Genomic DNA, 54,472 nt, shown 5'->3' with positions numbered 1-54,472 from the left:
CGTACAAAGTTCTGTTACCGCGCCCCCGGGGCGTGGCTTCGGGCATACCGCACGGTACGCTCCGCTGGAGGAGCAGACACGAACCCAGGAGAGCCACATGCCCGAGGCAGTCATCGTCGCGACCGCGCGCTCGCCCATCGGACGCGCCTTCAAGGGGTCCCTCACGGACATCCGCCCCGACGACCTGACCGTACAGATGATCCAGGCCGCGCTTGCCAAGGTCCCCCAGCTCGACCCGACCACGATCGACGACCTCATGCTGGGCTGCGGCCTGCCGGGCGGCGAGCAGGGCTTCAACATGGGCCGCGTGGTCGCCACCCTGCTCGGCCTGGACACCGTGCCGGGCACCACCGTGACCCGCTACTGCTCGTCCTCGCTGCAGACCACCCGAATGGCCCTGCACGCGATCAAGGCGGGCGAGGGTGACGTGTTCGTCTCGGCGGGCGTGGAGTGCGTCTCCCGCCTCAAGAACGGCAGCTCCGACCAGGGGCCCGACACGATGAACCCGCTGTTCGGCGACGCCCACGCCCGCTCGGTCAGTGCCGCCGAGGGCGGCAAGGGGGTCTGGCACGACCCGCGCGAGGACGGCCAGGTGCCCGACGTCTACGTGGCGATGGGCCAGACGGCGGAGAACCTCGCCGGTCTGAAGGGCGTCTCCCGGCAGGAGCAGGACGAGTTCGGCGTCCGCTCCCAGAACCTGGCGGAGAAGGCCCTCGCCAACGGCTTCTGGGAGAGGGACATCACCCCGGTGACGCTGCCCGACGGGACCGTGGTGAGCAGGGACGACGGCCCCCGCGCCGGGACCACGTACGAGGCGGTCTCCCAGCTCAAGCCGGTCTTCCGGCCCGACGGTACGGTCACCGCGGGCAACTGCTGCCCGCTGAACGACGGCGCCGCCGCCGTGATCGTGATGAGCGACACCAGGGCCGCCGAACTCGGCATCACCCCGCTCGCCCGGATCGTCTCCACCGGGGTGACCGGCCTGTCCCCCGAGATCATGGGCCTGGGCCCGGTCGAGGCCTCGAAGCAGGCCCTGGCCAGGGCGGGCATGGCCATCGGCGACGTCGACCTCGTCGAGATCAACGAGGCGTTCGCCGCCCAGGTCATCCCGTCCTACCGGGACCTCGGGATCGACCTCGACCGGCTCAACGTCAACGGCGGCGCCATCGCGGTCGGCCACCCCTTCGGGATGACCGGCGCCCGCATCACCTCCACGCTGATCAACAGCCTCGCCTTCCACGACAGGTCGATCGGCCTGGAGACCATGTGCGTCGGCGGCGGCCAGGGCATGGCCATGGTGCTGGAACGCCTCAGCTGAGACCGGCTCTCCTGGCGTGAAGGATGAGTCCGGCCGGGCGCTCGGGGATCCGGCGCCCGGCCGCGACGCCTCCGTACCGGAGACCGATCAGCCGTGCACGTCGGGACCGGCGCGGGTGATCGCGATCCTCAGGATCACCCGCCGCTCCCGCTCCATGGCGGCCCGGTAGTCGTCCCAGTCGGGATGCTCACCGGAGATGTCGCGGTAGTAGCCGACCAGGAGATCCATCGCCTCGGGCAGCGGGACGATCTCCGCGACGCCGTCGATCTGGATCCACTCACCGAAGAAGGCGTCGGCCGTCACGCAGAGCGACACCTGCGGGTTCCTGCGGAGGTTGCGCGTCTTCGCCGCGGTCTCCCGGGTGCTGACGATCGCGTTCCCCTCCGCGTCGAGCCCCACGACGACCGGGGAGAGTTGCGGGCGTCCGTCGGCGTGCGAGGTCAGCATGACCGCGCGGTGGTTGGCGCGGATGAACGCGCGTGCCTTGTCATGATCCATGACCCCATCATGGCCCGCACATCAAAGCCCGCACCACCGAAGTGGCGCGGGCTTCACGGAGATAGTCGACTACAGATAGCGGGTACGGCGATGCCGCTCGTGCTCGTGCACAATGGCGGCGGCGTAGCCGTGGGTCAGCCCGTGCTCATCGGCGAGCCAGGTGGCACGCTCGTCACAGCGAAGGAACGACGGGCCGTTGTCGATTGCCTGGAACCACTCTGGGAGTGCGCGTCCCGTGATGTCCGGGACCCTTGCGATCAGCTTGCTCTGCGTCTCCAGTGAGTGGTTCAACGACATGGGCACCTCCACGGATAGGCTCCTTTGCTCGACAGTGCATCACGAAAGCCCAGATAGCAAGCCCCGGGATGCTCTCTTCCGTCGCGGTTCGTCTATCCCCCGTTGCCTCCCGTTCACTCACGTGTCTCCTCGGAAAAACGAAAAGTCCGAAGGGCCCGATCCGGTGCCGCCGTCCTCGGCCGGACCGGCGGCGGACGGCACACCGCTCCTGACCTCCCCGGCCGGGGCGACCGGGGCGCGCGGCCCCGCCGCCACGAGATCATCGTTCTTCCGGCCGATCCACCGTGACGGAGGTGGGGAACGGCTGGAACAGACGAACCGCCCCGCTCGCGATGAACTCGGTCATCGCGAGCGGGGCGGTTCGGTTGCCTGAAACCTGACGGGCCCGGCCTGAGGGGATCCGGCGGGGCCGCCGGTGGTTCGTCAGTCGCTGCTTGAGAAGTAGCTCAGCAGGCGCAGGATCTCCAGGTAGATCCAGACCAGGGTGACGGTCAGGCCGAAGGCCATCAGCCACGAGTACTTCTCGGGGGCGCCGTTCTTCACCCCGCGCTCGACCTCGTCGAAGTCGAGGAGCAGGAAGAAGCAGCCGACGAGGATCGCGGCGATGCTGAACGCGTAGGCCAGCACGCCACCCGACCGGATGCCGATGCCGTCCTCGATGAAGAACCCGGCGACCAGGTTGATGAGCGCGAGGCCCATCAGGCCCAGGGCCGCGGCCACGACGAACTTGGTGAACTTCGGCGTCACGCGGATGATGCGCAGCGAGTAAACGGTCAGCATGGCGGCGAAGGCCAGGGCCGTGCCGACCACCGCCTGGAAGACGATGCCGCTGTACAGATCGTTGTAGACGTGGCTGATCACACCGACGGCGACGCCGTAGGCGACCGAGTAACCGAGGATCAGCACGGGGTTGGTGCTGGACTTGAACGAGATGACCAGGGCGAGGATCAGGCCGACGATGACACCGGCGATCGCCGCGACCATGCCGAGGTTGAGCACCCAGGCGACCGCTGCCGAGACGACAAGCGTGCCAAGTGTGATGAAACCACGCACGACCACGTCGTCAATCGTCATCGTCCGCTGTGCGGGCGGCGCGTATGACGGCGTGTTGTACATGCCCTGAAGCTGGTCAGGGGTGGGGGTCGGCACGCCCCAGCCTTGCTGCTGGCCCTTGGCCTGCCGACTGAATACCGGGTTCTTGCTCTCCATCGCTGCCTCCACGCTGCGACCTACGCGATCAGCGTATTAGATCGGTTGTCACACGGCCGTATCGTGCTGATATCTATGTTGTCCAAGTGACCGTACGGCTACCGCCGATATTGCCAACGAACGGGTAGCGCGTCCGGTTCCCGGGCCTCACGTCTGTTTCGCCGATCGCTCGTCGAAAAGCCGCTGCGACGCCTCGACCTCGTCGAGGTTGCGGCGCGCCCACTCGCAGATGCCGGTCACGGCCACCGACAGGTCGCGCCCCATCCGGGTAAGCACATACTCCACCGTGGGCGGCGAGGTCGGATAGACATTTCGCTCGACGATGCCGTCGCGCTCCAGGGCCCGCAGCGTCCGGGTCAGCATGCGCTGGTTGATGCCCTCGATCCGCGCCTTGAGCCGGGAGAAGCGCTGGGCGCCGTGCCCCAGTGCCGCGATCACCAGCAGGGACCACTTGTCCCCGATGTGACCGATCACCTGGCGGGCGATCCCGTCCGCCCGGAGCATGGGCTCCAGGTTCGCCTCGTCCCTCATGGTTACTATTTTATACCAGGGGTCCATCGAATCCCAGACGGCGAGACGAATCGTCCCGGGACCGCTCCGCCCGCGCGAGGCGCGCCGGGGTCGCCGGGGTCGCCGGGGTCGCCGGGGTCGCCGGGAGAGGCGGCTGGCGGCGAATCCCGAACGCCCCCGAGGAGACGGATCACATTTAGGTAACCTCAAAAGTTTTGCGGGCGCATTTGGGATGGGCGGCCGTGGCCGTTCGGCACCGGCCATGGAGAGCGGGATAACGAGGAAAGGCCCGCGACCGCGTTTTCACTGGTCATGGGCCTTGTTCGGCAGATCATCATGAGTGCCCCCGGAGGGACTCGAACCCTCACTCGAACCCTTTTAAGGGGTTTGCCTCTGCCATTGGGCTACGGGGGCGCCGTAATCATACGTAACGGACCACTCATGCGTAACTGCTCAAGGCAACCGTCGCATCACTTCCGCTGAGAATCTGTGGATCGTCCCCCCTTCGGGGGACCCGGTCAAGGAATAGCACACCGCCGGGAACGGCGAACCCGGCGGCGGGCTCGTCGCCCGGCGCCGGGTTCGGGGGTGCGGTCCGGCCTCCGGGGCCGGGCGTTCAGTTCCTCGCCGCGGCGCGAAACTCGGTGCGCGGCTCCTCGATCTCTCCGAGGGAGACGGTCTCGCGCTTGAAGAAGAGCGCCAGGGTCCAGTCTGCCGTCACGCGGACCTTGCGGTTGAAGGTGGGCACCCGCGACAGGTGGTAGGTGCGGTGCATGAACCACGCGGCGAGCCCGCGGAGCTTGACCCCGTAGACGTTGGCGACGCCCTTGTGCAGGCCGAGCCCGGCGACGGAGCCGACGTACCTGTGCCGGTAGTCGGCCAGCTCCTGCCCGCGCAGGCTCCGGGTGATGTTGTCCGCGAGGACCTTGGCCTGCCGTACGGCGTGCTGCGCGTTGGGCGCGCAGTACTCGCCGGGGTTGGTCAGGTCGGGCACCCCGGCCACGTCTCCGGCCGAGTAGGCGTCCTCGACGCCGACCACGGTCAGCCGGGCGGTCGTCTTGATCCGGCCGCGCTCGTCGAGGGGCAGGTCTCCCGCGTTGACGACCGGGCTGGGCTTCACCCCGGCGGTCCACACGATGGTGGCGGCCTCGAACTCGTCGCCGTCGGAGAGCTTGACCAGGCCGCCCACGCAGGAGTCGAGGCGGGTCTTCATCTTGACCTCGATGCCGCGCTCGCGCAGCTGCTCGGCGGTCCAGGCGCCCATCTCGGGGCCGACCTCGGGGAGGATGCGGTCGGCGGCCTCGACGAGGATCCAGCGCATGTCCTCGCGGGAGATGTTGCGGTAGTAGCGGGCGGCGTCGACCGCCATGTCCTCCAGCTCGGCGAGCGCCTCGACACCCGCGAAGCCCCCGCCGACCACGACGAACGTCAGGGCACGCCTGCGCAGGGCCTCGTCGTCGTCGCTCTCGGCCCGGTCGAGGAGTTCGAGCACCCGGTTGCGCAGCGCGATCGCCTCGCCGACCGTCTTGAAGCCGATCGCGGCGTCGGCCAGGCCGGGGATGGGGAGCGTACGGGAGATCGATCCGGCGGCCATCACCAGGATGTCGTAGTCGATCTCGTGCGGCGTGCCCACGTTGGGCGCGAAGGTGACGGACTTGGCCGCGTGGTTGACCTTGGAGACCTTGCCGTTGAGGATCGCCGCCTTCGAGAGCACGCGGCGGAGCGGGACGACCACGTGCCGGGGCGAGAGGTTGCCCGCGGCGGCCTCGGGGAGGAAGGGCTGGTAGGTCATGTGGGATTCGGGGGTCAGGACGGTGATTCGCACGCTTCCGTCGCGCAGTTGCCCGCGGAGCGTGTGCTGCAGGCGCAGCACGGTGTAGAGGCCGACGTAGCCTCCGCCGACGACCACGATGTGCTTGGAGTTGCGGTTCACTTCGACGCCATCCTTCGTTTCGAAGCTTGTGAAACCTTTCACAAGGATACGCTCGCGCTCCCGATCACGCCAGCCGCCCACCTGGCAAGACGGTCAGAATTTCCGCTACTGGCTAGAAACAGCCGCTCTTCTCCGGAGAATTCCCGGAGATCTTCTCTTTGTGATCGAGTTCACAAGCCGCGAAGCGCGTTCGCCCTGGTGAAGAGGTCGTCGAGCATCCGCGCGGTCACCCGGCCGGTGAAGGTGTTCTGCTGGCTGGGGTGGTAGCAGCCGAGAAGATACGCGGGACTTCCCTGGGGAGAGGTGATCTCCACCTCCGCGCCGTGCCCGAAGGACGGTCTCGGCCGGGGCAGGACGTACCCGGCGTCCCGCAGCGCGGGCCAGATCGCCTGCCAGGCGAAACCTCCCAGCGCGACGACCACCCGTACGTCCGCCGAGACCAGGGCGACCTCGCGGGACAGCCAGGGGAGGCAGGCGGCCCGCTCGGCGGGCTCGGGCTTGTTGGCGGGCGGGGCGCACCGGACCGCCGCCACCATCCGCGCGCCGACGAGCCGCTGGCCGTCGTCGGCGCGGACGCTGGTCTCCTGTACGGCCAGGCCCGTCCGGTACAGCGAGGCGAACAGCCAGTCGCCGCTGCGGTCTCCGGTGAAGATCCTCCCGGTCCGGTTGCCGCCGTGCGCCGCCGGGGCCAGCCCGACGATGAGGACCTCGGGCCGCTCGTCGCCCCACCCGGCGATGGGCCGGCCCCAGTAGGTCTCCTCGGCGAACGCCCGCCTCTTGACCGTCGCCACCTCCTCGCGCCACTCCACCAGGCGCGCGCAGGCCCGGCAGACCGACTGCGCGGCCGTGAGCTCCGCGAGGGTACGGCTCTCCCCCGCGAGTTTCCGCACTTCGGCGGGGTCGTGGGCGACGGGGGTACCGGGCCGGGCGGGGTCACCGGGCCAGCCGGATCCGGGAGGAACGTAGGTCATGCCTTTGATGGTGCCCGACGCGGGAGACCGCCCGGTCCGTAACGCGTACGCGGCCTTTGGAAGAGGGGCTCGGGAAAGCGCGGGCTTTGGAAGAGGAGCTCGGGAACGCGAGAGGCGGCGCCCGCTGGGTGCGGACGCCGCCTGTCTCACTTGGGACGCGGCCCGGCGTCAGCCGCCGGGCGCGCTACTTCGACCTACCGTCTACCGTGCCCTCAGGGAGCGGGGGTCGCGGTGGGGGTGGGGGTCGGAGTGGGGGTGGGCGTCGGGGTCGGCGTCGGGACGGGCTTGCAGAAGACCTTGCCCACCACGGTGCTGGTGGTCGAGCCACCGTAGATCTCGATCGCACGCTTGGACTCGCCGGAGGCCGAGGCGGTCCAGCTGTCGGACACGCTCTGGCTCTGCGAGCCGTAGCCGCTGAAGTGGGCGTACTTCCAGTCGCCCGCCACACCGTTGGTGAGCCAGCGGTACTTCACGGTCGTACGACCGCTCGCGCTGATCGTGCCGGTGAACGTACGGGTCGTCGGGCAGGTGCCGGCGTAGAAGGACGGAGCGTCGACGGACGCCCAGACCTTCGGCGACGTGTCCTCACAGCGGATCTTGAAGTAGGCGCGGTTGGAGGAGGTCTCCACCGGGCCGACGATCTGCAGCGAGGCCCAGCCCCTGAAGTCGTCACGGGGCTTGATCACGTGGAAGACCTTGCGCGAGCCGTTGACGCGAACGGTGTCACGCTCGACGACGCGGCCGTTGACGACCCAGCGGTAGTGCACCCAGCGGGTACCGGAGGCCTCGATGCGACCGATCAGGGCAGCCTTGCAGTTGCCCTCGTCGACCCACACCTCGGCGCTGACGCGGGGAGGAGACTTGATCTCGTGGTCGTCCTCACCGGAGCCACAGGAGACCGAGAAGTAGCCCTTCGAGGAGGTGGCGCCGCGCGGGGACAGGACCTGGACGGCCTGCCAGCCCTTGACGTCACCCTTGAAGGTGGCCTTCTCCTTGACCGTGAAGCTCTTGACGCCCTTGCCGCGGAAGGTGAAGGACTTCACCTTGCTCTTGGAGCCGTCTCCACGCAGCCATCGGTAGGCGACCGTGGTCTTGCTCTTGACGGCCTTCACCTTGAGCTTCGAGGAGAAGGTCACGCCGACGGGGCACTCACCCGCGTACTTCGCGGGCGACGCCTTGGGGGTTCCGGCAGAGACGGCGGGCCTGGGCTTGGCGGCCGAGGCCACCTTCCCCGCCTGGCTCGACCCACTGGCCGCCGCTGCGGGCGTGGCCAGCATGCCTACTGCCATGGTCGCCAGCATGGCCGCGCTGGCTCCTGCTGCGGCTAGCTTTCTGGCTAGTCCGGACTTCATGAGGGGATGCTCCGTTCGTTGGGAAGCAAAATCGCTCAGGAGACGGTTGCCGCCCCGACAACAGCTGTGCCGGGCCCCACGGCAAAGCCTCACTAAAGCTTCTTTACCTAACCATAAACGGGAAGCTTTCCTCAATACTCCCTAAACAGGCGAATTGTCTAGGTCTTGTTATGAGTCAGCGACCGACCACGCAATGCCATCAAGGATGTCGTGCTCGCTGGCGACCACATCGCCGAAGCCGTAGCGGGTCACTATCCGGTCCAGGATGAGCGCGCCCGCCCCGATCACGTCGACCCTGCCGGGATGCATGATGGGAATCGCGGCCCGCCGTTCAACGGTCATTCCAAGCAAGCGCTCGGCGATGTCATGCACCTGACCTGCTGCAATTCGCGAGTGGTGGATTTTCTCCGGGTCGTATTCCGGCAGCTCAAGCGCTATTCCGGCCACGGTGGTGACGGAGCCCGCGAGCCCGACCATCGTCAGCGCCCGCTCCACGGGCACCTCGGCCGCGACCCGGTCGAGCGCGTCGTCGATGTCGGCGGTCATCGCCTCGATCGCCTCCGCCGACGGCGGGTCACCCGCGTCGCGCAGGTGACGCTCGGTCAGCCGGACACACCCGATGTCGACCGAGAGCGCGGCCTCCACGTGGGTCGAGCCGAGCACGAACTCGGTCGAGCCGCCGCCGATGTCGACCACGAGGTACGGGGGGCGGGTGCCGTCGGGGGCGGGCAGGCCCGTCTCGTGCGAGAACCGCACGAGATCGCGGGTGGCCCCGGAGAACGACAGCGCCGCCTCCTCCGCACCGGTGATCACCTCGGGCTCCACGCCGAAGATGTCGCGTACGCCGTCCACGAAGTCCTGGCGGTTGGCGGCGTCCCTCGTCGCGCTGGTGGCGACCACGCGGACCGAGGAGGCCCCGTGCTCCTCGATGAGCCCGGCGTAGCCGCGCATGGCGGTGAACGTACGCTCCAGGGCCTCCGGGGCCAGCCTGCCGGTCCTGTCGACCCCCTGGCCCAGCCGGACGATCTCCATGCGGCGTTCCAGGTCGGTCAGCCGGTCCCTGCCGACGTCGGCGACGAGCAGGCGGACGGAGTTGGTGCCACAGTCGATCGCGGCGACGCGGATCACTCGGTCTCCTTCGTGGTCGGTACTACGGGGTGGGCCGCGCACGGCCCGGCGGGTTGGGCGGCGCACGGCCCGGCGGACCACCAGTCGCCGAGCGCGTCGAGGGCCTCGCGGCCGAAGGGGCTGCTCCCCGGGACGGCGAGCTCGTGCCCGACCAGGGCGTGCAGGCACTTCACCCGGGTGGGCATGCCCCCGGTGCTCTGCATGTCGCGGGGCAGCGGCTCCAGGCCGTCCTCGGCCGCCGCCCTGTCGCGGCGCGTCACGTAGTCGTCGTGGGCGGCCCGGTACGCGGCGGCCAGCTCCGGGTCGTCGGCGAGCCTGGCCTGCATGTCCCGCATCATCCCCGAGGTCTCCAGCGTGCCGATGGCCGAGGCGGCCCTGGGGCACGTGAGGTAGAACAGGGTCGGGAAGGGGGAGCCGTCGGGCAGCCTCGGGGCGGTCTCGACGACGTCGGGAAGCCCGCACGGGCAGCGGTGCGCCACCCCACGCAGTCCGCGCGGCGTCCGGCCGAGCTGTCGCTCCACCGCCGCCACGTCGCGATCGTCAACCATTCGTGACACCCCCTGAAAGACGACAACCAGGGTATCGGCGTCATCCGGCGGCCTTGGCCGCCTTCTGCCCCCTGCCGCTGTCGGCGGCCTTGACCGAGTCCCAGAGCGTCTCGTACCACGGCGGTTTGGCGACGGTCTTGCGCTCACCGGTCGTGCCCCGGCCCGACGAGGGCGACTCGCCCATGACGACGTAGCACTTCTGCCCGGGGTCGCAGTAGAAGAGCCGCTCCCTGCCCTGCCGCTTGATGAAGCCGGGGTCGAGGAGCTGCTTGGAACGGTCGTCCAGGGCCTTGATCGCGGCGATCTCCCTGGCCTTCTCCTGCTCCAGCTGGGCGATCTGGCGGCGCTGGGCGACGTACTCCCTGATGGGGTAGGCGAGGCTCATGGCGATCGCGCACACCACGATCGCGAGCACCGCGGCCCGTCCCGTCAGCTGCGGCCGTGCCGCCATGCGCCCTCCTTCGTCTCCGCGCTCTCGTGGCGTCGTCCACCGTGCCCCGCGTCGATCTCCGGTGATCTCCGGTGATCTTCTCGCTCCGGTCTCCTCGGACGGGGCCGGAGCGGGGAGGCCGGCGCTCGTCCGCGGTGTGGCCCGCGCCCGGATCCGGACGCGGGCCGCGAGACGAAACTACCGCCGGAAACGCGGGAAGGCGGCACGACCCGCGTAACGGGCCGCGTCGTCCAGAAGCTCCTCGATGCGGAGCAACTGGTTGTACTTGGCCACCCGGTCGGAGCGGGCCGGGGCACCGGTCTTGATCTGGCCGCAGTTGGTGGCCACGGCGAGGTCGGCGATCGTGGTGTCCTCGGTCTCGCCGGAACGGTGGCTCATCATGCAGCGGTACCCGCTGCGGTGGGCCAGGTCCACGGCGTCGAGGGTCTCGGTCAGGGTGCCGATCTGGTTGACCTTGACCAGCAGCGCGTTGGCGGTGCCCTCGGCGATGCCGCGGCCCAGGCGCTCGGGGTTGGTCACGAACAGGTCGTCGCCGACCAGCTGGACCTTGTCGCCCAGGGCGCGGGTGATGGCGTTCCAGCCCTCCCAGTCGCTCTCGTCCAGCGGGTCCTCGATGGAGACCAGCGGGTAGTTCGCGACCAGGTCCTCGTAGAAGGCGATCAGCTCGGTGGCGGACAGGCCCTTGCCGTCGATGGTGTAGACGCCGTCCGAGTGGAACTCGGAGGCGGCCACGTCGAGGGCGAGCCCGATGTCCTCACCCGCGACGTATCCGGCCTTCTCGATGGCGACCAGGATCAGGTCGAGCGCGTCGCGGTTGGAGGGCAGGCTCGGCGCGAAACCGCCCTCGTCGCCGAGGCCGGTGGCGTAGCCCTTCTCCTTCAGCACGGCCTTGAGGGCGTGGTAGACCTCGGTGCCCATCCGGACGGCCTCGCGGAACGTCTCCGCCCCGATCGGGGCGATCATGAACTCCTGGATGTCGACGTTGCTGTCGGCGTGCGCGCCGCCGTTCAGGATGTTCATCATCGGCACCGGCAGCACGTGCGCGTTCGGACCGCCGAGGTAGCGGAAGAGCGGCAGCTCGGCGCTCTCCGCGGCGGCCTTGGCCACGGCGAGCGAGACACCCAGGATGGCGTTGGCACCAAGGCGGGCCTTGTTGGGCGTGCCGTCCAGGTCGATCATGACCTGGTCGATGCTGCGCTGCTCGGTGGCGTCGAACCCGAGGATCTCGTCGGCGATCTCGTCGGTCACCCCGAGAACGGCCTTCTCGACACCCTTGCCGCCGTAGCGCTCGTCGCCGTCACGCAGCTCGACGGCCTCGAACTGGCCGGTGGACGCGCCGCTGGGAACCGCGGCACGCCCCTGGCTGCCGTCGTCCAGGAGGATGTCGACCTCAACCGTCGGGTTGCCCCGGGAGTCAAGGATCTCTCGGGCGGTAACGCCCTCGATGGAAGCCACGAAGCGCTCCTAAAGTCGCAGGACAGTTTGCCTCAGAAGCCTACCGAGACCTACTAACCGGTAGGGCTGCCGGGACGCCTCCGGACGGTGACCGTACGGGGTCGGGAGGCGGGCCGGAAGGTGACCGGGAGACGTCCGGGGGCAGGGGGCGGCCAAGATCCGGGGAGGTGGCCAGGGTCTGAGAGGTTGCCGGGGTCTGGGAGGTGGCTGGGGTTTGGTGGGTGGCTGGGCTGGGGGGGTGACGAGGCCGGGCTTCGTTCCGGGGCGGAGGACCCGGAAGCGCGGTCTCAGGGGCGCTGGGCGCGGACCCGGTCGCGGTAGGCGCGGGCGACGGCGCGCAGCTCGGCTTCCGGGTCGAGCCCGGCCTCCCCCGCCTGCCGTACGAGCTCGAAGAGCCTGGCGCCCAGGCCGTCGGCGGGAACCTCCTCAGGGAGGGCGGCGGGGGCCCCGGCGCGCTCGGCGCGGCGCAGGAGCTGCGCGGCGAGGGAGAGCGCAGGCTGGCCCATCGGGACGCCGTCGACGGCCGAGCCCGGGTCGCCGCCGTTCTTGGCCGCGCGCTCGGCGGCCTTGATGGTCTCCCAGTTGGCGCTGACCTCGCCCGCGCCCTCCACCCGGGTGTCGGCGAAGACGTGCGGGTGGCGGCGGACGAGCTTGGCGACGATGCCCTCGGCCACGTCGTCGACGTCGAACCCGTCGGGCCTCTCGGCGGCGACCCGCGCGTGGAAGGCCACCTGGAGGAGCAGGTCGCCCAGCTCCTCGCGCAGCGCGGCGTGGTCGCCCTCCTCGATGGTCTCCAGCACCTCGTAGGCCTCCTCGATGAGGTACGGGGCCAGGGACTCGTGGGTCTGGCGGGCGTCCCAGGGGCATTCGACCCGGAGCCGGTCCATCACCGAGACCAGGTCGAGCAGCCGCGCGCCCGGCAGGTCGTACGAGCCCGGCACGACCTCGATCACCGGCGGCTCGTCGAGCGCCACGGCGGCGTAGCCGATGGAGCGCATCAGCGCCTCGTCGGCCTCCAGCCACACGACGGTCGCCGACCCGGCCTCGCGGACCAGCGCGGCCGGGTCCGGGACGACCACCTCGACCTCGACCCCGGCCTCCGCCAGGTAGGGCAGGTGCGGGTGGTCCGCGGACCCGGTGCGTACCGGGCCCTCCTCAAGGACCCGCCACGCGTGACGGCTGAGCAGCCCCGGGGCGACCCGGGGCGAGGTGGTGACGACGATCAGCGGCATGCCCGGAGGCTACTGCTGCGGCGGCGCGGGCGGCGCGTCGGCGGGGCCGGGAGCCGCGGGGGCGCCGAACCGTCCGGCGTCGACGAAGACGCTCGGCTGCTGCTCGCTCCGCTGCTCGTTCAGCGTGCCGTAGCGGGGGTTCCAGGTGATCGGCACGGCCTGCAGATCCTTGATCACCTGCACCTGGCCGCGCTGGATGGCGGCCTCGTCCGTGCCGCCGCCGTACTTGGCGATGAGCTTGCTGATCATCACCTGCGACTTCATGAACTCGCGCGCGTGCGAGGGCGCCACGGCCTGCTGGAGCATCTGCTGCTCGAACTTCTCCTGGCCGCCCTGGCCCGTGATCACCTGGTCGACCTCACCCTCGGTGACCGTGATGCCCTTGCTCGCCGCGACCTGCGCGTGCTGCCTGGCGTTGGCCAGCTGGAAGAGCACGAGCTGCGGGACGCTGTCCTTGAACTGCAGCTGCGAGGCGGAGACGTTGGCCTTGGCCAGCGCCGCCTCGTACTCGCGCACGTTCCTGTCCAGCTCACCGGAGCTGATGCGCTCCCCGCCCACGACGGCGGCGGCACCGGCCTGGTTCGGAGAGCAGGCGGTCAGCGCGACACCGGCGGCGGCGACCGCCAGGATGACGCGAATTCGAGTCGACTTCACATGCGTTCCCTTCACGACAAACGTCGCTTACTCTACCCGCACGGTTTCGAGGAACATCGCCTCGACGAGATCACCGCACCACTTGAGCAGGTCCAGGTCGCGCAGCGGCTGGCCACCGAGGGGTCTGGTCTTGGGCACCGGCACCAGCAACGTACCGGCCGCCTGCTTCAGCAGCGCCTTCGGGTAGAGCCTTTGCAGCCTGACCTGCTGGGAGTCCTTCAGGTCCACCGGCGCGAACTTGATGTTCTGCCCCTGGAGGGTGACGTCGGTGAGCCCGGCACGGCGGGCGCGGACGCGGAAGCGGGCGACCTCCAGCAGGTTCTCCACCTGCTGGGGCGGCCGTCCGTACCGGTCGACGAGCTCGTCGCGCACCGCGCCGATGTCGGAGTCGGAGCCGATCGCGGCGATCCGCTTGTACGCCTCCAGGCGCAGCCGCTCGGAGGTGACGTAGTCGTGCGGGATGTGGGCGTTGATCGGCAGCTCGACCTTGACGTCGGGCCGCTCGTCCTCCCGGTAGGTGCCCGCGAGCTTGGCCTTCTGCTCCTGCACGGCCTCGGCCATCATGCGCACGTACAGGTCGAAGCCGACGCCCGCGATGAAGCCCGACTGCTCGGCGCCCAGGATGTTGCCCGCGCCGCGGATCTCCAGGTCCTTCATCGCCACGTACATGCCCGCGCCCATCTCGGTGTGCTGGGAGATGGTGGCCAGGCGCTCGTGGGCGGTCTCGGTGAGGGGCTTCTCCGGCGGGTACAGGAAGTAGGCGTAACCGCGCTCGCGGCCCCGGCCGACCCGGCCGCGCAGCTGGTGGAGCTGGGACAGGCCGTAGTTGTCGGCCCGGTCGACGATCAGCGTGTTGGCGTTGGGCACGTCCAGGCCCGACTCGACGATCGTGGTGCAGACGAGCACGTCGAAGTCGCGCTCCCAGAAGCCCACCATGATCCTCTCCAGCTGGTGCTCCTGCATCTGGCCGTGCGCGACGGCGATCCTGGCCTCGGGCACGAGCTCGCGCAGCATGGCCGAGACCTTGTTGATGCTGGCCACCCGGTTGTGGACGAAGAAGACCTGGCCGTCGCGCATCAGCTCGCGCCGGATCGCGGCGCCGATCTGCTTCTCGTCGTACGGGCCGACGAAGGTGAGGATCGGGTGCCGTTCCTCCGGCGGGGTGAGGATCGTGGACATCTCCCTGATGCCGGTGAGGCCCATCTCCAGCGTCCGGGGGATCGGGGTGGCCGACATGGCCAGCACGTCCACCTGGGTGCGCAGGTGCTTCATCGCCTCCTTGTGCTCGACGCCGAACCGCTGCTCCTCGTCGATGATGATCAGGCCGAGCTGCTTGAACCTGACCTCGGGCGAGAACAGCCGGTGCGTGCCGATCACGACGTCGACCGAGCCCTCCCGCATGCCCTCCATGGTCGCCTTGACCTCACTGTCGCTCTGGAACCGCGACAGCGGCCTGACGTTCAGCGGGAACCCGGAGAACCGCTCGGCGAAGGTCGACATGTGCTGCTGCACCAGCAGCGTGGTCGGCACCAGGACCGCGACCTGCTTGCCGTCCTGCACCGCCTTGAACGCCGCCCGGACCGCGATCTCCGTCTTGCCGTAGCCCACGTCGCCGCAGATCAGCCGGTCCATCGGGATCGGGCGCTCCATGTCGCGCTTGACCTCGTCGATCGCCTCCAGCTGGTCACCCGTCTCGGCGTACGGGAAGGCGTCCTCCATCTCCCGCTGCCAGGGGCTGTCGGGCGCGAAGGCGTGGCCGGGCGAGGCCATCCGGGCGGAGTACAGGCGGATCAGCTCCCCGGCGATCTCCTTGACCGCCTTCTTGGCCTTGGTCTTGGCCTTGGCCCAGTCGGCGCCGCCCATCCGGTTGAGCGTGGGCGACTCGCCGCCGACGTAGCGGGTGACCTCGTCGAGCTGGTCGGTCGGCACGTAGAGCCGGTCGCCCTTGGCGTACTCGATCACCAGGTACTCGCGGGTGGCGCCCTGCACGGTCCGCTGCACCATCTCGACGTAGCGGCCCACGCCGTGCTGCTCGTGCACGACGTGGTCGCCGACCTTGAGCTGGAGCGGGTCGACCATGTTGCGGCGCCGGGAGGGCAGCCGCCGCATGTCCTTGGTCGACGCCTTCTGGCCGACCAGGTCCAGGTGGGTCAGCACGGCCAGCGCCGGGGTCACGAACCCGTGCTCGACCAGGCCCGTGGTGACGTGGACGACCTTCCTGTCGGGCACGGTGTCGAGGCCGGGCTCCAGGCGCGCGGGCAGGTCGACGCCCTTGAGCAGCTCGACCATGCGCTCGGCGGGGCCGTGGCCCTCGCTCAGCAGGACGACGACCCGGTCGGAGTCGAGCCAGCCCTTGATGTCGGACAGCGCCCGCTGGGTGTCGCCCCGGTAGGACTCCACCTCGCGCGCCCTCAGCGCCCGCCCGCCACCGTCCGTGTCGTCGGCGCCGTCGGCGCCGAACGGCGCGAGCGACCACCAGGGCCTGCCGAGCCGCCGCGCGTGGTCGCGGACCTCCTCCAGGTCGCGGAACGCCGCCGCGTCCAGGTCGATCGGCGCCTCGCCGCCGGAGGCCGCGTTGATCCAGGACGCCTCCAGGAACTCCTGGCTGGTCCGCACCAGCTCGTCGGCGCGCCCTCGGATGCGCTCCGGGTCGCACACGAAGATCGCCGACTGTCCCGGCAGGTGGTCGATGAGCAGGTCCATCTCCCCGGCGAGCACGGGCGCGAACGCCTCCATGCCCTCCATCGGCACGCCCTCGGCCAGTTGCTCCAGGATCTCGGCCAGGGAGGGATGCGCCTCGGCGAGCGCCCGCGCCTTCTCCCTGACGTCGGCGGTGAGCAGCAGCTCCCGGCAGGGGGCGGCGAACAGCCCGTCCCCGGCCACCTCCAGCGAACGCTGGTCGGCGACCTTGAACCAGCGGATCTCCTCGACGGTGTCCCCCCAGAACTCCAGCCGGAGCGGGTGCTCCTCCGTGGGGGGGAAGACGTCGAGCAGGCCGCCCCTGACCGCGACCTCGCCGCGCTTCTCCACCATGTCGACCCGGTGGTAGCCGTTCTCCACGAGGCTGTGGACGACGCTGTCGAGGTCGGCGTCGTCCCCGGCGCGCAGCCGCACCGGCCGCAAATCGCCCAGCCCCCGGACGATCGGCTGGAGCAGCGCCCTGATCGGCGCGACGACCACGTGCAGCGGCCCCGCCGACTGGTCACCCTCGACCGGGTGGGCCAGCCTGCGCAGCACCGCCAGGCGCTGCCCCACGGTGTCGCTGCGCGGCGACAGGCGCTCGTGCGGGAGCGTCTCCCAGGCGGGGAAGACCGCGACGGTGCTCTCGCCCAGGAGGCTGGTGACGGCCGAGGCGAGATCCTCGGCCTCGCGCCCGGTGGCGGTCACCGCGAGGACGGTCCTGGCCGCCCCCTCGGCGCCCTCCCTCGCCAGCGCCGCCACCGCGAAGGGACGCAGCGCCGGCGGCGCGACCAGCGACACGTCGGACGAGTCGCCCCCGCGCACGTCCCGAAGAAGGGAAGCCAGCTCAGGCTCCCCGGCGACAAGGTCCAGAAGTCCGGAAAGACTCATCAGATTCGCCCTCAGCCCCACGACGGCAACACGACAGCCCCGGGCCGGGAAGACACGGGGGGTACCCGCCCAAGGCTACTTGCCCGGCCGCCCGCTCTCGCAAAGAGTGGTAAATGCACGACGAATCGTGCTGAGTTGACTACTCTCGGTTACATGTCAGAGGTGAGGTCGGTCGTCGATCGAGACGACGTGTTGAGTCAGCGGATCAGGGAGCAGTGGAGCGGCCAGCTCGGCCGGCGGCTCGACATCCTGATCGCCGGGTGCGGATGGCCGGAACCGCTCGATCTGGCGCAGACGGAGTCCAGGGTCATCGGGATCGACGAGGACCTGCCCGTGTTGCGCACGAGCACGTCCGCCCGCAAGGACCTGGACTCCTGGGCGCTGGGCGACCTGCGCTCCGTGCCGGTGCCCCCGCGGGCTTTCGACATCGTCTACGTGTCGTTCCTGCTGGAGCGGATCGAGCACGCAGAGCTGGTGCTCGACCGGCTGCTCACCGGGTTGCGCCCCGGCGGGCTGCTGCTGGTCAGGATGCGCGACCGGGCCTCGGCGTACGGGGCGTGCGACCGGCTGACGCCCGCGAGGCTGCGGCGGACGCTGTGGCGCAGGTTCGCCCCGGCGGGGGCCGTGGGCCCGCTGCCCGCCGTCTACGAGCAGATCGCCTCGCGCGAGGGGATGCACTCCTTCTGCCTGGTGCGGGGGCTGATGGTGACCGAGGACATCTCCGCGGGCAGCGGTCCCGCGCTCCGCGGACCTCTCGGTAAGCTTGCCCGCGCCACCTGCTCGGTGGTGGAGGCCCTCTCCAGGGGGAGCCGGCCCGCGTCTCACGACGAGATAACCTTGGTGATCCGCAAGCCCCAGAGTCATTTCGCCCGGTTGATCTGAGATCCACCGGACCGAGACACCTGGGATTCACCGGGCGGGTGGATCCCAGGCTCGCCGGACCGGGGCGCCATCGTGAGCGGGGCGGGCAAGTCCGACGATCACGATGGTGGAGCAGATGACGGCGCCTTTCGAGTGGACCCCAGACGCCCGCGAGCTGGCCGACCTTGAGCTGCTGCTCTCCGGCGCCTTCAGGCCGCTGGCGGGCTTCCTGAGCTCGGCCGACGCGCACGCCGTGGACGAGCGCGGCACCCTCGCCGACGGCACGCCGTGGCCCGCGCCGGTCACCCTCGGCCTGCCGGACGACCACCCGGCCGCCCCCGGCGACCGGATCACCCTGCGTGACCCCGAGGGCGCGGCGCTGGCCGTGCTGACCGTCACCGGCCGCGAGGACGGCTTCGTCGCCGGGCCGGTCGAGGCACTGAACTCCCCCGAGCACGGGCCGTTCGCCCGGCTCCGCCTCACCCCGGCGCGGGTTCGCGAGAAGCTGGACGGGCGGGAGTCGGTCCTGGCCGTCACCATGCGCGGGCCGCTGGGCGACCTCGGCGAGATCCTGGCGACCGCGCAGGAGCTGGAGGCGTCGATCCTGCTGCTCCCGCTGGCGTACGGCGAGGGCGGGCCCGCGGTGGTCCGCGCCGCGCTCAAGGCCCGCGACGGGCTGCCCGAGGACACGCTCGTGGCGGTGGTGCCGCTGGCGCCCAGGGAGCCCGCCCTCGACCTGGAGCTGCGCGAGCGCGTGGCCGAGGCCTACGGCGCGACCGAGCACCTGGCGGGCCCCGAGCCGGTGACGCTCCCCGGCCCGCCGCACCGGCGGGGGCTGGTGGTCTTCTTCACCGGCCTGTCCGGCTCCGGCAAGTCGACCGTCGCCCGGGGGCTGCGCGACGCGCTGCTGGAGCGCGGCAGCCGCACGGTGACCTACCTCGACGGCGACGTGGTCCGCCACCTGCTGTCGGCGGGGCTGACCTTCTCCAAGGCCGACCGCGACCTCAACATCCGCCGCATCGGCTTCGTCGCCGCCGAGGCCGCCAGGCACGGCGGCCTCGCGATCTGCGCGCCCATCGCGCCCTACGCCGCCACCCGCGAGGAGGTACGCGCGATGGTCGAGGCCGTCGGCGCCGACTTCCTGCTGGTGCACGTCTCCACCCCCCTGGAGGAGTGCGAGCGCCGCGACCGCAAGGGCCTCTACGCCAAGGCCCGCGCGGGGCTCATCCCCGGGTTCACCGGCGTCTCCGACCCGTACGAGGAGCCGGACGACGCCGACCTGGAGATCGACACCACCGGCATCAGCGTGGACCGGGCGGTACACCAGGTGCTCGACCCGCTGATCCAGGGCGGCTGGATCCGGTGACCCGGGTTCGCTGATCGGGGCTTCGGCGTTCCTCTTGGTGCTCCGGGGCATGGTGTTCCGGGTCAGCCTGCGGGGACGGCGGCGTTGAGGTGCGGGTCCCGGGCGAGCTCGCCGAAGGCCCTCCGGCCGCCGGGCGTGGTGTCGAACCGGGTGTCGCCCCGGGGGGCGCGCGGCGAGTCGAAGTAGACCAGGGCCTTGATCTGCGGGTATTCGCCGATCTCCCGGCGTACCGAGGCGAAGAACGACTCCTTGAATCCGGGCCGGTCGTGGCGCTCGAAGACACCCCATTCGGCGAGCATGACCGGTTTCTCCGGGAAGCGTTCCCGCATCCAGCGGTAGAACCCGGGCCACCGGGGGAACTCGGGGCGGGTCTTGTTGACCAGCCCGTCGAAGCTGTGGACCCTGTGGTCGACGTAGGGGTCCATCGCCACCCAGTCGACCACGTCGTCACCGGGGTAGAGCTTCTCGAACCAGGGTTCCGACGCCCAGTTGGGCGCGCCCATGTAGGTCATCACCGTGACCGCGTTGGTCACGCCCCCGTGCCGCAGGCGCGTCACGACGTGGCGGAACATGGCGGCGTAGTCGGCCGCCGTCATGCCCCTGCCGGGAGCCTCCCGTACGTCGTTCTCCGGCTCGTGGTGGATGGTGAGGAAGAACCGCTCGGGGAAGGTCCGCACGATGTGGGCGGCCAGCCTGTCGATCCGCTCGTCCAGCGCCCCGCGGGCGATCTGCTCCCAGGTGTGGTCGAGGGACGGCTTCCAGTTGACCAGCAGGAGCCTGCGGCCGTCCGGGTCGCGGGCGACGGCCCGCTCCGCGGGGGTCGGGAAGAGCTCGTCGGCCCGGTGGTAGACGTGCATGATGTCGGCCGGACGGCCCATGCGCCTCTCGGCCCTCTCCAGGGCCCGCCCCGGGGGCCGTCCCGTGAAGATCTCCGGTGCGACGCCCCACCAGGCGCCGCAGGAGGGGACGAGCTTGGCGGTGACCTCGCAGGCCGCCCCCGCCTCCGGGGCCTTCCCCGCGTCCGGGGCTTCTCCCGCGCCGGTGGCGTCCGCGGCGTCCTGGGCTTTCCCGGCGTCGGCGGCGCTTGGGGCGCCCGCGGCGTTCGAGGTCTGCCCGCCCCCGCTCAACCCCGCGATACCCAGCACGAGGATGCCCAGCCCCAGCGCCATGACGAGGCAGGAACCGGCGATTCTTACCACGCGCGGAATTACGTCTATAGCGGCATTTGTCCGATGCACCGGTTCCTCACAGATGTCGCGCGTACGTATTCGTGGACCGTCTTCGACCGTCACGGGGAAACACCTTCCCATCGCCCGGACGTGCCTCGTCCCTGACTTTGCCGGTCCGTGCCGTAGCCACCGGGCGGACGACGGAAAATATCGGATAAACAGGTGTTATCTCCCTGTGATTAGCCGGACCGGCACGAGGAAAATCTTGTGTATCCGTTCGGGAAATGGAAAGCCGACCTATAGTTCCTAGGGTTCCCAGCGTCTGTTCGCCGGAGAGGCACCCGCGACATATGAGCCCGTCACCGGACGTCCCCGCCCGCCGCGGAGGCGAGGACCTGGCGGACTACGCGTCGCTTCTCCGCCGCCGATGGCCGATCGCCCTCTCCCTGCTCCTCGCCGGAACCGCGTGCGGCATCACCCTGCTGTGGCTCACCCCGCCCTCCTACACCGCTTCCGGGCAGGTCCTGGTGACCGCGACCGGCTCGCAGGAGCAGACCAACCAGGTCACCAGCCGCCAGCGTGAGCCGCTCAACCTCGACACCGAGGCCCAGGTGGCCAGGTCCGCGGTGGTCGCGGCGAAGGCCCGGCGGCTGTTCGGCGGCCTCTCCTGTCCCGCGCAGGTCTCGGTGCCGCCCAACACCTCGGTCCTGGAGATCTCCTGCAGCGCCGCCGACCCGAAGGCCGCGGCCTCGGGGGCGAGCGCCTATGCCCTCGCCTACCTGGCCCAGCGCCGCGAGTCCTCCACCCAGACGCTCGCGGCCCAGCTCAGGGCCGTGCTGGTCAAGCTGAGGCAGACCGACACGAGTCTCACCAAGGTCGCCACCACGCTCCCCGGCCTCGCCAGGGGGACCACCGAGCGGGCCCTCGCCCTCCAGCGGCAGAACGTCCTCGCCCGCCAGGTCCACAGCCTCACCGCCAGATACGACGCCCTCAAGACCGTCGCCGTCACCCCCGGCTCCGTGATCAGCCAGGCGGTGGCACCGGCCGGTCCCACCACCCCCCGCCCGCCCCTCTACCTGGGCAGCGGCCTCATGGCGGGGCTGCTCTGCGGGGTCGGGGCCGCCTGGCTCCGCGACCGCCTCGACACCACCCTGCGGACCGCCGCCGACGTCACGCGCCTGACCGGCCTCGACGCCGTCAACGGCGGGGAGACGCCCGGCCTGGCGGGCGCGGTGCTCGTGGTCGCGATCCCCGGCACCTCCTCGCGCGAGGTGAAGGACGCCGTACGGGCGCTGAACGATCGCGGGGTCCCCGTGGTCGGCGCGTTCGTCATCGGCGACGACACCCCCTCACCCCCCGCGTTCCCCGCCGCACGGGCCTCCTCCCACGCCGTACGGGTCCCGCAGATCGCGCCCGCGGTACGACCCGGGGCGCGATACCGCGAGGGCGCCCCGAGGAGGGCCGGACGCCCCCTGGCCGGTCTGGCGGGCGGCCCGGCCGCGCCGGAACCACCCGGCGAGCGTCCGGAGGCACCGGCCCGGCCGGGAGCCCCCGAGGACGCGGCGCGCGGGACGGCCGGAGCGCACGGATCACCCGGCACACCGGAGACACCGCTCGCGTCCGGGACGCACGAAGACAAAGCATCCGTGACTTATGGCGACAAAACATACAGAACAGGCGGAGACGGATCACGCGGGGCGTACGGGGACGGCGCGGCGGAGGCGTACGGGAACGTTCCAGTCGTCCGGCAGGCGGCGGGCGGGCGGAGGGGGCGCAGGCTGTGAGGGGTCCGCGTCCGGCCGTCTGGCCGATCGCCGCGCTCCTGGTGGGATACCCGGTCTGGTGGGCGCTCGGCTTCGGAGGCCTGTCGGTGGTCGTGGTGGCCCCGGCGATGGCGCTGGTCCTGTGGCGGAGGCGGCCGATCAGGGCGCCGCGCGGCTTCGGGCTCTGGCTGCTGCTCCTGGCGGGTTACCTGATCAGCGCGCTCATGCTCGGCGAGATGCCGCCCGGCACCTACGGTGAGTTCGGCGCCGGGCGGCTCCTCGGCTACCTCATGCGCCTGTGCCTCTACGTCTCGCTGCTGGTCATGGTGCTCTATCTGGGCAACCTGACGGAGGAGGAGCTGCCGCAGCTCACCCTGGTCCGCATGCTCGGCGCGCTGTTCCTCACGACCGTCGCGGGCGGGCTGCTGGGGGTGTTCGCCCCGCGCGCCGAGTTCACCTCGCCGGTCGAGATGGTCCTCCCCGGCTGGATCAGCGGCAACTCCTTCGTCCACAACCTGATCCACCCCACCGCCGCCCAGGTGCAGAAGGTCCTCGGCCACGCCTCGCCGCGCCCCGAGGCACCGTTCGAGTGGGCCAACGCCTGGGGCGGCAACCTCTCGGTGCTGCTCATCTGGTTCGTGGTCGGCTGGTGGGTGTACGGCGGGCCGCGCAGGCGCCTGGCCGTGATCCCGCTGGTCGCGCTGGCCGCGATCCCCGTCGTCTACTCGCTCAACCGCGGCCTGTGGATCGGGCTCGGGGTCGCCGCCGCGTACGTCCTGCTGCGCCTGGGCAGGCGAGCCCGCGTCGTGGCCTGCGCGGCCCTGGCCGCGGGGGCGCTGGTGTTCGCCCTCAGCCCGCTGCGGGCGATGGTGGCCCAGCGGCTCGACAGCCCGCACAGCAACGACATCCGCGCCTTCACCGTCACGGCGACCGTCGCCGCCGCGGCCACCGCGCCCCTCGTCGGGTACGGCAACACCCGCAACGCCACGGGCAACCACCGGACGATCACCACCGGCAAGAGCGGCTGGTGCCCCACCTGCGGCCATCCACCGCTGGGCGGGGACGGCCAGCTCTGGCACCTGATGATCACGCAGGGGTTCACGGGAGCCGCGCTCTACGTGGCGTTCTTCGCCGGGGCCGTCCGCCGCCACTGGCGTGACCGGAGCCCGATCGGCATGGCGGGGGTCCTCGTGATGATCCTCACCCTCCTCTACATGTTCGTCTACGACGGGCTGGTCACGCCGCTCAGCCTGTACCTCGTCTCGTTCGCGCTGCTCTGGAGGAACTCCGTCAACGACCCCCTCCCGAAGGAGGGGGCCCGAAGTGCGGCGACGCGCCTCGAAGCCCCGCGTTGACCAGCCCACGTCGATCACCCAGGAGGTGCGTTCGATTGACCACGTCTCATGGAGGCCGGCAGACCCACCGGCGGATGCCTCCTCAGCCCGCCGCCCCGGAGTCCGCGTCGGCGGACACGCCCGGGGGCGGGCACGAAACGGGACGCGGACCCCGCTTCGGCGCGGTGACCCGTTCGGAAGCGTGGCTCCGTGCCGCGTTCGCTCCGCTGCCCGGAGGCGTGGACGTCCACGCCGGAGAAACGTGATGAACGACGCCCGCGCCCGGCTGCGCTACCTGGACCAGACCCTCGACCTGCTGTTCCCCGGTCCCGGCGCCCCGAGCCCGTACACCCTGCTCCCCCACCGGCTGGTCCCCCGCAGGCTGGTCCCCCGCGCGTGGTGGCACCCCGGCGGGAAGGTCACGGTGCCGTCGGGGCGGGACGGCATCGAGAGCCACCTGAGCGAGGTGTTCGGCACTCCCGTACGCGTCACGCTGCGCGTGCGCCCGGCGCGCCGGGCCAACCGCAAGCCGATCCTGGAGGCGCGGGCCGCCGACGGGCCGATCGCCTTCGTGAAGATCGGTGACACCGACCTGACCCGGGAGCTCGTCGCCCACGAGGCGCGGACGCTCGGCATGCTCGCCGGTGTGCCGCTGAAGACCGTCGTCCCGCCCGCCGTGCTGCACCACGGATCCTGGCGCGGCCTGTCCGTGCTGGCGCTCACCCCGCTTCCCGTACGGCGGGGACGGATACCGCGCGACGTCCTCACCGACGCGATCGCCGAGATCGCCCGCATTCCCGGGGACCACGTCCAGGACCGCGTTCCTTTCGGCGACCTAGCCGGGGGAAACCCGGCCCGGGGAAACCCGGCTCAGGGGGACCCGCTTCCCGGAAACCCCGCCCGTACCGGCCAGTCCCCCGGAGACCCCGCCCGTACGGAGCCGCCCCCCGGAGACCCCGCCCGTACCGGCCAGTCCCTCGGCGACCCCGCCCGTGCCGAGTCAGCCCCCGGAGAAGCCTTCGCGGGCCGGGGCTCCGGGGAGCCGCCCGCGGATCGGGGATTCTCCTGGCACGGTGACCTGACGCCGTGGAACATCTCGCGCGGGCCCGACGGGCGGCTGCTGGTCTGGGACTGGGAGCGGTTCGGAACCGGGGTCCCGCTGGGTTTCGACGCCGTCCACCACTTCTTCCAGCGGGCCCTGCGCCGCGACGACCCGGTCACCGCGGCGAGGTCCTGCGTGGCGGGGGCCCTGCGGATCCTGGCCCCGTTCGGCCTGTCGGCCGCCGAGTCCCGGCTGACCGCGCTCCGCTATCTGATCGCCCTCGCCGACCGCCACGCGGCCGACGGCCACGCGCCCCTCGGACCGCCGGAGCGCTGGCTCACCCCTCTCGCCGACTCCCAGGAGACCCTGCTGTGAAGGCTGTGAAGGCTGTGGGGGCCCTGAGGCCCGCGCTGAAGCGTTCGGTCCACGCGGCGTCGTGGGCGATGGGGCGCCTCACCTCGGGGAGCCGGATGCTGCCCTCGTTCCTCATCGTCGGGGCGCAGCGCTGCGGCACCACCTCCCTGTACCGCGTCCTGTCCCAGCATCCGCTCGTCCTGAAACCCGTGCTGCGCAAGGGCGTCCACTACTTCGACACGGCGTACGACCGAGACATGTCCTGGTACCGGGCGCACTTCCCGCTGCGGGTGTCGGCCTCCCGGCTGGCCCGCAGGTACGGCCATCGGCCCCAGGCCTTCGAGTCGTCGCCCTACTACCTGTTCCACCCGCTGGCCGGTCCCAGGATCGCCCGCGACCTGCCGGGCGCCAAGCTGATCGTGCTGGTCCGCGACCCCGTCGAGCGGGCCTTCTCCGCGCACGCCCACGAGCTGGCCAGGGGCTTCGAGACGGAACGCTCCTTCGCCAGGGCCGTACGGCTGGAGGAGGAGCGGCTGGCCGGGGCGGCGGAGGCCCTGCGCGCCTCGCCACACTCGACGAACCTCGCCCACCGCCACCACGCCTACCTCGCCAGGGGCCGCTACGCCGAGCAGCTCGCCCGGCTGGAACCACTGGTCGGCCGCGACCGGCTGCTCGTCATCGACAGCGGCCGGTTCTTCACCGAACCCGACCTCGTCCACGACCGCGTGCTGGCGTTCCTCGGGCTGCCGCATCTCGGCGACCCGGTGTTCGAGCGGCACAACACCCGGAGCAGGCCGGGCCCCATGTCCCGCAAGCTCCGTCGCGAGCTGACGGCCTACTTCGAGGAGCAGGACACCCTGCTGACCCCGTGGCTGGGCGCGGAGCCGTCGTGGCGTCGCTGACCCTCACCCGCCTGGCGGGCCTGGGCGGGGCCGCGCGGGGCGGGGTGGCGGGGCTGGCGGGAGCGGGCGTGGGAGCCGTCACGCAGTTCCTAATGGTCGTGCTGGTCACCAGGGGGGTGGAGCGGGAGACGGCCGGTCTCTTCTTCTCGGCGACCGCCCTGTGCCTGGCGGTCGCCGCGATCCTGCGGCTGGACGCCGGGAACGGCCTGGTCTACTTCATCGCCAGGTCCCGGCCCCTCGGCTACCGCCACACCTCCGGCTACGTCCGGGCCGCGCTCGTCCCGGTCGCGTCGCTCTCACTGGCGGCCGGTGCGGCGGTCGTCCTCACCACCTCCGACCTGACGCCGCTGGTGCTGGCGGTGGCCCTGCCCGCGGTGGCGTGCTCGGGCGTCGTGGTGAGCGCGACCCGCGGGTTCGGCTCGATGCGGCCGACCGTGCTGCTGGACGGGGTGCTGCAACCGGTGGCCCAGCTGCTCCTGGTCGGGGCGGTGGTGCTCGCGGGCCGCGACTCCGTGCCGCTGCTCGCGGCGGCCTGGGCGCTGCCGTACCTGCCGGTGCTGCTGCTGGCCTCGATCTGGCTGCGCCGACGAATGCCCCGGAGTCCCCGCCTGCCCGGCACCGCGTACGACCTGTGGCGTCACACCTGGCCCCGGTCGCTGGCGGCCGGGATCCAGGCGGTGTTCCAGCGGCTGGACGTCGTGATCGTGGCACTGCTGGCCGGGCCCGCCGAGGCGGCCGTCTACACCGCCGCCACCCGCTTCAAGATCGTGGGGCAGCTGGCCGGGCAGGGACTGGCGCAGGCCACGCAGCCGAGGCTGGTGCGGGCCCTGGCCGAGGGCGACCTGCCGCGCGCCCGGGAGCTGTACCAGTCGGCCACCCTCTGGCTCGTCCTGCTGACCTGGCCGGTCTGGCTGGGGTACGCCGTGCTCGCGCCGTGGCTGCTCGGCGCCGTCTTCGGTGACGGCTACACCGGCGGCGCGCCGGTGGCGTTCGTGCTGGCCGCGACGATGATGCTCGCCACGGCGTGCGGGATGGCCGACGTGGTGCTGACCTCCGCCGGGCACACCGGTTCCAGCCTGGCCAACCTGGTCGCCGCCGTCGCGACGGCGGTGGCGCTGGACCTGCTGCTGATCCCCTCGATGGGCTCGCTCGGCGCCGCCCTCGGCTGGGCGGGGGGCACAGCGGTCAAGAACCTGCTGCCGCTCTGGCGCATCCACCGCCGGTACGGCCTGCGGCCCTTCGGCACGCACAGCCTGGCCGCCCTGGGCCCCCGGCGGGCGCCGTGACCGTACGCCCCGGCCGTCCCCGCCATGGCCACGCGCGATCCGCCCGGCCCGGACGCCATGACCACACGCGGCCCGCCCCTCCCAGGCCCCGTGACCACGCGCGGCCCGACCGGCCCGAGACCCTGAACGCGCGGCGGGCGTCGTGAGACCCGTGCTGGTCACCGGGCTGCCCAGGACCGGGACGAGCTGGACGGGCAGGATGCTCGCGGCGAGCGGGGAGCTGGTCTACGTCAACGAGCCGCTCAACCCCGAGCACCCACCGGGCCGCTCCCCGGGCGTCCTCGACGCCGTGGTCGGCCACCGCTTCCAGTACATCTGCCCGGACAACGAACGGGCCTGGCTGCCCGCCTTCACGCGCACGGTCGCGCTGCGCTACGGGTTCCTGGCGGAGCTGCGCCGCAACCGGTCGCCGTACGACCTGGCGAGGATGATCCGGTACGGCACCGCGTTCACGCTGGGGCGGCTGGGCGGACGCCGGGCACTGCTGGACGACCCGTTCGCGCTGTTCTCCGCGGGATGGTTCGCCGACCGGCTGGACTGCCGGGTGATCGTCCTGCTGCGCGATCCGGTGGCGTTCGTCGGCAGCTGGCAGCGGCTCGGCTGGACGGTCTACTTCCACGAGCTGCTCGAACAGCCGCTGCTGATGCGTGACCAGCCCCACCTGGAGGCGTTGCGCCCGCTGGTCGGTTCGCAGGACCGCGTCGCCAAGGCCGTGGCCCTGTGGCGGGCGGCCGGGACCACCGCCGCCGACCTCGCCGACCGGCACCCCGGCATCACGCTGGCCCGCTACGAGGACCTGGCCCGCGACCCCGGGGCGGGTTTCCGCCGCCTGTACGAGTGGGCGGGGCTGACCTGGTCGGCCCGCGCCGAGGAGCGTATCCGCCGCGCGTGCACGGCCAGATCGGACGAAGGCACCGGCACCGGCGGCTTCACCTGGAGCGGCCTGTCCCGCACGGCCTACCGGCCGATGGACTCGCGCCGCGCCCTCGCCGAGGCCGGTGCCCGGCTGAGCCCGCGGGAGGCCCTCCGGGTCAGGGAGCTGGCCTCCGCGGAACACACAGAACACCGGGAACGCTGACGGCCACCCCGGAAGGGGCCCGCGGCCTCAGGAGAAGAGGCCGCGTACGAGGGAGACCGTGAGGAGCCTGAGCGCGTACGGCAGGTCGTCGACCAGATAGCGGCGGGCGAGCCTGCCCGGCTCCCGCACCAGCCGGAAGATCCACTCCAGGCCACCTCGGCGCATCCACACCGGTGCCCGCCGGACGGTGCCCGCGGCGAAGGCGATCGCCGAGCCGCAGCCGACGAACCAGGTGCCCGGCAGGTCCCGGCGAAGCGAGGCGATGAGCCGCTCCTGCCTGGGGAAACCGAGCCCGACGAAGACCAGCCGGGGAGCGGCGGCGATCACGGCGTCACGCACCCGGGCGTAGCTCTCGGGATCGTCCTCGAACCCGTACGGCGGGGTGTCGACCCCGGCGATCACCAGCTTCGGATGGCGTTCCACCAGCTCGCGGGCCGCCCGCGCGGCCGTGCCCCGGGGGCCGCCCAGCAGGTACACGGGGTGGCGGTAGAAGGCGGCGGCCTCCGACAGGGACCAGATCAGGTCGGCGCCGGTGACCCGGCCGGGAAGGGGGGTGCCGAGCAGCCTCGCCGCCCACACCAGCGGCATGCCGTCCGCCACCGCGAGGTCGGCGCGCTCGACGAGCCGGCGGGCCCGGGGGTCGCGGGCGACGGCCCGGCTGATGTCGACGTTCGGGGTGACGAGGTGGCCGCCCTCGCCGCGTTTCAGGGCGGCGACCACGTGGTCGACGACCTCGCTCTCGGTCATCGGGTCGATCGCGACCCCCGCCACGTGCACGCGCCTGCGCAGACGCCTGCGGGTGGCCTTGTCGGGCCGGGGCCTCCGGCGGGGGACGGCCTGGGGCGTCCCCCGCCGGGCGGCGGGAGTCCCGGCCCGCCCTGCGACGGCGGGCAGGCCGGGCACCGGATCGTGACCGGTGGTCGCGGACCGGTGGTCGGTGCGGGGCGGGATCGGCGCCACGGCGTCACGGGCGGCCGGGACTTCGGCCCGTCCCACCCCGGACGACGTGACCGGCGGGCCCGCCGTGGACAGGGCGAGCGACAGCCCGTGACCGGGGAACGGGCGCTCGACGACCCACCCCGGTGCGGACCAGACGGCCGGAAGGTCGTAGCGGACGCTCGCACGCGGGCGCCCGGCGGGCTGTCCCGCCGTGGACGGGGCGAGCGGCAACCCGTGACGGGGGAACACCGACAGGCGCTCGGCGGCCTGCCCCGCCACGGGCGGAGCGGGCGGCGGCGGCCCGTGACCGGAAAGCGGGGCGAACGTCGGCGGACGCCCGGCGGCCTGGCCCGTCACGGACGGAACGATCGAGGCACCGTGGCGGAGGGTCACTCGCGGGTGCTCGGCGATGGGTGCCATCAGATCCCGTGCCCCCGGTGGTGCAGGACACTGAGCAGGGTCCGCGCGGGGACCAGGCCCGCCGCCACCGCGAGCGCGATGGGCGCGCGGGGCTCGCCGTGGCGGGCGGTGAACGCCCGCCAGGCCCAGCGGCCCGCCTCCCTCCGCTGGCCAAGGGCCGCGTGATGGAAGGCGAGCTGACCGTAGACCCGCGCCGCGCCGCGCGGATCCACGGCCAGATCAGGGTGCCGGGCGAGCATCCACTGCAGCCCGGCGATCCGGTCGGCCCAGCGGGCCACGTACGAGGAGCCACCCCAGCGCACCCGGACCAGGGGCCGGTCGACGTGCACGATGGGGTGCTGGGCGGCGGCGCGCAGCGCCAGGTCCCAGTCCTCGTTCTGGCCCCTGGGGGCGCTCTCGTCCGCCCAGAGCCCGCCGCGCCGGAACAGGAACGTCGAGGAGTGCACCATCACCATCCGCGAGCGCACCAGGTGGCGGTAGGTGACGCGGCTGGTCCCGGCCAGCCGGGGGATGCGGCGCGATCCGTACTCGACCTCGATGGCGCAGCTGGAGAAGCGCGCCTCCGGCTCCGCCTCCAGCGCGGCGACCTGGGCCTCGATCTTGCCGGGCAGCCACTGGTCGTCGTCGTCGCAGAAGGCGACCATGTCGGTGCCGAGCGCCGCGATCCCGGTGTTGCGGGCACCGGGCAGGCCGGGGGTGAGCCGGTTGGCCATCACCCGCACGCCGCGCGAGGGCGACCCGCGAAGGCCGGGTGTCAGCGCCCGGCTGGCCAGGAGGTCGGCCACCTGGTCGGCGACCCAGGCCGGATCTCCGCCGTCCACGACGACGACGACCTCGACGGGGCCGGGGTGGTCCTGGCCGAGCACGGCGAGCGTGGCCGTGCGCAGCTGGTCGGGCCGGTGTCCCCGGGTGGGGATGACGACACCCACCGATGCGTTCACGCGAGTCTCCTGTGATAGCCGTACTTGATCATGAGGGGCCAGGTCAGCGCCGCGACCAGGCGCGACTGCCGGGACGACGCGACGGCGCGCCAGCTGTCGTCCCTGGTCAGCTCCGTGCGGCCGACCGTGAAGCGCACGGGGTTGCCCGAGGCCGTGTGCGCCGTCGAGAGCTCCGCCCAGCCGCCCGAGAGGAAGTCGAGGCGGCACGGGAGCCCGATCCTGGCGACCACGCGCCTGAGCGTGTCGGCGGGGGCGTCGAGCAGGTCCTCGTAGCGGACCCGGGTGACCGGGACGCCCCTGCGGGCGAGGAGTTCGAGGCTGAGGTTCTCGCTCAGCCAGTGCAGCGAGGTGCGGGAGGGCGACCAGTGGGTCATCGGGCGCCCGTCCTCGGGACGCTCGACCCTCCTGCGCCAGGAGTGCGCGACCGCGCGGGGGTCGCGGACCACGTGGACGACCTGGACGTCGACCCCGGCCGCCGCGAGGCAGAAGGCCAGCGAGGCGTGCTTGCTGGAGTCGATCACGACCGGGCAGTCGGCGACCTCGCCCGCCGCGTCGTACAGATCTCGGTGGATCGCGACGTACTCGTCCAGCTCGGCGGTGCCGGGCGTCGGCCACCGGCCGGTGCCCGCCTGCTCCTCGGCGAGGAGCCTGGCCAGCGTGGGGATGCGCCGGGTGCGGTCGACGCGGGACCTGAGCGCGATCATCCGGTGGGCCAGGTCCTCGGACCAGCCGCCGAACGCGCGCTCGCCGACCTTCTCCCAGAAGGGGCACGATCCGAAGGGCTCGCCGCACCCGCAGGCCTCGTCCGCGAGCGCGCTCCTGGCCCAGAGGTGGACGACCTCGCCGAGCGGCGCGATGCCGGGGACCTCCCCGAGCAGGCGCTCCAGCAGCGTGGTCCCACTACGGCCGAGGCCGCCCAGAAAAACCACCCGAGCAGGTGACGGACTATCAGACACAGGCACGAATCCTTACCCGACGGATACGGAACGTGCCGAGGCTAGCGCGGAGCGTAACGGAGGGGTCAGAGAACGGACAAAGGATCTACCCAGCGGGTGTAACGCCGCCCATCTCCTGAACGGAGGGCCGCCGAAGCCGCGAAACCCGGTGCGGGGCGCGTGCGTACGGCTCCGAGAACGGCGACCGGGACCCCGGCACCTTGATCCCGACACCGTGGACACCCCGGGAAACACGGCACGCCGGTGCGTGGCTTCAAGGAGTACGGACTGCTCCGGGCACACGAACGCCCGCCCGCGGGCTCCCTCCCGTCGCGTACGAGGAGGGAGCCGAAGCCGCGGGCGGGCGAGACGCGCCTACTTGGCGTCGACGATCATCCCCGCGCCGACGGTGTTGTTGGTGGACTCGTCCACGAGGATGAAGCCGCCGGTGAGGCGGTTGCGGGCGTAGTCGTCCACGAACAGCGGCTGGGTGACGCGGAGCGAGACCCGCCCGATCTCGTTGAGGCCGAGCGACTGGGCCGTCTCGTCCCGGTGCAGGGTGTTGACGTCCAGCCGGTAGTGCAGGTCCTTGACCAGGACACGGGCCGTGCGGGTCGTGTGCTTGATGGTCAGCTTGGTCCGCGGGGCCAGCTTGGCGGTGTCGGCCATCCAGCAGATCATCGCCTCCAGCTCCTGGGAGACCTGCGGCTGGTTGTTCGGGCGGCAGATCATGTCGCCGCGCGAGATGTCGATGTCGTCCTCCAGCCGGAGGGTGACCGACATCGGCGGGAACGCCTCGTCGACCGGCCCGTTGAAGGTGTCGATCGACGCGATGCGCGTGGCCAGGCCGGAGGGCAGGTGCATGACCTCGTCGCCCGGCTTCAGCACCCCTCCGGCGACCTGGCCCGCATAGCCGCGGTAGTCGTGCAGGGAGGGGTCGGTGGCCCGCTGCGGGCGGATGACGTACTGCACGGGGAAGCGCACGTCGACCAGGTTGCGGTCGGAGGCGATGTGCACGTGCTCCAGGTGGTGCAGCAGGGAGGACCCGTTGTACCAGGGGGTGTTCTCCGAGCGGGACACCACGTTGTCGCCGTGCAGCGCCGACATCGGGATGAACGTCAGGTCCGGCGCGTTCAGCTTGGAGGCGAACGCGGTGAACTCCTCGCGGATCTCCTCGAACCGCTCCTGGGAGTAGTCGACCAGGTCCATCTTGTTGACGGCGAGGACCAGGTGCGGCACCCGCAGCAGGGTGGTGAGGAACGCGTGCCGCCGCGACTGCTCCAGCACCCCCTTGCGGGCGTCGATCAGGACGATCGCCAGGTCGGCGGTGGAGGCACCGGTGACCATGTTGCGGGTGTACTGGATGTGCCCGGGGGTGTCGGCGATGATGAACTTGCGCTTGGGAGTGGCGAAGTAGCGGTAGGCGACGTCGATCGTGATGCCCTGCTCCCGCTCGGCCCGCAGGCCGTCGGTGAGGAGCGACAGGTCGGTGTACTCGGTGCCGCGGTCGCGGGAGGTGCGCTCGACGGCCTCCAACTGGTCCTCGAAGATCGCCTTGGAGTCGAAGAGCAGCCGCCCGATGAGGGTCGACTTTCCGTCGTCGACACTTCCCGCCGTGGCGAAGCGAAGAATGTCCATTAGCGCTGCTCTCCAGAGGTCGTACGGCGTGCGCGGGCAGGCCGCGTAGGAAGGGGGAAGCCGGGGAGACGGATGCTCACTAGAAGTAACCCTCCCGCTTGCGGTCCTCCATGGAGGCCTCTGAGGCGCGGTCGTCGGCGCGGGTGGCGCCGCGCTCGGTGATCCGGGTCACCGCGATCTCGTCGATGATCGCCTCGACCGTCGCGGCACCCGACTGGACGGCGCCGGTGCAGGTGACGTCGCCGACCGTCCGGTAGCGGACCGTCATGTCCAGGAGCGGCTCGTCGTCGTCGCGGGTGATGAACTCGCTGTCGGCCAGCAGCATGCCGTCGCGCTCGAACACCTTGCGGGTGTGGGCGAAGTAGATCGAGGGAATCTCGATGCCCTCGCGCCGGATGTAGTCCCAGATGTCGAGTTCGGTCCAGTTGGACAGCGGGAAGACCCGGATGTGCTCGCCCTTGCGGATCCTGGCGTTGTAGAGGTTCCACAGCTCGGGGCGCTGGTTCTTCGGGTCCCACTGGCCGAAGTCGTCGCGGAAGGAGAACACGCGCTCCTTGGCGCGGGCCTTCTCCTCGTCGCGGCGGGCGCCGCCGAAGACCGCGTCGTACTCGTTCTCCTCGATCGCGTCCAGCAGCGTCGTGGTCTGCAGCCGGTTGCGCGAAGCCCTGCGGCCGGTCTCCTCGACGACGCGCCCGGCGTCGATGGAGTCCTGGACGCTGGCGACGACCAGCCGGGCGCCCAGCTCCGTGGCGCGGCGGTCGCGGAACTCGATGACCTCGGCGAAGTTGTGCCCGGTGTCGACGTGCATCAGGGGGAAGGGGATGGGCGCCGGCCAGAACGCCTTCTCCGCGATGCGGAGCATGACGATGGAGTCCTTGCCCCCCGAGAAGAGCAGACAGGGACGCTCGAACTCCGCCGCGACCTCGCGCATGATGTGAACAGCCTCTGCCTCGAGGACGTCGAGCTGCGACGTGGTGTAGTCGCGCTGAAGCATCAGACTCTCCTAGCGGGGATTAGCGGTGCAGATCCCGGATTCCAGCGAGCAACGTTGGCGCCAGTCCCGGTAGGGATACAAGAATATCCGGCAGCGAGGGGTCGGGCTGGTTGTAGACCAGCGGCGAGCCGTCGACGCGGCTCGCGTGGACCCCGGACGCGAGGGCCACCGCGACGGGCGCGGCGGAGTCCCACTCGTACTGGCCCCCTGCGTGTACGTAGGCCTCGACCTGGCCGGTGAGCACGGCGGAGATCTTGGCGCCTGCCGAGCCGATCGGCACCAGGTCGGCGCCGGCGAGGCGGGCCAGGCTCTGGACGAACTCCGGCGGACGGGTCCGGCTGACCGCGATCCGCGGCCTGGCGCCCGCCTCCGGGGCGGGCGGCACGGGGGGTTCGAGGGTGGAGAGCGTACGGCCCTGGGCGGGCAGCGCGACGGCTCCGGCCGTCAGCGTGCCGCGCTCCCAGAGCGCCACGTGGACCGCCCAGTCGGCGCGGCCCTCCTCGGCGAACTCGCGGGTGCCGTCCAGCGGGTCGACGATCCAGACCCGCTCGGCGCGCAGCCTGCGCGGGTCGAGACGCTCCTCGCTGGTCGCCTCCTCGGACAGCACACTGTCACCCGGGCGCAACCGTGACAGGGCCTCCATCAGGAACACGTGGGAGGCGGCGTCGCCCTCCTTGCGAAGCTCGGACGGGTCGCCGAAGCCCCGCTCCGCGCGCAGGGCCGCCAGCTTCTCGCCGGCCGTCGTCGCCAGCTCCGCGGCGAGTATGTGATCGTCGCGAACGGTCATCAGTATGCTCCAGCTCCTCGCGCGACAGCCGACCAAGTCTTCCACAGGATTTGCAGGTCCAGCATGAGGGACCAGCTCTCCACGTAACGCAGGTCCAATCGTACGGATTCCTCCCAAGAGAGGTCAGAACGTCCACTTACCTGCCAGAGGCCGGTCATGCCTGGCTTGACGAGTAATCGGCGACGGACGTCGTCACCGTACCTGGCGACCTCCTCGGGCAGTGGCGGCCGGGGGCCGACCAGGGACATGTGCCCCAGGACCACGTTGATCAGCTGGGGCAGCTCGTCCAGCGAGTGGCGGCGCAACCGGGCGCCCAGCGGGGTCACCCTCGGATCGTTACGGATCTTGAAGAGCAGGCCGTGGCCGTCGCTGGACAGGGTGATCTTCCGGCGTTCGGCGTCGGCGCGCATCGTCCGGAACTTGTAGATCGTGAACTCGGCGCCGTCACGGCCCACCCTCGTCTGCCGGAAGAGCACGGGCCCGGGGCCGGAGGCCCGCACGGCCACCGCCACCGCCGCCAGCAGCGGCAGCAGCGCCGCCAGCAGCAGCCCGGCCCCCGCCCGGTCGAACAGGTTCTTGAGCACCTGGCGCAGACCGGAGATCTCGGGGTGGTCCACGTGCAGCAGCGGCAGCCCCGCCGCCGGGCGGATGGTGATCCGCGGCCCGGCCACCTCCATCAGCGCGGGGGCCACGATCAGGTCCGTGTCGGTCTTCTCCAGCCGCCAGGCCAGCCGCCGCAGCGCCACCCCGTCCATCTCCGGGCAGGCGAGCACGGCCACGGTGTCGGCGGAGACCTGGCCGACCGCGAGCGCGACGTCGGAGAAGTCGCCCAGGACCGGCACGCCCTCCACGTCGCCCAGCCCGTCGTGCGGGGCGCACGCCGCCACGACCTCCATGCCGTGGTAGCGCTCCCGGCGGAACCTGCGGACCAGCTCGGTGATCGCCGGTCGGTGGCCCACCGCCACGACCCGCCGCATGCACCCGCCCCGCGCCCGCCTGCGGTGCAGGGAACGGCGCAGGGCGTACCGGCCGAGGAGGGTGAGCAGCGTCGTCAGCGGGAGCGCCAGCACCACGTAGCCCCGGGCCACCTCGACCTTGGTGAGGTAGGCGCAGACGGCGAAGGCCGCGGTGAGCATGAAGCCGCACTGGAGGATCCGCTGGAACTCCTCGGAGCCCAGGCCGATGAGCCGGGGCTCGTAGGCGCGGTTCAGCGCGACCACGCTGACCCAGACGGCGGGCAGGGCCGCGCTCAGCACGACGTACGGGAAGACGTAGGGGGTAACCTCGCCGAATCGGACGAACAGCGCGAGGGCCCCGGCCAGGGCGGCGCAGGAGGTGTCGGCGGCGACGGCCATCGCGCGGTGCTCCCGCACCCAGCCGGGCAGGCGGCGGCGCGCGGCCGGGACGGCTCCGGGTCCCGTCTCCCGCGTCTCCTGTGCGGCCTGGACCTCGGTCACGTCGCGCACGCGCTCCCCCTGCGTAACCGTTCACGGACAGACAGTTATGGAATGCTAGCGGCGGCGGGAGAGGCCCGAAGGTTGAAGACCGAAACGTACATCTCTGTGGATGTCGAGGCTGATGGCCCCATTCCGGGGCCGTATTCGATGGTCAGCATGGGTATGACCGTGGCCGGGCGGATGACCGGAAAGGTCTTCGAACCGGTGGATCCGCAGACCCTCACGTTCTACGCGGAGCTGCGGCCGATCAGCGACGACCACGTGCCCGAGGCGCTCGCCGTGAGCGGGCTGGACCGGGAGACGCTGGTCCGCGAGGGCCGCGATCCGGCCGAGGCGATGCGGGAGGCCGCCGGGTGGATCCGCGAGGCGTGCGGGAACAGCTCGCCGGTCCTGGCGGCCTATCCACTCTCCTACGACTGGATGTGGATTTACTGGTATTTCATGCGCTTCACCGGCGTCTCGCCGTTCGGGCACTCCCGCTGCATCGACCTCAAGACGCTGTACGCGGCCAAGGCGGGCGTGCCGATCGGCTGGGCGACCAAGCGGCAGATGCCCGAGCACCTGCGGTCCCCCCGGCCGCACACCCACAACGCGCTGGACGACGCGATCGAGCAGGCCGAGCTGCTGCAGAACCTGATGGCCTTCGACGGCCGGTGACACCGACCGAACGGACCGGCCACCCGAGCGGGTCGGCTATCTAGGCGGGCCTGAGACGTTCAGGTCGCCGGTGTGGAAGGCGTTCTGGGTCGGCTCCAGGCCGACCCTGATCAGCGACTCCACCACGTCGGCGGCCCGGTCGACCAGGAACGCGAGATCCTTGCGCTCGGCGGTGGCGAAGTCGCGCAGGACGTAGGCCGCGGCGTCCATCCGGCCGGGCGGGCGGCCGATGCCGAACCGCACCCGCAGGTAGTCCTTCGTCGCCAGCGACTTGGTGATCGACTTCAGCCCGTTGTGGCCGTTGTCGCCGCCGCCCAGCTTCGCCCTCAGCGCGCCGTACGGGATGTCCAGCTCGTCGTGGACCACGACCACGCGGGCCGGGTCGACCTTGTAGAAGTCGGCGAGGGCCTTGACCGGCCCGCCGGAGAGGTTCATGAAGGACAGCGGCTTGGCCAGCACGGCGGGGACGCCGGCCAGGCGGCCCTCCAGCGCCTCCGCCCGCGACCTGTGCGCCTTGAAGCGTCCCCCGGCCCGCGCGGCGAGCTCGTCCAGGACCATGAACCCCGCGTTGTGCCGGTTCCCGGCGTACTCCGGCCCGGGGTTTCCCAGGCCCACGACCAACCAGCGGTCCACGATCGGCATCCCTTCACACGCGCGTCAGGGCGGCCCGGTCCCGGGCCGCCCTGACAGATCTAGCAGAGAAAACTACTCGGCGCTCTCGGAGCTCTCGCCCTCGGTGGCCGAGGCGGTCTCGCCCTCGGCGGCCTCGCCCTCCGGCTCGCCGGTCGGGGTCGCGCCGACGATCAGCACCAGCGCCTCCGGGTCGGCGGCGAGGGTCGTGCCCTTGGGCAGCTTCAGGTCGGCGGCGGTGATCTGGGTGCCGACCTCCAGGCCCTCGACGTCGACCTCGACGCCCTCGGGGATGTGGGTGGCCTCGGTCTCGACGGAGACGGAGACGAGCTGCTGGTCGAGGATGCCGTCGGCGACCTCGCCGACCACGGTGACGGGGATGTCGACGGTGACCTTCTCGCCGCGGCGGACGAGGATGAGGTCGACGTGCTCCAGGAAGCCCCGGATCGGGTCACGCTGGACACCCTTGGGCAGGGCCAGCTCGGCCACCGCGCCCTCAAGGCGGATCAGCACGTTCGGCGTACGCAGGGCGAGCAGCAGGTCGTGACCCGGCAGGGACAGGTGCTGGGGGTCGGTGCCGTGCCCGTAGAGGACGACGGGGACCTTGTTCTCGCGGCGGATCTTGCGGGCGGCGCCCTTGCCGAACTGGTCGCGGAGCTCGGTGGTGATTACCACTTCGGACACGGCTGATCTCCTAGGGATCTTGGGAATCGGAAAGGTGCGTTCCCCCTCACCCGCCCTAGCGGAAGGCGTTACGAACGCACGCAATCCCACAACCCTACCGTGTCAACGGTGACGCGAAACGCACCGCGACCCCGGCGGCCTCCCGAAGGGGCCGGGAAGGGTCCAAGACGGCCCCGCCCCGGGAGCGCGTGGACGACGGGCCACCGGGGACGGAGCCGAAATATCAGAGGTGTCAGCTGTCGCCCTCGAAGAGGCTGGTCACCGAGCCGTCGCTGAAGACCTCGCTGATCGCGCGGGCGATCAGCGGGGCGATCGACAGCACGGTGAGCTTGTCGAACCTCTTGTCCTCCGGGAGCGGCACCGTGTTGGTGACGATGACCTCGGAGATCCCGGAGTTCTTCAGCCGGTCGACCGCGGGATCGGAGAAGACCGCGTGGGTGGCGGCCACGACCACGTTGGTGGCGCCCTGCTCGTACAGCGCGTCGGCCGCCTTGCAGATCGTCCCCGCGGTGTCGATCATGTCGTCGATCAGCACGCAGGTACGGCCCCTCACCCGGCCGACGACCTCGCTCACCTTCACCTGGTTGGCCACGTCGAGGTCGCGGCGCTTGTGGATGAAGGCCAGCGGGGTGCCCAGCGTGTCGGCCCAGCGCTCGGAGAGCCGCACCCGGCCGGTGTCGGGCGAGACGACCGTGGTCGTGGCCAGGTCGAGCTTGTCCTTGAGGTAGTTGACCAGGACGGGCATGGCGAACAGGTGGTCCACCGGGCCGTCGAAGAAGCCCTGGATCTGGGAGGTGTGCAGGTCGATCGACATCAGCCGGTCGGCCCCGGCCGTCTTGAACATGTCGGCCATCAGGCGGGCGGTGATGGGCTCGCGGCCCCGGCCCTTCTTGTCCTGGCGGGCGTAGCCGTAGAACGGCATGATCACGGTGATCCTCTTGGCGGAGGCGCGCTTGAGGGCGTCCACCATGATCAGCTGTTCCATGATCCACTGGTTGATCGGCCAGGTGTGGCTCTGCATGACGAACGCGTCGCAGCCGCGGACCGACTCCTGGTAGCGGGCGTAGATCTCCCCGTTGGCGAAGTCGCGCAGCGTGGTCGGCGCCGCGTCGACCCCGAGGTGGCTCGCCACCTCGTCCGCCAGCTCCGGGTGCGCGCGCCCGGAGAAGAACATCAGGTTCTTCTCACCCGTCTGCTTCATGCCGCTCACGCCGTCCTCCTCGCCTGACAGCACACCGATGCCCGCGCGACGCTGCCGTGCCCACCGGGCCGCTCGCTTCGCTCACTCACGTCTGGCTCCCCTGCTGTTTCCCGGCCTCGGCGGCCCGTAGCGCCGCGTCGGCCGATCTGGTGCCCGCGCGCCTGCGCGCGACCCACCCTTCGATGTTGCGCTGCCGCGCACGAGCCACCCCGATGGCCCCGGGAGGGACATCGGAGTCGATGACCGAGCCCGCGGCCGTGTACGCGCCGTCGCCGATGGTGACCGGCGCGACGAGCATGCTGTCGCACCCGACGAAGGCGCCCTCGCCCACCGTCGTGTGGTGCTTGTTGACCCCGTCGTAGTTGACGAAGATCGCCGAAGCGCCGATGTTGGCGCCCGCGCCGATCGTCGCGTCGCCCACGTAGCTCAGGTGGGGCACCTTGGCACCCTCTCCGACCTGCGCGTTCTTCATCTCAACGTACGTCCCCGCCTTGGCCTTGCGCGCCAGGACCGTGCCGGGGCGCAGGTAGGCGTACGGCCCGACCAGGGCCTCGGGGCCGATCACGGCGTCGACGCAGACGGCGTTGCGCACCAGTGCCCCCTCGCCGACGATCGTGTCGGTCAGGGTGCTGGCGGGGCCGATCTCGGCGCCCTCGGCGACCGTCGTGCAGCCGTGCAGCTGGGTTCCGGGGTGGATCACCACGTCCGCTTCGAGGATGACGTCGACGTCGACCCACGTGGCGGCCGGGTCGATCACGGTCACCCCGGCCCGCATGTGGGCCTCCAGCAGGCGCGCGTTGAGCACCTTGCGGGCGAACGCCAGTTGCACGCGGTCGTTGACGCCCTCCACCTCCACGTAGTCGGCCGCGATGTGCGCGCCGACCCGGTGGCCGTCCTCCCGCAGGATCGCGAGGACGTCGGTGAGGTACTCCTCGCCCTGGGCGTTGGAGGCGGACACCCGCTTGACCGCGTCGGCGAGCAGGAGGCCGTCGAAGGCGTAGACGCCGGAGTTCATCTCCTTGATCGCCCGCTGCGCGGGGTCGGCGTCCTTCTCCTCGACGATCTCCAGGACCGCTCCCGAGGCGTCGCGGACGATCCGGCCGTAGCCGTGCGGGTCGGGGACCTCGGCCGTCAGCACGGTGACGGCGTTGCCGTCCTCCCCGTGCCGTTCGAGCAGGGCGGCGAGGGTCTCGGTACGCAGCAGCGGCGTGTCGCCGTAGGTCACCAGGACGGTGCCGTCGATGGTGCCGGACGCCTCCAGGGCGGTCCTGACGGCGTGGCCGGTGCCCTTCTGCTCGGCCTGGACGACGGTCTGCGCGTCGGGATCGGTCCCGGCCAGGTGCGCCTGGACCCGCTCCCGTTCGTGACCGATGACGACGATGAGCCGCTCGGGCTGAAGACCCCGGGCGGCGGCGAGCACGTGGTCGACCAAGGCGCGGCCGCACAGCTCATGGAGGATCTTCGGTGTTCTCGACTTCATCCGGGTGCCCTCACCGGCGGCGAGGACGATGACGGCTGCCGGGCGCGGCACACTCACGGACGAGGCTCCCTCGGCGTCGCGGCTGAGACATGGCGAAGCGCGATGACGGATGGCCACCCCCAGGGGGCGGCATCGTCACCTGCTCGACAACGTGAGGATACCTTCCCCCTCGGGAAGCCACTCAGCCGACCAGCCGAGCGAAGAAAACCGGCACACAGGGATGGCTCCGGCACCAGGACTCGAACCTGGACAACAAGGACCAAAACCTTGCGGGCTGCCAATTACCCAATGCCGGATCAGCCGGGCGACAGGGACAGAACCCGCGCGCCCGGCACCCCTACGATACAGAGCCCGCGCCGCCGAACGCGCCCCGTTTAGGCACCCGTCTCCGGCGGCCCGCACGCCCGCGCCACACGCGCCTCGCCCGGCCCGGCCGCCGCCGCAGGTCCGGCGGCCCGCGCCCGCGACACGCACTGGTGACACTCATCCACGAGCACGCGCCCGACCGGTGGCCCACGCGCCCGCGACACGCGTACGCACGGCCGGGGGCGGGGCCTCGTTTAGCAGGTCGGCCGGGGGTAGAACAAGTGATGGACCCGCTACGGAGTGAATCCCGAAGAGTCATGTTCCAGACATTCGGCGCTTAGGTGTTCCTAACTTACGATGGCGTAGGTTACGGTTGCGTAGCCGCACAGAGTCCTGGCCTTTTCCGAGCCACCGCGAGGTAGCGCATGACCCTCATCGAAGAGCGCCCTGCCCAGGGCCCTAAACCCGACGTCGACCCCGAGCGGAAAACCCTTCCCGAGATCATCACCTTCGGGGTGGTGGTCGGCGCCCCGCTGATCGCCCTGGTGGCGGCCGTCCCGTTCGCCTGGGGCTGGGGACTCGGCTGGTCCGACATCGTCATCGCGAGTGTCTTCTACGTGGTCACCGGGCTGGGCGTCACCGTCGGCCTGCACCGCCACTTCACGCACGGTTCGTTCAAGGCCAGGCGCCCGCTGAAGATCGCGCTGGGCATCGCGGGCAGCCTCTCGATGGAGATGTCGGTGCTCGACTGGGTGGCCACCCACCGCAAGCACCACAAGTTCTCCGACAAGGAGGGCGACCCGCACTCGCCGTGGCGCTTCGGCACGGGCTTCGTGGCCGTGTCCAAGGGCCTGCTCTGGGCGCACATGGGCTGGCTGTTCGAGGCCGACCGGGCCAACCGCGAGAAGTACGCGCCCGACCTGGTCAGGGACCCCGACATCATCAAGCTGCACAAGCTCTTCCCGGTGCTGGCGATCACCACGATGGTCGCGCCCGCCCTGCTGGGCGGCCTGCTGACCTGGTCGTGGTGGGGCATGGTGACCGGCTTCTTCTGGGGCACGCTGGTCCGGATCGGCCTGCTGCACCACGTCACCTGGTCGATCAACTCCATCTGCCACGTCTTCGGCGAGGAGGTCTTCGAGTCGCGCGACAAGTCGCGCAACGTGTGGTGGCTGGCCATCCCCTCCTTCGGCGAGTCCTGGCACAACCTGCACCACTCCGACCCCACCTGCGCCCGGCACGGCGCGCTGAAGGGGCAGATCGACCTCAGCGCGGGCGTCATCCGCTGGTTCGAGAGGGCCGGATGGGCGTACGACGTCCGCTGGCCGACGCCCGAGCGCCTCGCCGCCAAGCGCATCTCCGCCTGACCCGGGGATTCGGGTCCCGTCCAGGAGCAGGGGAGCGCCATTATTAGAACCGTGAGCGAACCCCGACGGCGAATGTCAGGTAAGGAACGCCGGGAACAGCTGATCCAGATCAGCAGGACCCTGTTCGCGGAGAAAGGGTTCGACGGCACATCGGTCGAGGAGATCGCGGCGACCGCCAACGTCTCCAAACCGGTGGTCTACGAGCACTTCGGCGGCAAGGAGGGCGTGTACGCGGTCGTCATCGACCGGGAGATGCAGAAACTGCTGGGCCTGGTGACCGAGGCGCTGTCCGCCTCGCACTCGCTGATCAAGCTGGAGCGGGCGGCCCTGGCCCTGCTGGCGTACGTGGAGGAGAACAGCGAGGGGTTCCGTATCCTCGTCCGCGACTCGCACGCCGCGTCGGGGACCGGCACGTTCGCGAGCCTGATCAACGACATCGCCAGCCAGGTCGAGGACGTCATGGTCGACGAGTTCGTCGAGCGGGGCTACGACCCCAAGCTGGCTCCCATGTACGCCCAGATGCTGGTCGGCATGGTGGCGCTGACCGGCCAGTGGTGGCTGGACGTGCGCAGGCCGTCGCGCGAGGAGGTCGCCGCCCACCTGGTCAACCTGGCCTGGAACGGCCTGACCGGCCTGGACCCCAGACCCCGGCTGACCGCCTCCTCCCGCGCCCTGGAGCACCGGCTGGCCCATCCCCAGCAGCGCCAGGGCGAGCCCCACCCGCCGCCCGGCCCCCGGCCACGCGCCGCCGAGCCGGAGCCTCCTTTAAAAGGATCGCCAGAGGGATCGCCTTCAGAGGGATCGCCGCCGGAGGGGGCGTCGCGCCCGGAGTTACCGCCGCCCCCGACGGAGAAGGAGCTCCGGGAGCTGGGGAAGGCCCACGAGCGGGAGCTGCGCAACCAGGAGAAGCTGCGCGAGCGCGAGCGGCGCGAGGCCGAGAAGCTCGCCAAGGACCTGGAGAAGATACGGCTCCGCGAGCAGCGGGAGCTGGACAAGGTGCGCGAGCGGGAGTATCGCGAGCAGCAGCGGCTGCTGAGGGAGCAGGAGAAGGCCCGCGAACGGGAGCTGCGGGACCTGGAGAAGACGCGGCTCAGGGAGGCCAAGGCCGCCGAACGCGAGGCTCTCAAGCACCCGAAACTCGTTGGTGAGGAGCGGGAAAAGCTTGAGCCAAGTGAGTAAGCAACAGCGCCCGTTGAGACTAAATTAACGTTCCGTTCAATCAAAGCGGGCATTCTGGTCATATGTCCGCTGAACTCGTGCGCCCAACCCCCGACGGGCTTTCTCTACCCCAGGAGCGCTTCCTCAACCGAGAGGAGAGCTGGCTCCAGTTCAACCAGCGAGTTCTGGAGATGGCGGAGGACCCGGCCCTGCCCCTCCTGGAGCGGGTGCGCTTCCTGGCGATCTTCGCCAGCAACCTCGACGAGTTCTTCCGCGTCCGGGTGGCCGGGCTGAAACGGCGGATGGCCACCGGCCTGCTGCTCCGTACGAAGAGCGGACTGAAACCCCGTGAGGAGCTGGCCAGGATCGCGGCCATCGCCAACGACCTCGCCCAGCGGCAGTCGACCTGCTTCTACGAGCGGATCTGCCCGCAGCTGGGCGCCGAGGGCATCGAGATCGTGCGCTGGGACGACCTGGGCCGCGACGAGCGCACCGAGATGCGCAAGCTCTTCAGGGAGCGGATCAGGCCGGTGCTGACGCCGCTGGCCGTCGACCCCGCCCACCCTTTCCCGTACATCTCGGGCCTGTCGCTGAACCTGGCCGTCACCGTCCGCAACCCCTCGACGGGCAACACGGTCTTCGCCAGGGTGAAGGTGCCCAGCCAGCTCCCCCGCTTCGTCACGGCCTCCAGGAACCGCTTCGTCCCGCTGGAGGACGTGATCGCCGCCCATCTCGGGCAGCTGTTCAAGGGCATGGAGGTCGTCGAGCACCACGTCTTCCGGGTGACCAGGAACGAGGACCTCGACGTCGACGAGGACGTCACCGAGAACCTCATGCAGGCGCTGGAACGCGAGCTGCTCAAGCGCCGCTTCGGCCCCCCGGTCCGGCTGGAGGTCGAGGACACCATCACCCCCGAGGTGCTCGACCTGCTGGTGGACGAGCTGGGGGTGGCCGAGCACGAGATCTACCGGCTGCCGGGGCCGCTGGACCTGACCGGGCTGCACGCGATCGCCGACCTGGACCGGGGCGAGCTGAGCTTCCGCCCGTTCGTGCCCGCGGAGGTCGTGCACGTCGAGGACGACATCTTCGCGGTGCTGCGCGAGCGGGACGTGCTGCTGCACCATCCGTACGACTCGTTCTCCACGAGCGTGCAGCGGTTCATCGAGCAGGCCGCGGCCGACCCGGCCGTGCTGGCGATCAAGCAGACGCTCTACCGCACCAGCGGCGACTCGCCGATCGTGGACGCGCTGATCGACGCCGCCGAGGCGGGCAAGCAGGTCGTCGTGGTCGTGGAGATCAAGGCCAGGTTCGACGAGCACGCCAACATCACCTGGGCGCGCAAGCTGGAACGGGCCGGGTGCCACGTGGTCTACGGCGTCGTCGGCCTGAAGACCCACTGCAAACTCGCCCTGGTCGTCCGCCAGGAGCCCTCGGGCGAGCTGCGCAGCTACTGCCACATCGGCACGGGCAACTACAACCCCAAGACCGCCAGGCTGTACGAGGACCTCGGCCTGCTCACCGCCGACCGGCTGGTCGGCGAGGACGTCACGGACCTGTTCATCCACCTGACCGGCTACTCCAACCACTCGGCCTACCGGCGGCTGCTGGTCGCCCCGCACTCCCTGCGTGGCGGGCTGCTGGCCAGGATCGAGCGGGAGATCTCCCACCAGGAGGCCGGACGTCCGGCCAGGATCAGGATGAAGACGAACTCCCTGGTCGACGAGCCCATCATCGACGCCCTCTACCGGGCGTCGCGGGCGGGCGTACCGGTGGACCTGTGGGTGCGGGGGGTCTGCACGCTCCGCCCCGGCATCCCCGAGCTGTCGGAGAACATCAGGGTCAGGAGCGTGCTGGGCCGGTTCCTCGAACACTCGCGGATCTACGAGTTCGGCCACGGCAGGCGCCCGGAGATCTGGATCGGCAGCGGCGACATGATGCGCCGCAACATCGAGCGCCGGGTGGAGGTGCTGGTCAAGGTCTCCAGCCAGCAGCAGCGCAACTACCTCAGCGACCTGCTCGACCGGGCCATGTCGGACGACACCGGGACCTGGTGGCTCAACTCCGACGGGACCTGGACCCGGCACCCCGGCGACGACCTGCAGACCCACCTGATCGGCACCCGCAGGTGGAGGGCGATCGATGACTGAGCGCGCCGTCCACCAGGCCGGGATGATCAACGCGGAGCACGATCGATGACCGAACACGGCGTCCACCCGGACGGCACGATCCACGCGGAGAGCGATCGATGACCGAGCACGGCGCCGACCCGGCCGACACGATCCACGCGGCCGGGGCGGTCATCTGGCGCGGCTCACCGGACGCGCCGGAGGTCGCCCTCGTCCACCGGCCCAAGTACGACGACTGGTCGTTCCCCAAGGGGAAGCTGAAGCGCGGCGAGCACCCGATCGCGGGCGCGCTGCGCGAGGTGGCCGAGGAGACGGGGATCGTCGCGGAGTTCGGCCGGTCGCTGCCGTCGAGCCACTACACGAAGGGCGGGCGGCCCAAGCGCGTCGACTACTGGCTGGCCAGGATGGTCTCCGAGGGCGACCGTACCGACACGCACGAGGTCGACGGCGTGGTCTGGCTGCCGCTGGCCGAGGCCGCGCGGCGCCTGACCTACGAGTGGGACGCCGGGCTGCTCGGCGCGCTCGGCGAGGCGTCCCCGGCGACCGTCCCGCTCGTGCTGGTACGGCACGGCCTGGCGGGGAACCGGCAGGACTGGAAGGGCGACGACGACGACCGGCCGCTCGACAAACACGGGCGCCGGCAGTCCGAGGTGCTGGCGGGCGTGCTGGACGCCTTCCGCCTCGCGGAACTGGTCAGCTCCCCCAGCAGGCGGTGCGTGCAGACCCTGGAGCCGTACGCGGAACGGGCCGGCCTGCCGATCCGGCTCGAATCCGTCCTGTCGGAGAACGGCTACGACTGCCGGGCCTCCCTCCGCCTGGCCACGGAGGCGACGGCCTCGAACCGTCCCGTGGCCCTGTGCAGCCACGGCAAGGTCCTGCCCGAGCTGATCTCCGAACTCGACGACCGGGCGGGCGGCACGCGGCTGGCCAAGGGCGCGTTCATGGTGCTGCACCACGCGGACGGCGCCGTCGTGGCCGTGGACACCTACGACGTCTGACATCACGGGGTTCGCGGCCCGGTCCCTCTCAGGGCCGGGGTCGCGAACCGCCCGGTCCCGCTGACAGGTCGGCGGGGTCCCCGGCCGCGATCCCCGGAGGACGCCCTCCGATGGGACCCGCCACGAGACGACGGAGACTCGCCGTACCGACCGCACTCCAGGGGGCTCGCCGTGCCGCCCCCCGCCTGCTCCATCGTACGGAAGCCCTTCGGCGGGATCCCGTCACGAGACGTCAGATGAGTTTCGCGATGGCGGTCGTGGTCTCCTCCCAGACCCGGGGGAACTCCTCCCACGCGCGTGCGGCCCCGGCCCGCTCCACGCCGGTCAGCACGCCGTAGGTGAACGTGTCCTCCCCGACCAGGCGGGCGTTCTCGGCCTCGGCCGCGAGCCGCTCCTGCGCGACGACGCCGTCCATGTGGGTGCCCAGCACCTCCTGGACGGCCGCCGCCCGCTTGGCCAGCTTGTTCATGCCGAGCACCTCGGCGGTGTAGCGGGCCCGCTTGGCCGCCTTGCGCACGTCGTGCATGGCGATCTCGCGCTCGGACTCGTTCTCGATGGCCTGGGCGGTGTCGTAGGCCCTGGTGACCCGGCGCCAGCTCTTGGCGGCGACGACGTCCAGGGTGTCGGCGGGCTTCTTGGCGGCCTTGGTGAGCACCGGGGTGCCGGTCAGGTCGTCGAGGGCGTCGAGCAGGGCGAAGTAGCGCTCCCCGCCGAGGGTGTCCCTGATCCGGTCGATGGCCTCGTGCTCGTCGTCCAGCAGGTCGGAGCTGAGGCGCGCCCTGACCGGGCCCACGATCAGCGCGTCGTCCAGGCTGTCGAGCCTGCGCGCGAACCGCTCGCGGATGACCTCCAGGTCACGGGCCTCGCCGAGGACCGTGCCGAGCCACTTGAGCTCCTCCTGGAGGTTCTCGGTCCCCTCGACGACCGTCTTGAACGACTTCAGCGCGCTGCGGAGCCGCCGGGCGGCGACGCGCATCTGGTGTACGGCGTCGTCCTCGGCCTTCCTGACTCGGGGGTCCTGCGCGAGCAGCGCACCGACCTGGGAGGTGAGGTAGTCGACGACGATCTCGCCCGCCGACCCGGGAGCGGTCTCGGCGCGTGGGTGCTCCGAGACCGCTCCGGCGCCGCCGAGCAGGCGCGCGAGCTTGCTGGCCGAGTCGGCGGGGGTGGCCCCGGCCTTGCCCAGCCGCTTGCCGACCTTTCCCAGCAGCCGCTCGTCGCCCTGGAGCAGCTCCGCCTCGACCTCACGCCAGCGCTCGACGTGCGGTTCGTCGCCGAACACGGTGCCCTTGACCCGGTCGTCGGCGATCTCGACCAGCCCCACCCCGGCACCGTTGACCAGGGTGGTGACGGCGCGGCGGGTGTCCAGCTCGGCGATGGGCGCGAGCGGGGCGCCCCGGGTGTAGGCGAGCACCAGGTCCGCCAGCTCGGCGGGGACGATCCTGGCGCTCCGGGTCAGCGGATGGGTGATCTCCTGCCGGACGCCCTTGGCCTTGGGAAGCTTGAGGTGCCAGCCGGGATCGGTACCGCCCCTGCGCCTTCGCAGGGTGATCCCCCGCGCGGCGAGCCTCAGATCGGGCGTGTCGAAGTAAAGGGCGACCAGCTGGTGGGTTTTCGGACCCACGACCTCCGTCGAGCCCGGCAGGCCCGTGAGATCCGGCAGCTGGTAGTCCACCGGTACGTCGAACTTGTCCTCAATCTCTATTGCCACAGGTCATCCCCTGATTTGCCCAGATATCTACCATGTCTTCGCAGTATTTATTGATGCCCTGTTATCCGTCCAGGAACCCCTGCCGATTGCCTCCGGGGGCACGAGGACGACGGAGCCCCCCGCCGGGCGGCTGGTCAGGCGGGTGTTCGCGGATGTGGCCGGGTCACGAGGCGGGGGGCGTGTTCTCCGGATGCCTCCCGCGTACGGGGGTGAAGAGGGCGGCCACCGCGATCAGCAGGCAGCCGACGCCCGCGAGGACGAAGACCGGGGTGGTGCCGTAGCGGGCCGCCCCCCAGGTGAGGACGGCCGCGCCGACCGGTCCCATCGAGAAGTGGATCGTCCAGAACGCCGAGGTGACCCGTCCGAGCAGATGGTCGGGGGTCACCTGCTGGCGCAGGGACATGGAGCAGATCCCCGCGACGCTCACGCAGCCCAGATAGAGGGCCACGATGACGGCCACCTCCCAGACGGAGCCCGCGAACCCGGCGGCGACGATCGCGAGCCCGGCCACGGCCTGCGCGCCGATCCACGCGGGGCCGAACCCCACGCGCCTGCGCACGCGCGCCACCAGGAGGGAGCCGATCACCGTGCCGACCGCGGCGATGCCGAGGACCACGCCGACGGCGGAGTCGGGCTGCCCCAGGTCGTGCTTGAGCCGGTAGATCACGAGGTCGGTCAGTCCGAGCGTCAGGAAGACGAAGAACGACAGCAGGACGGTCAGGGCGCGCAGCACCGGATGCCGCCACAGGAACACCGCCCCGGCCAGGATCTCGCGCCACGGCCGCTCCGGTACGGCGGACGCCGCAGGTCCGCCGGTGTTCCGGGGGATGCGGATCAGGTAGACCCCGGCCGCGGACACCGCGAAGCTCACCGCGTTGATGCCGATCGCGGCGGTCGGGCCGAACGCGCCCGCCACCACCCCGGCCAGCATCGGGCCGAGGATCCCCGCCGCCGCGGCGGTCGCGTAGAGCTTGCCGTTGGCGTCGGTGACGCGTCCCTCGCCGACGAGGTTGCGCACCGAGGTCACGTAGGTGACCTGGAAGACCATGCCGACGGCCTCGGCCAGCGGCAGCACCACGTAGAGCAGCCAGATGTGCGGCCCCGTCGTCCAGGCCAGCGGGATCAGCGCGTACAGGACGAGCCTGACGAGGTCGCAGACGATGAGCAGCGTACGCCGGTCGAACCGGTCGACGAGGACCCCGGCGAACACTCCGGCGACGACCGAGGCCGCCCCGGAGACACCGGTCAGCAGGCCCATCTGCGCGACGGATCCCGTCACGTCCAGGATGAGCAGGGGAACGGCGATGAGGGCGAACGAGTCACCGGCCACGGAAAGGGTCTGCGCACCCCAGAAGACGCCGAAGGAACGATCCCGCCACAGGGGTCTGGGCACCGCCGGTCCGGAACCCGCCGCGTCCTCCACCGGCCCCCTGACGCTCGTCCGACACCTCGCCGCGTCCCGCGCCCGCCTGCGCGCGACCCACCCCGGCACCTCACCTCACGGGCCGACTCATATCCACCGAATCACACCCTTAACACCCAAATCAAGAAACTTTCCGGTATCGCCGGACGGGGACACCGGGGGCCGCCGCTCACTTCCGGGCGACCGCGAAGATTCTGCGGAAGGGGAAGATCGTGCCGTACGGCTCTCGGGGGTAGGCCTCGCGGAGCAGGGCGGCGCAGTCGGTGAGGAAGGCGGTGGCCTCGGCGGGACGCAGGCGGTCGAGCATGGGGCGCAGGGCGGTGCCGGTGATCCAGGCGAGCACGGCGTCGTCGCCGGGGAGGACGTGCAGGTAGGTGGTCTCCCAGGCGTCCACCCGGCAGCCGAGGCCGGTGAGCAGGCCGAGGTAGGCGGCCGGGTCGTCGACCGGGGAGGGACGGACGAGATCGCCGAGCCGGTCGCGCCACGTCGTACGGCACAGCTCGCGGACCAGGGCGTGGCTGGGGGCGTCGAAGTTGCCCGGGACCTGGAAGGCGAGCCAGCCGCCGGGGGCGAGGGCCTCCACCCAGCGCGGCAGCAGCTCGCGGTGCTCCGGCACCCACTGCAGGACGGCGTTGGACACGATCACGTCGACCGGGCGCCCGGGGCGCCACCGCGTGACGTCGTCGACGGAGAAGCTCAGCGAACCGCCCGCCGGGGCCTTCTCGATCATGGCGGGTGAGGAGTCGAACCCGTGGACGCGGGCGCCGGGCCACCGCCTGGCCAGCTCCGCGGTGAGTTCGCCGGTGCCGCAGCCCGCGTCGACCACGTGGCCGGGGCGCTCCGCGGCTATCCTGGAAACAAGATCGAAGAATGGCCGCGAGCGCTCGCCGGCGTAGCGGCCGTAGACCTGGGGATCCCACATATCTCTTGACATCAAGATAAGTGATATCCGGCAAGATATCTCGATGTCAAGACAGATAGACTCGCGCCATGACCCTGCACCACGCGGACCACGACTCCGGGCGTCCGTCCGTCCCGAAGGACGAGACCGTCGCGGCCGGCGCGCCCGACGCTCCCGACAGGGACGAGGTCGACCTGCTGGTCGCCGCCTGGCGTCAGGAACGCCCCGACCTCGACGTGGAGCCGCTCCAGGTGCTCAGCCGGGTCTCCCGGCTCGCCCGCCACCTCGACCGCGCCCGCCGGGCCTCCTTCGCCGAGCACGGCCTGGAGACCTGGGAGTTCGACGTGCTCACCGCCCTGCGCCGGGCCGGGGAGCCGTACGAGATGAGCCCGGGGGCCCTGCTGCGCGCGACGCTGGTGACCTCGGGGACGATGACCAACCGGATCGACCGGCTCGCCGCGGCCGGGCTGGTCAGGCGGCGCCCCGACCCCGAGGACCGGCGCGGCGTCCTGGTCTCCCTGACCGACGCCGGGCGGACGCGCGTGGACGGCGCCTTCGCCGACCTGCTGCGCCGCGAGCGCGAACTCCTGTCGAGCCTCGGAAAACGCGAACAGCAGGCCCTTTCGAGCCTGCTGCGCACGTTGCTCGTCCCTTTCGACGCGACCGAGAGTGGCGCTCCCTGAAATCCCGGCCGCGCTTTTATTTTCGAACCCGCTTTTATTTCCAGACCGCGATCGGGGCAATTATCGGGCTGAGATCTGGTGGGATCTCACGGTCCAAATGGTGAGCCGCGCTTTCCAAAAAGTGCCGCCGGTCCCGCGAGCACTTCCGGTCAGCCCTCGATGAGCGGCGGGTCCTCGGAAGGCGTCGCGGGAACGTTCTCAAGAGGCGGCGCGGAAGGCTCGCCAGAGGGCGTCTCCGGCTCGGGGGTCTCCTCGGTCGGCTCCTCCCCGTGCGGCATGTCCGTCGCGCTCGCGATGCTGGGGGAACCCGTCAGGTTCCACTGCTTGTCGCCGTCCCCGTCGTTGTTGACGTTGTAGACGATGGCGCCGTCCGCCGTCCAGCTGTTGTTCGCGGTGGAGGTCCAGTCCGCGATGCACGTGTACGACCCTCCCGCGGAGCCGTAGTAACGGTTGATGAAGCGCGTCCAGTCGCAGCCGTAGGACGTCGCGACCTTGTCGCCGCGCTCCACCCTGATGACCCCGTAGAGCGAGTCGAAACGCGTCCCGCCCAGCCACGCGCCGGTCCAGGAGAAGCTGAGCGTCGCCTTCTTCTTGTCACCGCCGGGTCCGGAGCTCGAAATACACAGCTTGGCCCCCACCTCGACGTCCGGCTTGCCGGGAAGGGCGATCACCCTGTTCTGCTGGGGCGAGCATTTGACGGCGGCGTGCGCCGCCGTAGGGGTGAATACGACACTCGCCGTGACGAGAGAGGCCACGGCCATCATCCCCATGATCGGCCGAGATTTTTTGGACATCACAGAATACCCCCGTGGAATTCATGTGGTATGACGAATTCGGAATGCGATCGCGATCATGGACTCTAGCGCCCGAACCTATATCTGGTCCAGACCTAATTCCGGGACCCGTGTGATTCCGCGAATACGTGGGGTAAGCGCCCCCGCTTTCCACGCACCGGCCCGCGCCTCGTCACACAGGGCCTGATCTGCCAATTCGCCATTTCGGCCACGCGGGCCGCCGATAGTCGCCGACCGCCGGATCGAGCGCTTTCCGGCGCTCGATCGACTTTCGGTCCGGCCGACCGCTCGTCACGATCCGGCGGGGCTCACTCGCCCAGGCGGTCGGCCAGCTCCAGCCACTCGCCCTCGATCGACTCCTTCTCCGCGAGGATCTCCTTCAGCTGCGCGTCGAGCGAGGCCAGCCGCTCGTAGTCGGCGGCGGCGTCGGCCATGGACGCGTGCAGCTTCGCCTCCCGGCCGCTCAGCTTGTCGAGCTGGCGCTCCATCCGAGAGAGCTCCTTGCGGAGGTCGCGCTCGTCCTTCGCGGACAGGCCGGGAGCCGTCTCCTTCGCGCCGGTGGACGAGGAGGTCGCCGAGGCCGTACCCGACACCGCGCCGGACGCCGCCCGCGCGGACAGGGCCGCCCCCGAGGCGCGGCGGGCGAGGTATTCGTCCACGCCGCCGGGGAGCATCGACAGCTTGCGGTCGCCGAGCAGGGCGACGGTCCTGTCGGTGACCCGCTCCAGGAAGTAGCGGTCGTGGCTGACCAGGATCAGCGTGCCCGGCCAGCCGTCGAGCAGGTCCTCCAGCTCGTTGAGCGTCTCGATGTCGAGGTCGTTGGTCGGCTCGTCGAGCAGCAGCACGTTGGGGTCGTCCATGAGGAGGCGGAGCAGCTGCAGGCGGCGCCGCTCGCCGCCGGACAGGTCGCCGACGACCTTCCACTGCGCGTCGCCCTTGAAGCCGAGGCGTTCCAGCAGCTGGGAGGCGGTCCACTCCTTCTTGCCGACCTGGATGAACTTGCGGACCTCCTCGACGGTCTCCAGCACCCGGCGCTCCGGGTCGAGCTCGCCCAGCTCCTGCGACAGGTGCGCCAGGCGGACCGTCTTGCCTCGGACGAGCCTGCCCGAGTCGGGGTGCACCGTACCGGCGAGCAGGCGCAGCAGCGAGGACTTGCCCGACCCGTTCACGCCGATCAGGCCGACCCGGTCGCCGGGGCCGAACTGCCAGGTCGAGTGGTCGAGGACCATCGGGCCCCGGCCCGGCCCTCCGGCGTGCAGGGTGACGTCCTCAAGGTCGTAGACCGTACGGCCCAGCCGGGCGGCGGCGAACTTGACCAGCTCGACGCTCTCCCTGGCGGGAGGCTCGTCGGCGATCAGCGCCTGGGCGGCGTCGATGCGGAACTTGGGCTTTGACGTGCGCGCGGGCGGTCCCCGGCGGAGCCAGGCGATCTCCTTGCGCATCAGGTTCTGACGGCGGGCCTCGGTGGAGGCCGCGACCCGGGCGCGCTCGGCCTTGGCCAGCACGTACGCGGCGTACCCGCCCTCGTAGCGCTCGACCGCGCCGTCCACGACCTCCCAGGTCCTGGTGGAGACCGCGTCCAGGAACCACCGGTCGTGGGTCACGACCACCAGCGCGGTCCTGCGGCCCGCCAGGTGCCTGGCGAGCCAGTCGATGGCCTCGATGTCGAGGTGGTTGGTGGGCTCGTCCAGGATGATCAGGTCGTGCTCGTCGATGAGCAGCTTGGCCAGGGCCGTACGGCGCCGCTCACCTCCCGACAGGCTCCCGGCGAGCGCCGTCAGGTCGATGTCGCCGAGCAGGCTGGCGAGGATCTCGCGGATGCCCGCGTCACCCGCCCACTCGTGCTCGGACCTGTCACCGAGGACGATCTCGCTCACCGAGCGCGCCGGGTCGAGGTCGTCGCCCTGCGACAGCGAGCCCACCTGGAGCCCCCGGTTATGGGTGACCCGTCCGGTGTTGGG

Annotated in this window: 45 protein-coding genes, 2 tRNA genes and 1 pseudogene (1 of these 48 running past the window's edge); 15 read left to right on the top strand and 33 right to left on the bottom strand. The window is 71.1% G+C overall.

All coding sequences use genetic code 11. The annotated features are described in order from the left end of the window. Positions 1-97: 97 nt before the first annotated feature. Positions 98-1,318 (top strand): acetyl-CoA C-acetyltransferase, encoded by a 1,221-nt coding sequence (locus tag ACW9TB_RS28860; protein WP_472751218.1) that lies wholly within the window; start codon positions 98-100, stop codon positions 1,316-1,318. A gap of 87 nt (positions 1,319-1,405) precedes the next feature. On the opposite strand, the gene ACW9TB_RS28855 is transcribed toward ACW9TB_RS28860, so the two are convergent. From ACW9TB_RS28855 to mfd, 15 genes are all read right to left on the bottom strand, one after another. Then, the gene (locus ACW9TB_RS28855) at positions 1,406-1,816 is read right to left on the bottom strand and encodes a PPOX class F420-dependent oxidoreductase (protein WP_472751217.1); all 411 of its coding nucleotides are present in this window, start codon (positions 1,814-1,816) and stop codon (positions 1,406-1,408) included. 69 nt (positions 1,817-1,885) lie between these two features. Continuing rightward, the gene (locus ACW9TB_RS28850; protein ID WP_329093696.1) at positions 1,886-2,113 is read right to left on the bottom strand and encodes a DUF4287 domain-containing protein; all 228 of its coding nucleotides are present in this window, start codon (positions 2,111-2,113) and stop codon (positions 1,886-1,888) included. A gap of 423 nt (positions 2,114-2,536) precedes the next feature. Beyond that, positions 2,537-3,322 (bottom strand): Bax inhibitor-1/YccA family protein, encoded by a 786-nt coding sequence (locus ACW9TB_RS28845; RefSeq protein WP_472751216.1) that lies wholly within the window; start codon positions 3,320-3,322, stop codon positions 2,537-2,539. 147 nt (positions 3,323-3,469) lie between these two features. Further along, entirely contained in the window at positions 3,470-3,853 is a 384-nt protein-coding gene (locus tag ACW9TB_RS28840) for a winged helix-turn-helix transcriptional regulator (protein WP_472751215.1), read from the bottom strand. A 320-nt stretch (positions 3,854-4,173) separates the two neighbouring features. Beyond that, positions 4,174-4,246 (bottom strand) — tRNA-Leu (locus ACW9TB_RS28835). 202 nt (positions 4,247-4,448) lie between these two features. Continuing rightward, positions 4,449-5,765, bottom strand: coding sequence for an NAD(P)/FAD-dependent oxidoreductase (locus ACW9TB_RS28830; RefSeq protein WP_472751214.1), 1,317 nt, complete (start codon positions 5,763-5,765; stop codon positions 4,449-4,451). Positions 5,766-5,935: 170 nt separating this feature from the next. Continuing rightward, positions 5,936-6,736, bottom strand: a complete 801-nt coding sequence (locus tag ACW9TB_RS28825; RefSeq protein WP_472751213.1) for a uracil-DNA glycosylase — start codon at positions 6,734-6,736, stop codon at positions 5,936-5,938. A gap of 212 nt (positions 6,737-6,948) precedes the next feature. Further along, positions 6,949-8,025: a hypothetical protein gene (locus ACW9TB_RS28820; RefSeq protein WP_472751212.1), complete on the bottom strand. Its 1,077-nt coding sequence runs from the start codon at positions 8,023-8,025 to the stop codon at positions 6,949-6,951. A gap of 231 nt (positions 8,026-8,256) precedes the next feature. After that, positions 8,257-9,216: a Ppx/GppA phosphatase family protein gene (locus ACW9TB_RS28815; protein WP_472751211.1), complete on the bottom strand. Its 960-nt coding sequence runs from the start codon at positions 9,214-9,216 to the stop codon at positions 8,257-8,259. Next, complete coding sequence (locus ACW9TB_RS28810; protein ID WP_472751210.1) at positions 9,213-9,764, bottom strand: DUF501 domain-containing protein; 552 nt, start codon at positions 9,762-9,764, stop codon at positions 9,213-9,215. The genes ACW9TB_RS28815 and ACW9TB_RS28810 overlap by 4 nt, the downstream gene beginning before the upstream one ends. Before the next feature lie 40 nt (positions 9,765-9,804). Next, positions 9,805-10,215: an FtsB family cell division protein gene (locus tag ACW9TB_RS28805; protein ID WP_472751209.1), complete on the bottom strand. Its 411-nt coding sequence runs from the start codon at positions 10,213-10,215 to the stop codon at positions 9,805-9,807. Between the two features lie 177 nt (positions 10,216-10,392). Beyond that, positions 10,393-11,670 carry a phosphopyruvate hydratase gene (eno, locus tag ACW9TB_RS28800; RefSeq protein ID WP_472751208.1) on the bottom strand — a complete coding sequence of 426 codons (1,278 nt, stop codon included), beginning with the start codon at positions 11,668-11,670 and terminating at the stop codon, positions 10,393-10,395. Between the two features lie 287 nt (positions 11,671-11,957). Beyond that, positions 11,958-12,902 carry a nucleoside triphosphate pyrophosphohydrolase gene (locus tag ACW9TB_RS28795; protein ID WP_472751207.1) on the bottom strand — a complete coding sequence of 315 codons (945 nt, stop codon included), beginning with the start codon at positions 12,900-12,902 and terminating at the stop codon, positions 11,958-11,960. A 9-nt stretch (positions 12,903-12,911) separates the two neighbouring features. Then, entirely contained in the window at positions 12,912-13,556 is a 645-nt protein-coding gene (locus tag ACW9TB_RS28790; RefSeq protein ID WP_472751206.1) for a SurA N-terminal domain-containing protein, read from the bottom strand. A 27-nt stretch (positions 13,557-13,583) separates the two neighbouring features. Beyond that, positions 13,584-17,126 (bottom strand): transcription-repair coupling factor, encoded by a 3,543-nt coding sequence (gene mfd / locus ACW9TB_RS28785; protein WP_472751205.1) that lies wholly within the window; start codon positions 17,124-17,126, stop codon positions 13,584-13,586. A gap of 153 nt (positions 17,127-17,279) precedes the next feature. Here mfd and ACW9TB_RS28780 point away from each other — a divergent pair, with 153 nt between their 5' ends. Beyond that, positions 17,280-18,008: a class I SAM-dependent methyltransferase gene (locus ACW9TB_RS28780; protein WP_472751204.1), complete on the top strand. Its 729-nt coding sequence runs from the start codon at positions 17,280-17,282 to the stop codon at positions 18,006-18,008. Between the two features lie 115 nt (positions 18,009-18,123). Further along, positions 18,124-19,353, top strand: a complete 1,230-nt coding sequence (gene cysC, locus ACW9TB_RS28775) for an adenylyl-sulfate kinase (protein ID WP_472751203.1) — start codon at positions 18,124-18,126, stop codon at positions 19,351-19,353. A 62-nt stretch (positions 19,354-19,415) separates the two neighbouring features. Here the strand turns inward: cysC and ACW9TB_RS28770 are convergent, their stop codons facing one another. Then, on the bottom strand, positions 19,416-20,552 hold the full coding sequence (locus ACW9TB_RS28770; protein ID WP_472751202.1) for a glycoside hydrolase family 26 protein: 1,137 nt from the start codon (positions 20,550-20,552) through the stop codon (positions 19,416-19,418). A gap of 320 nt (positions 20,553-20,872) precedes the next feature. On the opposite strand from ACW9TB_RS28770, the gene ACW9TB_RS28765 reads away from it, so the two are divergent. The 6 genes from ACW9TB_RS28765 to ACW9TB_RS28740 all read left to right on the top strand — a co-directional run bounded on the left by ACW9TB_RS28765 (position 20,873) and on the right by ACW9TB_RS28740 (position 28,281). Next, a complete protein-coding gene (locus tag ACW9TB_RS28765) occupies positions 20,873-22,306 on the top strand; it encodes a YveK family protein (protein ID WP_472751201.1) in 1,434 nt (477 codons plus the stop codon). Further along, positions 22,303-23,640 (top strand): hypothetical protein, encoded by a 1,338-nt coding sequence (locus tag ACW9TB_RS28760; RefSeq protein WP_472751200.1) that lies wholly within the window; start codon positions 22,303-22,305, stop codon positions 23,638-23,640. Before ACW9TB_RS28765 ends, ACW9TB_RS28760 begins: the two co-directional genes overlap by 4 nt. Positions 23,641-23,884: 244 nt before the next feature. Beyond that, the gene (locus tag ACW9TB_RS28755) at positions 23,885-25,036 is read left to right on the top strand and encodes a hypothetical protein (protein ID WP_472751199.1); all 1,152 of its coding nucleotides are present in this window, start codon (positions 23,885-23,887) and stop codon (positions 25,034-25,036) included. Between the two features lie 23 nt (positions 25,037-25,059). Then, positions 25,060-25,917, top strand: a complete 858-nt coding sequence (locus ACW9TB_RS28750; RefSeq protein ID WP_472751221.1) for a sulfotransferase family protein — start codon at positions 25,060-25,062, stop codon at positions 25,915-25,917. Further along, entirely contained in the window at positions 25,905-27,203 is a 1,299-nt protein-coding gene (locus tag ACW9TB_RS28745; protein WP_472751198.1) for a lipopolysaccharide biosynthesis protein, read from the top strand. The genes ACW9TB_RS28750 and ACW9TB_RS28745 overlap by 13 nt, the downstream gene beginning before the upstream one ends. Positions 27,204-27,345: 142 nt before the next feature. Further along, on the top strand, positions 27,346-28,281 hold the full coding sequence (locus ACW9TB_RS28740; protein WP_472751197.1) for a sulfotransferase: 936 nt from the start codon (positions 27,346-27,348) through the stop codon (positions 28,279-28,281). A 27-nt stretch (positions 28,282-28,308) separates the two neighbouring features. On the opposite strand, the gene ACW9TB_RS28735 is transcribed toward ACW9TB_RS28740, so the two are convergent. The 7 genes from ACW9TB_RS28735 to ACW9TB_RS28705 form a co-directional block, all read right to left on the bottom strand. Next, entirely contained in the window at positions 28,309-29,577 is a 1,269-nt protein-coding gene (locus ACW9TB_RS28735) for a WecB/TagA/CpsF family glycosyltransferase (protein WP_472751196.1), read from the bottom strand. A 62-nt stretch (positions 29,578-29,639) separates the two neighbouring features. Beyond that, on the bottom strand, positions 29,640-30,581 hold the full coding sequence (locus ACW9TB_RS28730) for a glycosyltransferase family 2 protein (RefSeq protein WP_472751195.1): 942 nt from the start codon (positions 30,579-30,581) through the stop codon (positions 29,640-29,642). Beyond that, on the bottom strand, positions 30,578-31,510 hold the full coding sequence (locus ACW9TB_RS28725; protein ID WP_472751194.1) for a sulfotransferase: 933 nt from the start codon (positions 31,508-31,510) through the stop codon (positions 30,578-30,580). The genes ACW9TB_RS28730 and ACW9TB_RS28725 overlap by 4 nt, the downstream gene beginning before the upstream one ends. Before the next feature lie 381 nt (positions 31,511-31,891). Then, complete coding sequence (gene cysN, locus ACW9TB_RS28720) at positions 31,892-33,154, bottom strand: sulfate adenylyltransferase subunit CysN (RefSeq protein ID WP_472751193.1); 1,263 nt, start codon at positions 33,152-33,154, stop codon at positions 31,892-31,894. Between the two features lie 79 nt (positions 33,155-33,233). Continuing rightward, positions 33,234-34,148, bottom strand: a complete 915-nt coding sequence (gene cysD, locus ACW9TB_RS28715) for a sulfate adenylyltransferase subunit CysD (protein WP_472751192.1) — start codon at positions 34,146-34,148, stop codon at positions 33,234-33,236. A 19-nt stretch (positions 34,149-34,167) separates the two neighbouring features. Then, positions 34,168-34,935: a 3'(2'),5'-bisphosphate nucleotidase CysQ gene (locus ACW9TB_RS28710; RefSeq protein ID WP_472751191.1), complete on the bottom strand. Its 768-nt coding sequence runs from the start codon at positions 34,933-34,935 to the stop codon at positions 34,168-34,170. Next, the gene (locus tag ACW9TB_RS28705) at positions 34,935-36,401 is read right to left on the bottom strand and encodes a sugar transferase (protein WP_472751190.1); all 1,467 of its coding nucleotides are present in this window, start codon (positions 36,399-36,401) and stop codon (positions 34,935-34,937) included. Before ACW9TB_RS28705 ends, ACW9TB_RS28710 begins: the two co-directional genes overlap by 1 nt. Before the next feature lie 147 nt (positions 36,402-36,548). Between ACW9TB_RS28705 and ACW9TB_RS28700 the strand changes: the two genes are divergently transcribed. Beyond that, a complete protein-coding gene (locus ACW9TB_RS28700) occupies positions 36,549-37,049 on the top strand; it encodes a 3'-5' exonuclease family protein (protein WP_472751189.1) in 501 nt (166 codons plus the stop codon). A 36-nt stretch (positions 37,050-37,085) separates the two neighbouring features. Here ACW9TB_RS28700 and pth read toward each other — a convergent pair whose 3' ends face one another. From pth to ACW9TB_RS28675, 5 genes are all read right to left on the bottom strand, one after another. Continuing rightward, a complete protein-coding gene (pth, locus tag ACW9TB_RS28695) occupies positions 37,086-37,691 on the bottom strand; it encodes an aminoacyl-tRNA hydrolase (protein WP_472751188.1) in 606 nt (201 codons plus the stop codon). A 63-nt stretch (positions 37,692-37,754) separates the two neighbouring features. Next, entirely contained in the window at positions 37,755-38,363 is a 609-nt protein-coding gene (locus tag ACW9TB_RS28690) for a 50S ribosomal protein L25/general stress protein Ctc (protein ID WP_472751187.1), read from the bottom strand. A gap of 232 nt (positions 38,364-38,595) precedes the next feature. Beyond that, positions 38,596-39,573: a ribose-phosphate diphosphokinase gene (locus tag ACW9TB_RS28685; RefSeq protein ID WP_472751186.1), complete on the bottom strand. Its 978-nt coding sequence runs from the start codon at positions 39,571-39,573 to the stop codon at positions 38,596-38,598. A 76-nt stretch (positions 39,574-39,649) separates the two neighbouring features. Next, positions 39,650-41,101: a bifunctional UDP-N-acetylglucosamine diphosphorylase/glucosamine-1-phosphate N-acetyltransferase GlmU gene (gene glmU, locus ACW9TB_RS28680; RefSeq protein WP_472751185.1), complete on the bottom strand. Its 1,452-nt coding sequence runs from the start codon at positions 41,099-41,101 to the stop codon at positions 39,650-39,652. 164 nt (positions 41,102-41,265) lie between these two features. After that, positions 41,266-41,340 (bottom strand) — tRNA-Gln (locus tag ACW9TB_RS28675). Positions 41,341-41,775: 435 nt separating this feature from the next. Between ACW9TB_RS28675 and ACW9TB_RS28670 the strand changes: the two genes are divergently transcribed. From ACW9TB_RS28670 to ACW9TB_RS28655, 4 genes and pseudogenes are all read left to right on the top strand, one after another. Further along, positions 41,776-42,717 carry an acyl-CoA desaturase gene (locus ACW9TB_RS28670; protein WP_472751184.1) on the top strand — a complete coding sequence of 314 codons (942 nt, stop codon included), beginning with the start codon at positions 41,776-41,778 and terminating at the stop codon, positions 42,715-42,717. Between the two features lie 72 nt (positions 42,718-42,789). Then, a pseudogene (locus tag ACW9TB_RS28665) lies at positions 42,790-43,386 on the top strand (TetR/AcrR family transcriptional regulator); the annotation flags it as partial. A gap of 572 nt (positions 43,387-43,958) precedes the next feature. Further along, the gene (locus tag ACW9TB_RS28660; RefSeq protein WP_472751183.1) at positions 43,959-46,022 is read left to right on the top strand and encodes an RNA degradosome polyphosphate kinase; all 2,064 of its coding nucleotides are present in this window, start codon (positions 43,959-43,961) and stop codon (positions 46,020-46,022) included. 98 nt (positions 46,023-46,120) lie between these two features. Then, positions 46,121-46,999, top strand: coding sequence for an NUDIX hydrolase (locus ACW9TB_RS28655; RefSeq protein WP_472751182.1), 879 nt, complete (start codon positions 46,121-46,123; stop codon positions 46,997-46,999). A 232-nt stretch (positions 47,000-47,231) separates the two neighbouring features. Here the strand turns inward: ACW9TB_RS28655 and ACW9TB_RS28650 are convergent, their stop codons facing one another. The 3 genes from ACW9TB_RS28650 to ACW9TB_RS28640 form a co-directional block, all read right to left on the bottom strand. Continuing rightward, positions 47,232-48,710 carry a CYTH and CHAD domain-containing protein gene (locus ACW9TB_RS28650; RefSeq protein ID WP_472751181.1) on the bottom strand — a complete coding sequence of 493 codons (1,479 nt, stop codon included), beginning with the start codon at positions 48,708-48,710 and terminating at the stop codon, positions 47,232-47,234. A 163-nt stretch (positions 48,711-48,873) separates the two neighbouring features. Beyond that, positions 48,874-50,103 (bottom strand): MFS transporter, encoded by a 1,230-nt coding sequence (locus ACW9TB_RS28645; RefSeq protein WP_472751180.1) that lies wholly within the window; start codon positions 50,101-50,103, stop codon positions 48,874-48,876. Positions 50,104-50,302: 199 nt separating this feature from the next. After that, positions 50,303-51,067, bottom strand: a complete 765-nt coding sequence (locus tag ACW9TB_RS28640; RefSeq protein ID WP_472751179.1) for a trans-aconitate 2-methyltransferase — start codon at positions 51,065-51,067, stop codon at positions 50,303-50,305. A gap of 56 nt (positions 51,068-51,123) precedes the next feature. On the opposite strand from ACW9TB_RS28640, the gene ACW9TB_RS28635 reads away from it, so the two are divergent. Next, positions 51,124-51,717, top strand: coding sequence for a MarR family winged helix-turn-helix transcriptional regulator (locus tag ACW9TB_RS28635; protein ID WP_472751178.1), 594 nt, complete (start codon positions 51,124-51,126; stop codon positions 51,715-51,717). A gap of 149 nt (positions 51,718-51,866) precedes the next feature. Here ACW9TB_RS28635 and ACW9TB_RS28630 read toward each other — a convergent pair whose 3' ends face one another. Further along, positions 51,867-52,478 (bottom strand): hypothetical protein, encoded by a 612-nt coding sequence (locus ACW9TB_RS28630; protein ID WP_472751177.1) that lies wholly within the window; start codon positions 52,476-52,478, stop codon positions 51,867-51,869. 341 nt (positions 52,479-52,819) lie between these two features. After that, positions 52,820-54,472: the 3' portion of an ABC-F family ATP-binding cassette domain-containing protein gene (locus ACW9TB_RS28625; protein WP_472751176.1), read on the bottom strand. 162 nt of this gene lie beyond the right edge of the window; 1,653 of the gene's 1,815 nt are visible here — the last part of the coding sequence; the start codon falls outside the window, past its right edge; its stop codon occupies positions 52,820-52,822.

This window comes from Streptosporangium sp. H13245 (assembly GCF_055690525.1).
The sequence above is the reverse complement of the archived record's forward strand: the minus strand, read 5'-3'. Positions and strand labels throughout refer to the sequence as shown.

Excerpts from the sequence above, each read along its gene's own strand:
- ACW9TB_RS28860 (WP_472751218.1), top strand. The coding sequence starts at position 98 with ATGCCCGAGGCAGTCATCGTCGCGACCGCGCGCTCGCCCATCGGACGC.
- ACW9TB_RS28855 (WP_472751217.1), bottom strand. The coding sequence starts at position 1,816 with ATGGATCATGACAAGGCACGCGCGTTCATCCGCGCCAACCACCGCGCG.
- ACW9TB_RS28850 (WP_329093696.1), bottom strand. The coding sequence starts at position 2,113 with ATGTCGTTGAACCACTCACTGGAGACGCAGAGCAAGCTGATCGCAAGG.
- ACW9TB_RS28845 (WP_472751216.1), bottom strand. The coding sequence starts at position 3,322 with ATGGAGAGCAAGAACCCGGTATTCAGTCGGCAGGCCAAGGGCCAGCAG.
- ACW9TB_RS28840 (WP_472751215.1), bottom strand. The coding sequence starts at position 3,853 with ATGAGGGACGAGGCGAACCTGGAGCCCATGCTCCGGGCGGACGGGATC.
- ACW9TB_RS28825 (WP_472751213.1), bottom strand. The coding sequence starts at position 6,736 with ATGACCTACGTTCCTCCCGGATCCGGCTGGCCCGGTGACCCCGCCCGG.
- ACW9TB_RS28820 (WP_472751212.1), bottom strand. The coding sequence starts at position 8,025 with ATGGCAGTAGGCATGCTGGCCACGCCCGCAGCGGCGGCCAGTGGGTCG.
- ACW9TB_RS28810 (WP_472751210.1), bottom strand. The coding sequence starts at position 9,764 with ATGGTTGACGATCGCGACGTGGCGGCGGTGGAGCGACAGCTCGGCCGG.
- ACW9TB_RS28805 (WP_472751209.1), bottom strand. The coding sequence starts at position 10,215 with ATGGCGGCACGGCCGCAGCTGACGGGACGGGCCGCGGTGCTCGCGATC.
- ACW9TB_RS28795 (WP_472751207.1), bottom strand. The coding sequence starts at position 12,902 with ATGCCGCTGATCGTCGTCACCACCTCGCCCCGGGTCGCCCCGGGGCTG.
- mfd (WP_472751205.1), bottom strand. The coding sequence starts at position 17,126 with ATGAGTCTTTCCGGACTTCTGGACCTTGTCGCCGGGGAGCCTGAGCTG.
- ACW9TB_RS28780 (WP_472751204.1), top strand. The coding sequence starts at position 17,280 with ATGTCAGAGGTGAGGTCGGTCGTCGATCGAGACGACGTGTTGAGTCAG.
- cysC (WP_472751203.1), top strand. The coding sequence starts at position 18,124 with ATGACGGCGCCTTTCGAGTGGACCCCAGACGCCCGCGAGCTGGCCGAC.
- ACW9TB_RS28765 (WP_472751201.1), top strand. The coding sequence starts at position 20,873 with ATGAGCCCGTCACCGGACGTCCCCGCCCGCCGCGGAGGCGAGGACCTG.
- ACW9TB_RS28755 (WP_472751199.1), top strand. The coding sequence starts at position 23,885 with ATGAACGACGCCCGCGCCCGGCTGCGCTACCTGGACCAGACCCTCGAC.
- cysN (WP_472751193.1), bottom strand. The coding sequence starts at position 33,154 with ATGGACATTCTTCGCTTCGCCACGGCGGGAAGTGTCGACGACGGAAAG.
- cysD (WP_472751192.1), bottom strand. The coding sequence starts at position 34,148 with ATGCTTCAGCGCGACTACACCACGTCGCAGCTCGACGTCCTCGAGGCA.
- ACW9TB_RS28710 (WP_472751191.1), bottom strand. The coding sequence starts at position 34,935 with ATGACCGTTCGCGACGATCACATACTCGCCGCGGAGCTGGCGACGACG.
- ACW9TB_RS28700 (WP_472751189.1), top strand. The coding sequence starts at position 36,549 with ATGGGTATGACCGTGGCCGGGCGGATGACCGGAAAGGTCTTCGAACCG.
- pth (WP_472751188.1), bottom strand. The coding sequence starts at position 37,691 with ATGCCGATCGTGGACCGCTGGTTGGTCGTGGGCCTGGGAAACCCCGGG.
- ACW9TB_RS28670 (WP_472751184.1), top strand. The coding sequence starts at position 41,776 with ATGACCCTCATCGAAGAGCGCCCTGCCCAGGGCCCTAAACCCGACGTC.
- ACW9TB_RS28660 (WP_472751183.1), top strand. The coding sequence starts at position 43,959 with ATGTCCGCTGAACTCGTGCGCCCAACCCCCGACGGGCTTTCTCTACCC.
- ACW9TB_RS28655 (WP_472751182.1), top strand. The coding sequence starts at position 46,121 with ATGACCGAGCACGGCGCCGACCCGGCCGACACGATCCACGCGGCCGGG.
- ACW9TB_RS28640 (WP_472751179.1), bottom strand. The coding sequence starts at position 51,067 with ATGTCAAGAGATATGTGGGATCCCCAGGTCTACGGCCGCTACGCCGGC.
- ACW9TB_RS28635 (WP_472751178.1), top strand. The coding sequence starts at position 51,124 with ATGACCCTGCACCACGCGGACCACGACTCCGGGCGTCCGTCCGTCCCG.
- ACW9TB_RS28630 (WP_472751177.1), bottom strand. The coding sequence starts at position 52,478 with ATGGCCGTGGCCTCTCTCGTCACGGCGAGTGTCGTATTCACCCCTACG.